This window comes from Rhodanobacter sp. B05, from assembly GCF_002001085.1.
Lineage (GTDB): Bacteria > Pseudomonadota > Gammaproteobacteria > Xanthomonadales > Rhodanobacteraceae > Rhodanobacter.
In genome coordinates, this window is the sequence record NZ_MUNU01000016.1 from 57,672 (window position 1) to 115,342 (window position 57,671).

The following is a 57,671-nucleotide window of genomic DNA, read 5'->3' on the forward strand; positions in this document are numbered from 1 at the left end:
CTGCTGATCGTGAGCACCGCGGCCGGCGCCGCCACCCGGCAAGACGTCCGGATCCATGTCGACGCGCAGGCCACCGGCACGCCGTTCCCGCACTTCTGGGAAACCATGTTCGGCTCCGGTCGCGCCTCGCTGGCCTTGCGTGACGACTACCGCAAGGATCTCGACGCGGTGCACCAGGCCACCGGCTTTGGCTATATCCGCTTCCACGGCATCCTCGACCACGACGTGGGACTGGTGAACCGGGAGCCGGATGGCTCGATCCGCTACAACTTTTCCTACGTCGACCAGATCTACGATGGCCTGCTCGAACACGGCGTCAGGCCGTTCGTCGAGCTGGGCTTCATGCCGCCGGAGCTGAGCTCCGATCCGAAGGCGCTGCAGGACTTCTGGTATCGCCCCAACATCGCGCCGCCAAAGAGCTATGCCGAGTGGGACGCCATGATCACCGCGTTCGCGAAGCATCTGGTCGCACGCTACGGCATCGACGAGGTGGCCAGTTGGTACTTCGAGGTATGGAACGAGCCGAACATCGGCTTCTGGGCCGGCAAGCCGCAGCAACCGACCTACTTCACCCTGTACGACCACACCGCGCGGGCCTTGAAGGCGGTGGATTCGCGCATCCGGGTCGGCGGCCCCAGCACCGCGCAGGGCGCATGGGCCACCGCTTTCCTCGCGCACGCGAAAAAGGACGACGTGCCCGTCGATTTCGTCAGCACCCACGTCTACGGCGACGACACCGCCGACAACGTGTTCCACACCAGCGAGAACATCCCGCGCCGCGACATGGTCTGCCGCACGGTGGACAAGGTGCACAAGGAAATCCTCGCCTCGCCCTACCCGAAGCTGCCGCTGATCTTCAGCGAGTACAACGCCAGCTACGCCAACCTGCCCAACGTCACCGACACCGTGTTCATGGGCCCGTGGATGGCCAACACCATCCGCGAGTGCGCGGGCAAGATCCAGATCATGAGCTACTGGTCGTTCTCCGACGTGTTCGAGGAACAGGGCGTGGTGCGCAACCCGTTCTACGGCGGCTTCGGCCTGATCGCCGCCGACCGCATCCAGAAACCCGCGTTCAACGCGTTCGCGATGCTGCACAAGCTGGGCGATCGGCAGCTCAAGTCAACCTCCGACTCGGCGCTGGTCACCAGGCGCGATGACGGCACGATCGTGCTGGCCCTGTGGAACTACGCCACCGCCGTGGGCAAGACCGCCAGCTACACGCCGGGCGAACCCAAGGGCGAGCCGAAGCACTTCAGCATCGCGGTGAATCACCTCGCCGGCGATGCCCATGCAACCGTGTGGCGACTGGACGAGACCCACGGCAATGCGGTCGCACTCTTCAACAAGATGGGCCGGCCCGACTTCCCCAGCCGCGAACAGATCGCGCAACTGCGCGAGGCCGGTCAACTCGCCGCGCCGGAGTCGATGGACGTGCGCAAGGGCAAGCTCGACATCACGATACCGCCGCAAGGGCTGGTGGTCGTCGAGCTGCACTGAACCCGATCACGCCATCCGGTGACAACAAAGCCGCGCCGGGCGTGGCCTTGTTGTCACTGGTGATGCCGCGAAGCGATCAACCGCAAGCACGTCGCCCAAGGGTCAAACGCTCATCCGCGCCGGCTCGGTGGCCTCGCCTGGATCCCGCTGCACCTGCTCCCGACACAGCTGCTCGACCAGCGCACGGTGATCCGGCAAGTCGTGCAGCGCGTGTCCGGCCACCTGCTGGATCGTCGCAAACTCGCGCCGCGCCGCCTCCATCTGCGGATGGGCGCTGCGCATCGGCTCCAGATCGGTCTCGAACTCCATGCCGTAAAGCACGTACTGCCAGCTGGCCGGCATGAACATTTCCAGGTCGGTGACGAAGTCCAGCCGATGCGGCGGGCGGTGCCGCCACAGCGCCAGCCGATCGCGCAGCGTGTCCGGGATGCTGGCCGGATCGACGTTGTCGATCCAGAACTTCGAATCGCGGCGTCGGGTGAGGCAGTAGTGCATCTTGATGAAATCCAGGATGCGTTCGTAACGCGCCGACATCATCCCGTTGTACAACTTTGCGGTGCGCGCCATGTCGCTGCTGTCACCGGGCAAGAGGTGGCTGATCAGGTAGGCGCCCAGCTCGACCAGGGCGATGCCGGTCGATTCCAGCGGCTCTACGACACCACCGGACAGGCCCACGGCCACGCAGTTGTGTCGCCAGGGCTCCGGACGGTAGCCGGGATCGAATTTGATATGCCGCGCCTCGAGCGTTTCCGCGGCCGGCCCAAGATAACCCCGGATCACCTCCTCGGCGCGAGCTGAATCGGTGTGCTGCGAGGAATAAACGTAACCGGTGCCGCGCCGCCGCTGCAGGCCGATGTCCCAGATCCAGCCGGCCTCCTGCGCGGTGGACATGGTGTAGGGCCGGATCGGTGCGTCGGGCTTTTCGTCAGGTACCTGCACGGCCACCGCGCGATCGCAGAACAGCACGTCGCGCAGGCTACGCAGGGGCGACTGCATCGCCCCGCCGATAAGGGCGCCGCGCAAGCCGGTGCAGTCGATGTAGAGATCCGCACTGAGCGCGCCGAGTTCGCGGGTGACCACACGCGCAATCGCGCCCCGCTCGTCCAGTTCCGTGTGTTCCACCGTGGCCAGAAGGCGTTTGATGCCCAGGCCCTGGCCATGTTCGGCCAGCACGCTGGCGAAGCGTGCCGCATCGAAGTGGTAGGCGTAATTCATCGGGCCGAGATAGTTCCCGTCGGTCATGCGCTTGGGCGCGCGTCCCGCATCCACGATCCGCTGCTGCATGGTTACCGCTTCGGCAAACGGCATCCCCGCGGGCGCGGCGCCAAGCAGCCAGTACGGCAGCAGTTCCGGACTGCCCGCACGCTGGCTCGGGTGATTGAACGGGTGGAAGTAATGATGGTGCCCGGCCTCGCCCGGCGGCCGTACCCAGTCCACGAAATGCACGCCCTGCTTGAACGTCGCCGAGGCGCCGACGAAGAAGCGACGCTCGTCCAGGCCGATCGCCGCCAGGGTTCCGCGGATGGACGGAAACGTTCCCTCACCGACGCCCAGGGCGCCGATGCTTGGTGATTCGACCAACTCCACCTGCACGCTCCTCGCATCGCCGGCGTTGAGTGTTTTGGCCAGATAGCAGGCCGTGAGCCAGCCGGCGGTTCCGCCGCCCACCACCAGAATTTTCTGCAACCGCGGCATGACCGCCCTCCTCGTTGATCGTTGAACAGATGCCCGCCTGCTGCGACGCAGCAAGCATCTTGTCGAAAACCAGCCTATGATCGAACTCGAATGACAGCGCTGTCATACGAGAAAATGACAGCGAAGTCATATCACGTTACGAACGCGACCGCGATGACCTTCGCGGATCACCAGTCAGGCAAGCCAGCAATTTTTGGAGGGGATGCGAAATGAAGCTCCGCTATTCAGCGTTGTACGTCGCCATGACCGCCGTGCTCTTTTCAGCCGCCGTGCAGGCGGCCGAGACGGATACGACGACGTCGACCCAGGTACCGTCAACCAAGGTGAAGAACCTGGGCGCCGTCCAGGTCACCGCCACCAAACGCGAGACACCGCTGCAGAAGACCCCTGTCGCCATCACCGCGATCGGTGGCGACACGCTCGACAAGGAACGCGTCATGACGGTGCAGGATCTCACCAAACTGGTGCCGGGCCTGCAGGGAACCTCCGAAGGCGACCATGGCGTGGTCACGCTGACCTTGCGCGGCATCGGCAACGACAGCGCGAAGACCGAATATGCCGACCCCGAGGTCGCCACCTTCGTCGACGGCGTGTACACCCCGCGCGCGGAAGCCGCCGCGAGCCTGCTGCTGGACATGGACAGCGTGGAGGTGCTGCGTGGCCCGCAGGGCACCTTGTGGGGTCGCAACTCCACCGCCGGCGCGATCAGCTTCACCACGATCAAGCCCGACATCAACGGCGGCTTCAACGGCAGCGGCACGATCGAGATGGGCAACTACAACCAGAGCGGCGTGCGCGCGGCGGTGAATCTGCCGATCAGCAGTACCTTCGCCATGCGCGTTGCGGCAGTCCACGAGCAGCACGACGGCTACGTCGACTACCAGAACCCGATAGGCCAGATCCCCACGCCGGCCCAGCAGCAGGCGAATTACCTCGCCTCCGGCGGCAACCCGGCCAGCTTCCAGCCGATCAACACCAACCTGTTCGTGCAGAAAGGCAAGAAGTACGACGCGCAGGATCAGTCCGCCGCGCGCGTGAGCGCCCGCTGGCAGCCCAGCGACAACTTCGTCTGGGATCTGTCGTACGAGTATTTCCAGGATCGCGGCACGCCGAGCATGAACCTGATGCAGCAGCCGCGACCGGGCCAGGAGTTCTGGTCGGCGCTGATCGACGTGGCGCCCTACCTGGACCGCACCTCCAAGTCGGTGCGCAGCCGCATGGACTGGACCATCAACGACAGCATGGAACTGACCTACGTGGCCGGCTTCAACCACTATTCGGGCCAGAGCGATTTCGACCAGGATGGTGGCGTGAACGTGCCGACCAGCTTCACCACCAACGGCGTGTACCAGGAAGACCGCACCAACTACTCCAACTACGCCAGTTCCAGCCACGAGTTCGACCTCAAGTCGCGCGGCGAGAACACGGTGGACTGGATCCTCGGCGCGTACTACGCGCACGAGAACAACAACATCCGCTTCGACATCCCGATCATGAACGGTACCCAGCAAGGCACCGTGAGCTGGCAGGGTTCGTTCATCCAGCCGGAAGAACTGGTCACCTCGACGGCGGCGTTCGGTCAGGCCACCTGGCACATGAGCGACACCTGGCGCCTCACCGGCGGTGCACGCTGGTCGCATGACAAGCGCGAGAACCGGGGTGGCATCAACTGGGGCTGGGGTTACAATCCGGCCTACCCGGCACTGCCGATCTCGCCCGGCGAACAGCCCGGCGACGTCGGCTTCAACATCAGCCAGCACAACGATGCCACCTACAGCAAGAGCAAGCCGACCTGGCTGGTGCGCCTCGACCACGACCTCGGCAGCAGCGGCCTGATCTATGCGAGCGTGTCCACCGGTTACAAGTCGGGCGGCACCCAGGACGGTGGCGCGCTGTACAGGCCGGAGACGCTGACCAACTACGAGATCGGCGCCAAGTTCGCCTTCCTCGACGGTCACCTGACCTGGAACAGCGCGGCGTACTACGAGGTGTTCAAGAACTACCAGTTGTCGGCGCCGGTCACCTATCCCGACGGCACGCACGGACTTGGCTTCTCCAACGTCGGCGGCAAGACCCAGGTGGCGGGTTTCGAATCCGAGCTTGCCTACCAGCAGACCAACGACCGCGCCAACCTGATCCTTTCGGTGATCCCCGAAAAGAAGCTGGGCACGGAGAAGTACGCGGCCAGCAACGATTACTACGTGCCGACGGCCTGCCCGCCCGAATCGACCATCAGCAACAATTGCATGGACATCTCGGGAAATGACCTGCCGCACGCACCGGACCTGTCGCTCACCGCGATCTACGAGCACGACTTCGTGCTGGGCAACGGCGGTCGCCTCACGCCCCGCGTGAGTGCGCAATACCAGAGCGCCCAGTGGCTCAGCTGGTTCAATTTCGGCGACGGCGACAAGCAGAAGGCGTATGCGCGAGGCGATCTCTCGCTGCGTTACACCGAGCCCAACGACAAGTGGTACGTCAACGCCTACGTGCAGAACGTCACCGATGGCAGAGTCAAGAGCAGCGCTGCCGGGAGCACGTTGCTGGCCAACGGCAGCGTGGTATTCACATCCCAGTACCTGGCGCCGCGCACCTACGGCGTCCAGTTCGGCTTCTGGTTCTAGGAGCCTAGGCTTTCACGCGGTTCCTCCGGCGACATACCCTCCCCTGCGGTCGCCACAGGATGCCCCGGAAACGGGGCATCCTTTTTTTATGCGTGCCTGGAGCGACGGTGGCGTGGTGCCGGAGGACACGCAACGCGCAGGAGTGCGAGGCCGCACCTTGCGACCGGCGAGTCGGCGCTGTGGATACGCCGGCAGGTGTGCACGAGCAGCCCCGCGTCAACGGGATGCGACGCCACGGTGCCTGATACCGGCTGAAGAGCCGCCATGCATGGGAGAGTCGTGGAGCCTGTCGTTCGTGCCCGGCAGGCGATGCGCGCCGGCATCGCCTGCGGGGGAACCGGCATGACTCAGTGCGTCGGGCAGCCCAGGGTCTTGTCCGCCACGGTGCCCAGCGACACTTCGGTGACGACAATGCTTTCCCCGGGACTGCTGGTCCACTCGAACGGCCGATCCAGCCTGGCCATGTCGGCGCCGGCATGGCGGAAGCACTTCAACGGAATGCCCACGCGCAGCCATTGCCCGCGCGGCAGCGCCGCCAGCTGCGGGCCGACCTGGATACGGGCGCCGCAGTTGCTGCCACAGGCCACGCCGAGCGACGCGCCCTGCGGCGATACCGCGTCGACGCGCAGCGTGGTCACCAGCATCACGTCGCCATTGGTTTGCCGGTCCAGATCCAGCGGCGCATCGGTGGTCAAGGCGACGCTCGCCTTACCCGGGCCGGACCAGCTCAGTCGACGCGCATCCTCCTGCGCCTTGTAGTCGAGCGCGGCAACCCGCAGGCTGCCGTCCCGGGTAGCCGCGGGTACGGCGTCGACTGCCGTGACCTGGCCATTGGCCGCGGTCAACTGCAGCGAGAAACCGTGCGCGGGTTTGCCATGCACGAGATACACGCCTGCCCTCCCGCCATCGAGCGCCACGCCCGGCTGCTCCGGCAGCGCGCCAAGATCGCCATCGTCGGAATAGCTCAGGCCATAGCCATAAGCGAACTGCGGATGGTAGTCGGGCTGGCCCACGTTGAGCGGTGTCTGCACCGCCGTGCGCGGCCACGAATAAGGCAGCTTGCCGTGAAAGTCGTAATCGACGCTCCCGTCGCGCTTGCGCAGCAGCACGTCGGCGATGCCCTCGCCCTCGCTGCCGGGCAGCCACGCCACTACAAAGGCGTCGGAGGCGTTGATCTCGCGGTTCATCCACAACGGCCGGCCGGTGATGAACAGCGCCACCACCGGCACGCCTTGCGCGTGCAGGCGGCGCAGCAGGTCGAGGTCGTGGTCGTTGCCCGGCTTGTAGGCGAGATTCGGCAGATCGCCCTGGAACTCGGCGTAAGGATCCTCGCCGAACACCACGATGGCAGCGTCGGGCTTTTGCTTGTAGCTGCCGTCGACCGACAGCACGGCGGTGCCACCGGCGGCACGCACCTGTTCATCGATGCCGGCCCAGATCGAGGTGGCTCCGGGGAAATTCGCATTGGTGAGTCCGGTGCCCTGCCAGGTCAGCGTCCAGCCGCCGTTCTGCTTGGAGATGTTGTCCGCGCCATCACCCGCCACCAGGATGCGCTTGCGCGGATCCAGCGGCAGCAGGCCGTGGTTGTTCTTCAGCAGCACCAGCGACTCGCGCACCGCCCGGCGCGCCACCGCGCGATGCGCCGCGCTGCCGATCACCTGCGCCGCGGACCGGGCCAGCGGGTTGTCGCTTGGCAGGCCCTCTTTGAACATGCCAAGACGCAGCTTCACGCGCAGGATCCGGCTCACCGCATCGTCGACGCGACTCATCGGAATCACGCCGGACTTCACCTCGGCCAGCGTGTGCTGGTACAGACCCTTCCAGGAATCCGGCGCCTCGAGCATGTCCAGGCCGGCGTTGTAGGCGGCGGCACAATCTTCGTTGGTGCAGCCGGGCACCTGGCCATGCGCGTTCCAGTCGCCCAGCACGATGCCGTCAAAGCCCATGCGCTGTTTCAGGACGTCGGTGATCAGCGCCTTGTTGCCGGCCATCTTCACCCCGTTCCAGCTCGAGAACGACACCATCACCACCTGCACGCCCGCGCGGATCGCCGGCGGGTAACCGGCGGCATGCACATCGCGCAACACTGCCTCGCTGACCTCGGCGTCGCCCTGGTCCTTGCCGTCCCTGGTGCCGCCGTCGCCGACGAAATGCTTGGCGGTGGCAATCACGTGCCTGGCATCGAGGAACTGCGGCGTGCCGACCGCGCCCTCCAGACCGCTGACGATCTGCGCGGCGTATTCCGCGACCAGTTTGGGGTTCTCCGAATAACCCTCGTAGGAGCGGCCCCAGCGCCTGTCGCGCGGCACCGTCAAGGTGGGAGCGAACGTCCAGTTAATCCCGCTGGCGCGCAGCTCCTGCGCAGTGACCGTGCCGATCTCGTGCAGCAGTTCGGGGTCGCGGGTGGCGCCCAGGCCCACGTTCTGCGGAAACAGGGTGCTGCCGACCAGGTTGTTGTGGCCATGCACGGCGTCGATGCCGAACAGCACCGGAATCGCCGGGCGTCCGTCGGAGCGCTGCAACGAGGCGCGATGGAACGCATCGGACAACTTCTTCCATTGCGCGGCGGTGCCGTATTCGCCGCCGTCCGGTCCGGAATTTCCGCCGGCCAGGATCGAACCGAGGCGGTATTTGTGCACGTCCTCAGGGGTCACGTACTTGATGTCGGCCTGAATCATCTGGCCGACCTTGTCCTCGACCGACATGCGGTCGAGCAAGGCCTTCACCCGCGCATCCAGCACAGGATCGGGTGGCAGCGGCGAGCCGACCCTGGGCCAGAGCTCGGGATGCACGGTCGTGGCGGCATCCGTGGCAGGCGCCGATGCGGCGGCAGCGCCAAACGCGCCGGCCATGGACGCGGCCAGGAGAAGCCGTGTCAGGTCCCGGTACTGGCAGGAAAAAAGGGGCACGTGATCACTCCAGACTGGCACGCAGGCAATGCGCGGAAGCCGCAGCGTGACACAATTGACAGCGCTGTCAATTCGCAGGGCAACATGACGTGGCGCGGCCCGTGCGGCGAGCCGGGAATTTCACAGGCGGGGATTTCAGGAAGGACGGGCAGTGGAGTCGCGTATCTCCAGCGAGAACGGCATCTGCACCAGCTGGCCGCCACCCCGGCCACGCAGTACCTCCAGCAATTGCAGGGCGGCAACCTTGCCCATCTCGCGGCTGGGCTGGCGGATCGTGGTAAGCGCCGGCCACAGCTGGCTGGCCAGCGGAATATCGTCGAAGCCGCAGACGGAAACATCCTGCGGCACCTTCAGGCCACGCTCGTTGGCCGCCCACATCACGCCGCTGGCCATGTCGTCATTGGCCGCGAACACCGCCGTCGGCCGCTTCTTCAGCGCGAACAACTGTCGCGCCGCCGCGACACCCGACGCAAAGGTGAAGGCGCCCTGCACCACGAGTTTGGGATCCTCGACCAGCCCCGCGCCCGCCATCGCCTCGCGATAACCCGCCAGCCTCCAGCGACTGGCGCCGTGATCGGCAATGCCCGAAACGTGCGCAATCCGCCGATGACCCAGCGACAGCAGATGCTCCACCATCGTGCGCGCGGCCAGCTGCTCGTCCATGGCCACGCCGATGTTGTCGACCCGCGACATCGGCGACACGCTGGCGAACGGTACGTGACGTTCGCGCAGCCGCTTCAGCAGCGGCGCGTAGTCGGTGATCGGCGGGGTCAGCACGATCCCATCGGGGTGGTGGTCGGAGATCACGGCGTCGAGCCGGCGCACGAAGTCGTCCCCGCGCATGCGCAGCGGACGCACCATCATGTTGTAGCGATGCGTATCGCAGGCCTCGAGCACGCCGTCCTGGATCTCGGCCAGGTAAGTCGAGGCGGGGTTGTCGTTGTTGTCGTACAGCATTGCGACCAGGAACGAGCGATTGCCCGCCAGGCTGCGGGCCGAGGAAAGTGGCCGATAGTCCATCGCCTCCATCGCCGCCGTCACCCGCTGGCGCGTGGCATCGGTGACGTTGGCCTCGTCGTTGAGCACGCGCGATACCGTCTTGGGCGATACGCCCGCGCGGCGTGCCACATCTTCCAGCCGTACCCGCATGCTTTGATCCAAGTGTCGTCGCGCCTGCGATCAACTATGCGGTCAGCGCCGGCATGTTGACAAGAACCACCGGCCGCACGGCGGCCGCGGGCCGGCCGGATCCGGCGGATCGCCGCACATGAATACGTATGCATCGGCTGGCCACTGGCAGGCGGTGCTGCCTACCATGCGGATCGACCGGGCCGCATCGGCACCGCACGATGCTGCAGTCGCAACATGCAGGCCGCGCGCCGGCGTGACATAACACCTGCCGGAGAATCCATCGCATGACCCCCATGACCCGCCTTCACCTCTGCGTGCCTGCGCCATGATGAGCCTGTTGCTGGTGGCCGCCGTGGCCAGTGCGCCGCTCGACGCACCGGCCTGGAATGACGGCCTCGACTGGCACGGCGTGCATGTGAGCATCCAGCGCGACGCCGAGGATGCCTACACGCTGGCGTGGCCGTTCGGGCAGCGGGTGATTCCGCCGCAGCCGCTGCAGGTCGATACCGCCAGTGTGCTGTTCAACGGCTTGTACGCGGTGGCACAGGACGACTTGCGACAGGACTCGGTGAAGGCGATCCGCGACGGCGCGTTCGATCATGGCGCGCCGATTCCCTGCCACTGCTTCGAGACCGGCCTGAAGTGGCCCTACGTGTGGACCCGCGACCTGTCCTACTCGGTCGACCTGGGCCTGTGGCGATTCGATGCGCAGCGTGCGCGCAACGGCCTGGAGTTCAAGCTGTCCGACGTGCGCGTGCCGTCCGCGCCGCAAGGGCTGTACGTGATGCAGGACACCGGCTCCGGCGGCAGCTGGCCGATCAGCACGGATCGGGTGGTGTGGTTCCTCGGTGCGCAGCATCTGCTGGGCGACCCGGCGTTTGCCGGCAAGGTGTGGACGGCCTTGCGCGACACCCTGGCGCAGGATCGGCAATACGCGTTCGACGCAAGGCTCGGCCTGTATCACGGCGAGACGTCCTTCATGGACTGGCGCGAACAGAGCTACCCGGCCTGGACCGCGGACAACGTGAGCTTCATCGGGCAATCGTTCGCCCTGTCCACCAACGTGCTGCACTACCAGGCGCTGCAACTCGCCGCCAAGCTGGCCGGGGCGCGTCACGAAACCGCCGCTGCAACGGATTACCACGCGCAGGCAGCTGCCTTGAAGCAGGCCATCAACGCACATTTCTGGCGCGCCGATCGCGGCATGTACATGAGCTACATCGGCGGCGACGGCACTCCGGTGGACACCTACGACCTGCTCGGCATCTCGCTGGCCGTCATTAGTGGCGTGGCCGATGGCGAGCGCGCACACCAGACACTGGCGAACTATCCGACCTGGCCGGCCGGCAGCCCGGTGATGTGGCCCGAACGCAGCGACCAGCCGATCTACCACAATCGCGCGATCTGGCCGTTCGTCAGCGCCTACGCGCTGCGCGCTGCGCGCACGGTCAACGACCCCGTACGCATCGCTCACGAGATCGAATCGGTGCTGCGCGGCGCGGCGCTGTACGGCTCCAACATGGAAAACTACGAACTGCTGACCCAGGGCCAGCATGTCGATGACGGCAAGCTCAGTGGCCCGGTGGTCAATTCGCCGCGCCAGCTGTGGTCGGTGGCGGCGTATCTGGACGTGGTGACCGAAGGCGTGTTCGGCCTTGAAGAAGACGGCCGCGTGCAACCGAAACTGCCCACCGCGCTGGTGCCGATGCTGTTCGGCAAGCGCAGCGCGATCACGTTGAACTTGCCCGATCGCCAGATCACGCTGAAACTGCCTACACGGCGCCACGGCAACCTGCTGATCGCCGATCACGCCGCCACCCAGGGCAAGCAGACCACCGTGGTGCTGAAGGCGGTACAGGTGGACGCGGCGCCTCTGCGCACCGGCGCACCGCTGTACGCCCCCGTCGCGCCGACGGCGCCGACGCTAGCGGACGATGGCGACCACTGGACCGTCAAGGGCGACGGCAAGCTTCAGCTTTATGTCAACGGTCGGCGCGCCAGTGTGATCGATGGCAACGGCACGCTGCCGCGTATCGGCGGCCTCACTTGCGTGCGCGCCACGCGCGTCGATGGGCACGGCCTGGAGTCCCTGCCCAGCCCGGCCACCTGCGTCGGCGCAACCGACAAGGTCAGCGGCGGCTGGCCGCGCCACTGGGTCGCGCCGGCCGGCGGCAGCTATCGCGTATGGGTGGACTACCGCAATGCGAACGGCCCGATCAACACCGGCGTCACCGCCGCGGTGAAATGGCTGGCGATCGGCTGCGACGGCGGCGCCGCGCAGCGCGTGCCGCTGGTCATGCCGCACAGCGTGGGCACGCAGCAATCGACTTATGCCGAGTTCACCGCCAGCGCCAACGCCCGCTGCACGTTCGCGCTGGAGGACGGTTTCAACATGAGTTACCTGCAACACTTCGCGCACTACACGGGCGGTGCCGGCGGCATCGACGGGCCGCTGAACCAGGCCGACGTCGACGACCTGCGGATTGCGCCACTGGCGACGGGAACTCCGACACCATGAGCAGAAAACCCGAGCTGTCGTTCTGGCAGATCTGGAACATGTGCTTCGGTTTCCTGGGGATCCAGTTCGGCTTTGCGCTGCAGAACGCCAACGTCAGCCGGATCTTCCAGACGCTGGGTGCCAACGTGAACGACATCCCGATCCTGTGGGTGGCCGCGCCGCTCACCGGATTGATCGTGCAACCGATCATCGGCCACTACTCGGATCGCACCTGGAATCGGCTGGGCCGCCGGCGCCCGTATTTCCTGGCCGGCGCGATCCTGGCCACGCTGGCCCTGCTGGCGATGCCCAACTCGCCCGCACTCTGGGTCGCGGCCGGCCTGCTGTGGATCATGGACGCCTCGTTCAACGTGTCGATGGAGCCGTTTCGCGCGTTCGTGGGCGACCAGCTGCCGGAACACCAGCGCCCGCTCGGCTTCTCGATGCAAAGTGTGTTCATCGGCGTCGGCGCGGTAGTCGCTTCGCTGATGCCGTGGATGCTGACCAAGGCAGGTTTCAGCAACGTCGCGCCCGACGGTGCCATTCCGGACACCGTCAAATATGCGTTCTATGCCGGAGGCTTGATGTTGATGGGCACGGTGCTGTGGACCGTGCTTTCCACCCGCGAATACCCACCCGAGCAATTGCGCGATTTCGACGACGCGGCCGAACCGCTGCCGATCGACAGCTCGCGCGCCTGGCGACCCGGCCTGCTGCTGCTCGCCGTCGGCCTGCTGGTACTGCTCGCCATTCGCCACTTCGGCCTGGAAAAAGAGCTGTACGTACTCGCCGGCGGCCTGCTGGCATTTGGCGCGCTGTTCGCCTGGCTCGCCTTCAGCCACAGCCAGGGCATGTTGCGCCAGGTGATGGGCGATCTGTACAGCATGCCGGACGCGATGCGTCGGCTCGCGATCGTGCAGTTCTTCTCGTGGTTCGCGCTGTTCGCGATGTGGATCTTCACCACGCCGGCGGTGACCGCCGTGCAGTTCGGCAGCAGCGATCCGCATTCGGTCGCCTACAACACGGGTGCCAACTGGGTCGGCGTGCTGATGGGCGCCTACAACGGCTTCGCCGCGCTGGCGGCGATTGTGATCCCGTTGCTGGTGCGCCGCATCGGCCTTCGCTGGAGCCACCTGGTCAATCTGTGGCTGGGCGGCGCGGGGCTGCTCTCGTTCCTGTTCATTCGCGATCCCGACTGGCTGCTGCTGTCGATGGTCGGCGTGGGCGTGGCCTGGGCCTCGATCCTGTCGCTGCCCTACGCGATGCTGTCGGATAACCTGCCGGCGCAGAAGATGGGCGTCTACATGGGCATCTTCAATTTCTTCATCGTGATCCCGCAATTGATGGCAGCCAGTGTGCTCGGCCTGCTGCTGCGCCTGTGCTTCCACAACCAGCCCATCTATGCGCTGGGTCTGGGCGGAGCCAGCCTGCTGCTGGCCGGCCTGTTCACCCTGCGCGTGCGCGAGCCGGCCCCCGCCTGCGCCTGATCCGACCGGTGAACCGTCCCGCCCTTTCATTCACACGTACTCGACCACCTCCAGCCCGAAGCCACCCAGGCCCACCAGCTTGCGCGGCGTACCCAGCACACGCAGCTGGTGCACGCCAAGGTCACCGAGGATCTGGGCCCCCAGGCCAAGCTGACGCCACTCCTGCTGCTGCGCATCCTCCGGCGCCTGCGTACTGGGCTGGCCCTGCAGCCGTGCCAGCAAGGCCTCAGGCGTGTCCTCGCCGGACAGCACCAGCAACACGCCGCGACCCTCGTCAGCGATGCGGCGCAATGCCGAAGTCACGGTGAGGCCGAGGTCGTCGCGCTTGAGGTGCAGCACATCGGACAAGGTGTTGCGCACGTGCACGCGCGACAGCACCGGCGCACCGTCGTCGACCGCGCCGCGCACCAGGGCGAAATGCAGGCCGCGACGGATCACGTCGCGATAGGCCACCAGCCGGAACGTGCCGAACTCGGTCTGCACGTCTTCCTCGTGCACGCGCTGCACGGTCTTCTCGGTTTCCAGCCGGTAGCGGATCAGGTCGGCGATCGAGCCGATCTTCAGGCCGTGCTTGGCCGCGAAGATTTCCAGCTCGGGCCGACGCGCCATCGAGCCGTCTTCATGCAGCACTTCGATCAGCACCGCCGACGGTTCCAGCCCGGCCAGCGCGGCCAGGTCGCAGCCGGCCTCGGTGTGGCCGGCGCGGGTGAGCACACCGCCCGGCTGCGCGGTCAACGGGAAGATATGGCCAGGCTGGGCCAGGTCCTGCGGCTTCGCATCCACCTTCACCGCCACCTGGATCGTGCGCGCGCGGTCATGCGCCGAGATGCCGGTGGTGACGCCTACGGCCGCCTCGATCGAGACGGTGAAGTTGGTGTGGTACGACGAGGTGTTGTCGCTGACCATCGGGCGCAGGCCGAGCTGGCGCGTGCGCTGCTCGGTCAGCGTGACGCAGACCAGGCCGCGCGCCTCGCGCACCATGAAGTTGATGTCCTCGGCGCGCACTTTCTCGGCGGCCATGATCAGGTCGCCCTCGTTCTCGCGGTCCTCGTCGTCGAGGATCACGACCATGCGGCCGGCGCGAATGTCTTCGAGGATTTCGGGAATGGTGTTGAAGGGCATGTGAGTGTCCGGGTCGTTTGATCCCTTCTCCCCTTGGGAGAAGGTGCCCCGCAGGGGCGGATGAGGGTTCGGGCGGAGCGAGATGTTCGGGCCAGCCCGGACCCTCACCCCTACCCCTCTCCCGATGGGAGAGGGGTTCAATCACAATCAGGCGAAGCCGTGCTGCTTGAGAAACGCCTCGTCCAGCCGCGGTGTCTCGCCACTGGACAGCAGCCGTTCGATATAGCGCGCCACCACATCCACCTCGATGTTCACCGCATCACCCACGCGGCGCGCGTGGAATGCCGTGTGCTCGACCGTATGCGGGATCAGGTTGACGCCGAATCGTGACCCGGCGACTTCGTTGACGGTGAGGCTGGTGCCGTCGATGCAGACCGAGCCTTTCGCGGCGATGTAGCGCGTGATTGCCGCCGGCACCTCGAACGTCCAGCGCTGCGAGCGACCGTCGGGCGTGATCGACGCCACCTTGCCAAGGCCGTCGACGTGGCCGGAGACCAGATGCCCGCCGAGCCGGTCAGACAGGCGCAGCGCCTTTTCCAGGTTCACCGGGTCGCCCGCCTTCAGCTGGCCGAGCGAGGTCAGCGACAGCGTCTCGTTGGAAACATCGGCACTGAAGCCGCGCGGCTCCAGCGTGATCGCGGTGAGGCACACGCCGGAGACGGCGATCGAGTCGCCGAGCTGCACGTCGGCGAGATCGAGATCAGCGGTATCGACGTGCAGACGCACGTCGCCGCCGCGCGGTTCGAGCCGCACGATACGGCCTACGGTCTGAATGATGCCGGTGAACATCAGTGCACCTCCGGATGGAGGGCGATGCGGTGCCGCGGATGGATGGCTTTCATGAAACGTATCCCGCATGAAGTTGAGCGAGTACGCCTCAAGGCATGAGGCCAGGCGCGCGCCGTGAAGCGCCCGCCCTGCCGTCTTCTCTTTATCCGGACTGTGAGGAAGCGGTCGCCCGCTTCCAACCGTCGGCTCCGGCATTCGACCGGATCTGCTGACCTTCCGGCATGGCCGGAAGCGCTCGCGGGCTCGCCTTGGAAGGCCTACCGCCGGTGGGGAATTTCGCCCCGCCCTGAAGACGTCGTGCAATGCCGGACCACCGGCGGCGGAAGTCTAGCACCATCGCCGGGAGAACCCGGCGGCGCCACGGGGAAGCAGCGTTTTCATGTGCACGATCACGGCCGGAACGCTCACGTGGCCAGCCCCTGGGCCAGATGGTCGATCAGCGCGCGCAGTGCCGGCGTACGATCCGCACCAGGCAGCCACAGCAGGTGGATCGGGAAGGACGGCAGCTTCCAGTCAGGGAACAGGTCGACCAGCCGCCTCTCCGCGACCAGCGCGTCGGCCATGTAGTCGCCCTGCAATCCGACCCCGACCCCGGCCAGCACGGCGTCGCGAATGGCCTGCGCGTCGTTGCAGGTGAGCACCGGCTCGATGCGCACCGCGCGCTGCTGGCGCTGCCGGCTGAACGACCACAACGTGCCGCGGCGATAGCCGCTGAAGGTGATGCAGCGGTGCGCCTTCAGTTCGGCCGGGTCGTGCAGCGGCGGCGCCGAGGCCAGATAGTCGGGCGAGGCGCAGGGAAACACGCGCATCGTGCCCACCCGGTGCGCCACCAGTTGCACATCGGCCAATCGCCCCAGCCGCAGGGCCAGGTCGACCCTGCCGGTCACCATGTCGACATAGATGTCGTCGTATACCGTCTCGACGCGTACCCCGGGGTATTCGCGCATGAAGCCGGCCAGCAGCGGCGCCACGCGATGACGGCCGAAGCTACCGGGCAAGTGCACGCACAGGTGGCCGGACAGTCCGCCATCCGTCGGTCGCAGGTCGGCCGCCAGTTCGGCCATCACCGTTTCCATGCGCTGCCACTGCGCCAGCAACTGCTCGCCGCGCGCGGTCAGCGCCATGCGCCGCGTGGTGCGCAGGAACAGCCGCGCGCCCACGGCCTCCTCCAGCGTCGCGATGCGCCGGCTCAGCACCGACGGCGTGCAGCCGACCTCCAGCGCCGCCCGCGAAAAGTTGAGCCGCCGCGCAGCAGCGGCGAACGCGCGCAGTTCGCGCAGGCGGGTCGGCGTGAGGTCGAAAGATTGATTCATTGAAGGAACAGAAGATTGCCCATTCGTGTGGATTATCACCGAGTCTCCGCGGCGCGACCATGCCCGCATTCCAATCCTCCATTCCAATTTTCAAGGAGTCATGCCATGCGTGCCATCCAGCTTTCCGCGTTCGGCCTCGATCATCTCGATCTGGTCGACCTGCCCGCCCCGCGTCCCGGCCCCCACGAGGTGCTGGTGCGGATGGAGGCGGCCTCGCTCAATTACCGCGACCACATGGTAGTCAACGGCGATCTCTATCGCGGCGTGCCGTTGCCGATCGCGCCGGTGTCCGACGGCGCCGGCACGGTGCTGGAGGTCGGCGCAGACGTCATCCGTTTCAAGCCCGGCGACCGCGTCACCACGTTCTACAAGTCGCGCTGGATCGCCGGCGCGATGCGGCCGGAATGGGAAGGCGCCGAGATCGGCGGCCCCGAGCCGGGCGTGATGCGCGAACTGGCCTGCTTCGACCAGTATTCGCTGGCGCGCGCACCGGCCCACCTCTCCGCCGTGCAGGCGGCCACGCTGCCGATTGCTGCGCTTACCGCCTGGCAGGTACTGGAGCAAGCGCACGTCACCACCGGCCAGACCGTGCTGCTGCTGGGCACCGGCGGCGTGTCGCTGTTCGCGTTGCAATTCGCCAAGCTGCGCGGAGCGCGGGCGATCGTGCTGTCGTCCAGCGACGACAAGCTGGAACGCGCGAAGGCGCTGGGTGCCGACATCGGCATCAACTGCAGGATCCACCCGCAGTGGGGTGCGCTGGTGCGCGAGGCGAGCGGCGGCGCAGGCGTGGACGTGGTGGTCGAGACGATCGGCGCGGCCACCCTGGCGCAGTCGCTGGAGGCGGTGCGCATGCACGGTTTCGTCGCCATCCTCGGCTGGCTCGGCGGCAACGAGGCGACGCTGCCGCTGACCCCGGTGGTGCTCAAGCGCGTGCGCCTGCAGGGCATTTCGGTGGCACCGCTGGAAGCGCACGAGCGCATGGTCGCCGCCATCGAGGCCACGGGCCTGGAACCGGTGATCGACCACGTCTACGGTTTCACCGAACTGCGCGAGGCGTTCGAGCACCTCGTCGCCGGCCGCCACTTCGGCAAGCTCGCCATCGACTTCAACCGCTGAGAGCCGCCGATGCGCATCATCCTTTCCCTGTCCCGCGTCACGCGCGGCCTGCTGTCCATGCTGCTGGTGGCACTCGCCACGTTCGTCCACGCCGCCGGCGCACCGGCCGATATCCGCCTGTACGTGTTCGACTGCGGCCGCATCGACGCGCGCGACATGGGCATGTTCGACGACAGCGGCGCGCTGGACGGCAGGCCTGGCACGATGTCGGTGCCGTGCTTCCTGATCCGCCACCCGAAAGGCATCCTGCTGTGGGAGACCGGCCTGGGCGACGCCATCGCCGACCGCCCGAACGGCATCGATTTTGCCCCCGGCATCCATGGCAGCGTGCGGGTCAAGCTGGTCGACCAGCTGAAGACACTGGGCCTGAAACCGTCCGATATCGACTACCTGGCGTTCTCGCACTGGCACATCGACCACACCGGCAACGCCAACCTGTTCCGCCACGCCACCTGGATCTTGCAGCGCCGGGAGCTGGCCGCCGCGACCAGCGCCACGCCGCCGCCGTTCGAATCACTGGCGCCGGTCAGCGCCTACCGGAATGCAAGGATCCGCCTCGTCGATGGCGACACCGACGTCTTCGGCGACGGCAGCGTGGAATTGCTGTTACTCCCCGGCCACACGCCCGGCCATCAGGCACTGCAGCTGCGCCTGCCGCACGCCGGTGTGGTGCTGCTCAGTGGTGACCTCTATCACAGCGATGAAGCCCGCCGATTGCGGCGCGTGCCCAGGATCAACGTCGACCGTGCCGCCACGCTGGCGTCGATGGACCGGTTCGAAGCGATCGCCGCGCGGGCGCATGCGCGGGTGGTAATCCAGCACGATCCGCGCGACATCGCCGCATTGCCGCACTTTCCCGCTTGCCTGCATTGAGGCAGTCGCCCCCATATCGTCATTCCGGCGTAGGCCGGAATCGCACTCCCGCGGTATCACCGGATGCTGCCTCGCGAAAATGCGATGACTTGCTTCGTTATTGAAAAGCGATGACCCGCTTCGCTAAAGCGGATGACCGGCTTCGCTGTTGAAAAGCGATTCCGGCCTTCGCCGGAATGACGGTTGGGGGTGTTTTCGGAGCGGTGTGCACGGGCGGAATATTCAACGGCCGCTCGCGGCAGAGCCCGTCTGGAAATAGTGCAGGTGGCAGTGCGCTTGACCAGCCATTCGGCTGTCGAAAGTCGCGGGCATGACCAGAGAAGGCAGTTATTCGAGACTTCCTGGAGAGGTGCGATGCAGTCAGTTCGGCCGCAGGCGCAGACGGATGTCCCGGCCCAGCATGCGCTGGTCGACCATCTGCAACTGCCAGCGCCGGGCCATGTCATTGAGCGTGGGCAAATGCAGCAGTGGGCGCGCGCCGTCACCGAGCAGCAACGGCGCGACGTAGAGCAGTAGTTCGTCGACCAGGCCGGCGGCGAACAAGGCTCCGCACAACGTCGGACCGGCCTCGACATGGACTTCGTTGCAGCCGCGGCCGGCCAGCAGGGCCAGCACCGCGCGCAAATCCAGGGCTTCGTCGTGCGTCGCCAGCGCGACCCGCTCGACCCGCGTAAAGCGCTGGTCGGCGCACGATGCTGCCGCGCCATGCAGCAGCAGGGTCGGCATCGAGCCATCCAGCACGTGGCTGCCGGCCGGCGTGCGCAACTGGCGATCGAGGATCACGCGCAACGGCGGCATGAACTCCTCGTCCTGCGGCAGCCGCACGGTGAACCGCGGATCGTCGGCCAGTACGGTGCCGCTGCCGCCGAGAATCGCCGAGCTGCGCGCGCGCCAGCGCTGCACGTCGGCACGCGCCGCCTCACCGGTGATCCACTTCGATTCGCCGTTGGCCAGCGCGGTGCGCCCGTCCAGGCTCATCGCCAGCTTCACCCGCACGAACGGACGACCGCGCTCGATCCGGCTGAAAAACCCCGCGTTGAGTTCGCGTGCCGCCTCGCGCATCAGGCCTGCCTCGACCATGACACCTGCCGCACGCAACTTGCCGATACCGCGGCCGTTGACCTGCGGAAATGGATCCTCGCTGGCAATCACCACGCGCCGGATACCCGCGGCGATCAGCGCATCGGCGCAAGGCGGCGTGCGGCCCTGATGCGCGCAGGGCTCCAGCGTCACGTAAGCGGTGGCTCCTCGCGCACCCTCGCCCGCCGCGCGCAAGGCGTACACCTCCGCGTGTGGCTCGCCGACACGCGCATGGAACCCCGTGCCCACGACCTGGTCACCCAGCGCGATCACGCAACCGACGCGCGGATTGGGCTGGGTCGTGAACAGCCCGCGCTCGGCCAGGCGCAGCGCGTGAGCCATGTGCAGATGATCGATCGCCGAAAAAACCGCTTCGCTCACTCGCCATCCTCCAGCTCGCCATGCATTTTCTTCGGCGTCACCCGACGCCATGCATCGCGCAGCAACTGATCCACCCAGGCCTCGTCCATCTCCGCGATGCGCACATGCGTCCAACCATGCTTGCCCCAACTCGGGTCGGGTACGAACAGGTCGCCGGCGGACATGCGCAGCACATCGAGTTCATCGAGGGAGAACTTGAAAATGGCATCGCTGCTGCCGCGCGAGAACTGGGCGAAGATCTTGCCGCGCACGCGGAACGATGGCGTACCGAAGTGGTCGAGCTCCTCCGCCTGCGGCAATCGCATGGCAAGTTCGCGGAGGCGGTCGAGGCTCACCATGCGAACCGGCCGGCGCTCACTTGCCGCGCTTGCCGCCACCGAGCAGTGGCAGCTGCAGTTCGGACAGCCCGGGCAGATCGCGCTCCAGCTTCTCGATCTCCTCGCGGAACGCGTGCACGTCCTCGAACTTGCGATAGACCGAGGCGAAGCGCACGTAGGCCACCTGATCCAGATTCTTCAGCTCGCGCATCACCAGCTCGCCGACCTGGCGCGACGGCACTTCGCGCTCGCCGCTCTTGCGCAGGTCGTTGACGATCGTGCGCACCGAGCTGTCGACGTCGTGGCTGGCCACCGGCCGCTTCTGCAGCGCGCGCTCGAAACTCACCCTGAGCTTGCGTTCGTCGAACACCTCGCGCCGCTCGCCGCTCTTCACCACCGTCGGCAACTTCAGCTCGGCGGTTTCGTAGGTGTTGAAACGCTCGCCGCACTGCGGGCACTCGCGCCGACGCCGCACGCTCGACCCGTCCTCGGTCAGGCGCGAGTCGATCACGCGGGTGTCTTCGTGCTGGCAGAAGGGGCAATGCATCTATGGAGCCGGGATTCGGGATTGGAGATTCGGGATTCGGGAAAAGCACGAGCTCGCGGAGACCCAGGCTCTTCCGAATCCCGAATCCCCAATCCCGAATCCCGGCATCTCAGCCATACACCGGGAATTTCTTGCACTGCGCCGTCACCGCATCGCGCACGCGGGCAATCACCACCTCGTCACCCGGCGCATCCAGCACGTCGCAGATCCAGTTGGTCAGCTCGATGCAATCGGCTTCCAGATAGCCGCGGGTGGTGACGGCAGGCGTGCCGATGCGCAGGCCGGAAGTGACGAAGGGCTTGCGCGGGTCGTTCGGCACAGCGTTCTTGTTGACCGTGATGTGCGCGTTGCCGAGTGCTTCCTCGGCCGCCTTGCCGGTGACTTCCTTGCCGATCATGTCGACCAGCATCAGGTGGTTCTCGGTGCCGCCGGAGACGATCTTGTAGCCGCGCTGGATGAAGGTTTTCGCCATCGCCTTGGCGTTCTTCACGACCTGCGCCTGGTACGTCTTGAATCCCGGCTCCAGTGCTTCCTTGAACGCCACCGCCTTGGCCGCGATCACGTGCATCAGCGGACCGCCCTGGATGCCGGGGAACACGATCGATTGCAGCTTCTTCTCGATCTCCTCGCCGGCTCCCTTGGCCGCGATGAGGCCGCCGCGCGGACCGCGCAGGGTCTTGTGGGTGGTCGAGGTGACCACGTGCGCATGCGGCAGCGGGCTGGGGTACACGCCGGCGGCGACCAGCCCGGCGACGTGAGCCATGTCGACGAAGAAGATCGCGCCGACCGAATCGGCGATCTGGCGCATGCGCGCCCAGTCGACCACTTGCGAGTAGGCGCTGAAGCCGCCGACCAGCATCTTCGGCTGGTGCTCGGTGGCCAGCCGCTGCACTTCGTCATAATCGATCAGGCCGTGCTCGTCGACGCCGTACTGCACTGCGTGGAACAGTTTGCCGGAAATATTGACCTTGGCGCCGTGGGTGAGATGGCCGCCATGCGCCAGCGACATGCCGAGGATGGTGTCGCCCGGCTGCAGCAAGGCCAGATACACGGCCTGGTTGGCCTGCGAGCCCGAATGCGGCTGCACGTTGGCGTAGTCGCAGTCGAACAGCTGCTTCAGCCGCTCGATCGCCAGCTTCTCGGCCACGTCCACGTACTCGCAGCCGCCGTAGTAGCGCTTGCCCGGATAACCCTCGGCGTACTTGTTGGTGAGCTTGGAGCCCTGCGCTTCCATCACCCGCGGGCTGGCGTAGTTCTCCGAGGCGATCAGCTCGACGTGGTCTTCCTGGCGCTGGCCCTCGTCCGCGATGGCCTTGGCCAGCTCGTCGTCGTAACCGGCAATCGTGCAGTTCTTCGGGAACATTCTGGCCTCGGCAGGTGGGGTGCGGGTTTAGCCGGAAAGTGTAGCGCTGCCGGGCCTTTGCAGCCACCGCCTGGCCGTTCCGGGCAGCGGCATCGGTACGACGCCACAAGCCGCTATAATGTGCGGTTTGACGAATTCCCCTTTCCGTGCCGACCTTGCAGGCGGCGCGGCGCCCGCCTTCGGAGGTTGCATGAGTTCGCAGTACATCTTCACCATGAACGGGGTCAGCAAGATCGTCCCGCCGAAGCGCCAGATCATCAAGGACATCTCGCTCAGCTTCTTCCCCGGCGCCAAGATCGGCCTGCTCGGCGTCAACGGCGCGGGCAAGTCCACCGTGCTGCGGATCATGGCCGGCGTGGACACCGACTTCCAGGGCGAGGCGCGCGCGCAGCCGGGCACCAAGATCGGCTACCTGGCACAGGAGCCGGACCTGAACCCGGCAAAGACCGTGCGCGACGTGGTCGAGGAAGGCGTCTCGGAAATCCTCGATGCGCAGAAGCGGCTGGAAGAGGTCTACGCCGCCTATGCCGAGGACGGTGCGGATTTCGACAAGCTGGCCAAGGAACAGGAAAAACTGGAAAACCTGCTGGCCGCCAACGACGCCCATGCGCTGGAGCGCCAGCTGGAAGTGGCCGCCGATGCGCTGCGCCTGCCACCGTGGGACGCGGTCATCGGCCCGCTATCCGGTGGCGAGAAGCGCCGCGTGGCGCTGTGCCGCCTGCTGCTGTCCAAGCCCGACATGCTGCTGCTGGACGAACCGACCAACCATCTGGACGCCGAATCGGTGGACTGGCTGGAGAAATTCCTGCACGACTATCCCGGCACCGTGGTCGCGGTCACCCATGACCGCTACTTCCTCGACAACGCCGCCGAGTGGATCCTCGAACTCGATCGCGGCCGCGGCATTCCGTGGAAGGGCAACTACACCGAATGGCTGGAGCAGAAAGACGCCCGCCTGAAGCAGGAAGCCAACACCGAGAAGTCGCGCCAGAAGGCGATCGCGAAGGAACTGGAGTGGGTGCGTTCGGCCGCCAAGGGCCGCCAGTCCAAGGGCAAGGCCCGCCTGGCCCGCTTCGAGGAACTGAACTCGGTCGACTACCAGCGCCGCAACGAGACCAACGAGATCTTCATCCCGCCGGGCGAGCGCCTGGGCCAGGAAGTGATCGAGTTCCAGAACGTGACCAAGTCGTTCGGCGACCGCGTGCTGATCGAGGACCTGTCGTTCAAGGTGCCGCCGGGTGCCATCATCGGCGTGATCGGCCCCAACGGCGCCGGCAAATCCACCCTGATGAAGATGATCATGGGCAAGGAAACGCCCGACTCGGGCGAGGTGAAGCTGGGCCACACCACCAAGCTGGCCTACGTCGACCAGTCGCGCGACGCGCTCGACCCGAAGAACAACGTGTGGCAGGAAGTGTCCGGCGGTTCGGACATCCTCACCATCGGCAGCTTCGAGATCCAGTCGCGCGCCTACATCGGCCGCTTCAACTTCAAGGGCACCGACCAGCAGAAGATCGTCGGCAGCCTGTCCGGCGGTGAGCGTGGCCGCCTGCACATGGCCAAGACCCTGCTGCAGGGCGGCAACGTGCTGCTGCTCGATGAGCCGTCCAACGATCTCGACGTGGAAACCCTGCGCGCGCTGGAAGACGCGCTGCTGGAGTTCCCCGGCAGCGCCATCGTGATCTCGCATGACCGCTGGTTCCTCGACCGCATCGCCACCCACATCATCGCGTTCGAAGGCGACTCGCACGTCGAGTTCTTCCCCGGCAACTACAACGAGTACGAGGCCGACAAGAAGCGCCGCCTCGGCGAGGAAGGCGCGCGGCCGCACCGGGTGAAGTACAAGAAGCTGGCGTAACGCCGCTTGAGCCCCTCTCCCTCCGGGAGAGGGGTTGGGGTGAGGGTTCGGCCGGAGCGGTATCTTGATATCCGTTGCAAAGTCCAACCTTCGCTTCGCTCGTACCCTCATCCGCCCCTTCGGGGCACCTTCTCACCCACAAGGGGACTCCTTTCAGTCGCCGAAGGGAGAAGGGAATGGACCCATGGAGATTCCGATGCACTTCATGCAATCCCTGCAACAGGCCTGGAAGAACCACGACTCGCTGGTCTGCGTGGGCCTCGATCCGGAACCGGCGAAATTTCCCTCCCACCTGCGCGACACACCCGACGCGGTGTTCGCGTTCTGCGCCGCCATCGTCGACGCCACCGCCGACCTCGCCTGCGCGTTCAAGCCGCAGATCGCGCACTTCGCCGCGCTGCGCGCCGAAGAGGCGCTGGAACGGTTGATCGCGCACATCCACGCGAAGCATCCCGATGTGCCGGTAATCCTCGACGCCAAGCGCGGCGACATCGGCAGCACGGCGCAGCACTACGCGACCGAGGTCTTCGAGCGCTACCAGGCCGACGCAGTCACGCTGAATCCGTACCTCGGCCGCGACTCGATCCAGCCGTTCCTCGATCGTGCCGACAAGGGCGTGATCCTGCTCTGTCGCACCTCCAATCCCGGCGGTGCGGATTTCCAGGCGCTGGATTGCGGCGGCCAGCCGCTGTACCTGCGCGTGGCCGAAACCATCGCGCGCGACTGGAACGGCAACGGCAACTGCGCCCTGGTCACCGGAGCAACATGGCCCGAAGAACTTGGCAAGGTGCGCGCCGTGGTCGGCGACATGCCGCTGCTGGTGCCCGGCATCGGTGCCCAGGGCGGCGACGTGGAAGCGGTGCTGCGCCATGGCCGCACGGCCGCCGGCACGGGCCTGATGATCAGCTCGTCACGAGCGATCCTCTACGCCGGACATGGCGACGACTTCGCGCTGGCCGCGCGTGCCGCCGCCAACGAATTGCGCGACACCATCAATCGTCATCGGCACGGCTGAGAGGATCATGCGCCGGCAGGTCGCCGGCGCAACGGTCACACTGCGGCGGACTTCGCCGCGTGCTGCATCTTCGTTTTCAGATCGAGCGCATCCGCGGCATCGAGCAAGGCGCGCGCAAAACTACGCACCTCGGCCGGGCGCAAGGCATACCAGTTGCCGCTCTTGCCCGCTTCCGCCACGTTGCGCCCCGCGCGCGACACGCAATGCGGCCGGAAGATCACCATGCCGGTCAGCGACTCCGAGCTGATATCCGCCGAGACGATCTGCATGTGTGTCTCATCTTCTTTCTTCACCGAATTTCTCCCGAGCGGGATTCCGCCCCGGTCCCACTCTACGCCATTGCCTGTTATCCGATGTTTCCGCGTGCGGCAGCGCCCGCGACCGTTGTAACCTTCAAGGTCTGCGTACCTGTCCGCAACATGTCACGTCGCGATGGCCCGGCGCAGCATCCCCAACCGCGAAAGGAAGACAACGCATGTCCGCACAGACCGATGTCCGCATGGAAGACTGGAACCGCCTGCAACGGGAAGTAGGCCGCTTGCGCATCCTGGTGATCATCGCCCTGCTGGCGGTGGTTGCGCTGGCTGCCGTATCCCTGCTGCGCAAGCCGGATGCGCCAGGCAAGCCGAACACGATTCTCCGCGCACAAGGCCTGGTGATCACCGACGCGCAAGGGCACGACCGCATCCTGATCGGCGCACCGGTGCCGGCCAGCACGGACCGAACCCGCAAGGACGATCGCTCCGACGGCATCATCTTCCTTGGTGCAACCGGCGCGGACCGGCTCGCCGTCGGGCAGATGCCGGCGCCATTCATTGGCGGCAAGAGCTACCCGCGACACAATGGTGGCGACGGTTACGGCATGACGCTGTACGACACGAAAGGCAATGAGCGCGGCGGCATGGGCTTCCTGGGCATGGGCCGCGTCGGTGTCGCGCTGGACCGGGCCACCCCCCCTTATGATGCGATCGGCATGATGGTCGATGACAAGGAGGGTTTTGCCGGAATGATCATCAACTATGGCGATCCCAGGGCGAAGGACACGGCGATTGAATTGGGCACCGATGCCAACAGCGCCCACATCCAGATCAACGGCAAGGACGGCCTGCCGCGCGCGATGCTGAACTACGACGGGACGAACAAGCCAGCCTGGCAACTCGATGACGCGGCATCGGCGGCCAAGGCCGCGCAGGCGCAGAAGCACTGACGACAAGCATCGGCCCAACGCGCAGCCATGGACTGCGCGTTGGGCTCAATCCGCCACGGACGTCGTCAGCACCCGGGATTTGTCCCGGGCGCCGGACAGCCTGGCACGCAGCCAGCGTTCGCATGGTGCAGACAGCCAGCGTTCCACCATCGCGCCGAGCAACCAGCACAGCGGCAGCGTCAGCAGATACCAGAGAAAACCCAGCCGCATGTCGCCGCCCGCGAGCTTGAACAGCCGCACCACCGCGAACACCACGAACATGTGGCTGAGGTAGACCTCGTAGCTCAGGCGCCCCCACGAACGCAGCCAGTCCAGGCCGTGCCACGCCTGCCATGGACCACGCCGCTGGCGTTGCTCGCAGGCCAGCAGCAGGCACAGCGCCGACAACGCCAGCAACAGCATGTATCCGTCGCGCAGCTGCTGCCACATCACCGCCCCGTCGATGGTGGCTGCCGTGAGACCGATCGCCCCCAACCATCCCAGCAGGCGGACCGTGCGTGGCGCAAGCGTGGCCGCGCGCGCCGCCAGCAACGCACCGAGCACGCCGATCGCAATCGCCGACATTCCCGGCAGGTAGGCCTTCTCCTGCCAGATCTCGTTGCCGCTCAAGGCAGCGTGCGTCCACGGCATCGACAGCGCGAGCAGGGCCAGCAGCGGCACCAGCACCCAGCGCCGGCGCGTCAGCAGACAAACCAGCGGAAAGCCGATGTAGAACACTTCCTCGATCGACAGCGACCACAGCACGTCCCAGTTCCCCGGCAGATAACCGGTGCGCCCCTCGTACCAGTTCAGATGCAGACCGATGGCGGACCAGATCGCACCCGGCAGGGACTGGCCGGGGCGGCTGATCGTGTAATCCGGCACGGCCAGCAGATGCAGCACGCTGAGCAGGCCAACCAGCGCCAGCAGGCAGGGCACGATGCGCGCGAAGCGCCGCGCGTAAAACGTGCGCATGTCAATCCGCTCGAGGCCGCCCCAGCGGCGCAGCGCATTGCCCGCGATCAGGAACCCCGAGATCACGAAGAACACGAACACGGCCTCATAGCCGTTGTAGTTCAAGCGGCTCAGAAACCAGGCCGGCAGCACGTCGGCCAAGGCGGTCTGCTTCAACGGAATGCGCAAGCCAAGGTGGTTGAACACCACCAGCACGATCGCCAGGCCCCGCAGCAGATCGATGCCGGGGTTGCGCGTATCGTGGCGAGGGTCAGGCGCGATGACCATGTCCGCTGCGGGCGTGATCCCGACAGGCATGGCAGCGGCATGGCCGTTCCATCGGCGCGCAACGCAACGGCGACCGATTCAAGCGGTGACCTCGACGCCCTTCCAGAACGCCACGCGCGCCCTGATCTCCTTCGCCGCCTCTTTGGGCTGCGGGTAATACCAGGCGGCGTTCGCGTTCACTGCATCGTCCACGACCACGTCGTAATAGCTGGCCAGTCCCTTCCAGGGACAGGTGCTGTGATGATCGCTGTCCCGGAAATGCTCGCGCCGCAACGAGTCGACGGGAAAATAATGGTTACGCTCCACCACCACGGTATCGTCGCTCTCGGCGAGCACCGTGCCATGCCAGATCGCGCGCATCACTCGTCTCCGATCTCTTGCCCCGGAAAAAGCACCTCGGTATACCCGAACTTGCTGAAATCGGTGATGCGCGAAGGGTACAGCCGGCCGATCAGATGATCGCACTCGTGCTGCACCACGCGGGCGTGGAAGCCTTCCGCCGTGCGCTCGATCCGCTCGCCGCGCGGGCCGACGCCCTCGTAACGGATCAGCGAATACCGGCTCACCGCCCCGCGCAGGCCAGGCACCGAGAGACAACCTTCCCAGCCCTCCTCCATGTCCTGCGAGAGGGGCGTGATCACCGGGTTGAGCAGGATCGTCTGCGGCACTTCCGGTGCCTCCGGGTAGCGCTCCGAATGCTCGAAGCCGAAGATCACCAGTTGCAGGTCGACGCCGATCTGCGGTGCGGCCAGGCCCACGCCGCCGGCATCGTGCATGGTCTCGAACATGTCGGCGATCAGCGTGTCGAGTTCGGTGCTGCCGAACATCGCCGCCGGCACCTGCGGCGCGATGCGCAGCAAGCGGGGGTCGCCCATTTTCAGGATGTCGCGGATCATCTATAAGCCTCGACGTGGAATCGCCATCTCCCGGTAATTTAGGGTCGATGCAGGCCAATGCAAGCCACGTGCTTCAGCGTTCAACTGCAAAAACACAGAGCCAGAGCGTCGTGTTGATTTTGTTGAACCCGCAAGCGGGTTCAACACGGGTTCAATGGCCGCCGAACACCTTCTTCAGCAGGTCGGTGGTGCGCGCGCCGGGGTTGGTGCGGATCGATTGCTCCTCGGCGCCGATTTCGGTGAACAGGCCATCGATGGTCTTTTCGGTCACGTAGTTGTCCAGGTCCAGCGAGCTGCCGCCCTTGTTCGACTTGCCGCCACCGAACTTGCCCAGCATGCCACCCAGCTCGCCACCACTGCTGCCGGCGGTGAACGACTTGTACTTCTGGGTGACCCCGACGCTGTCGGTGGCCTTGACCACGATCGGATGGATGCGCGCAGTCAGCGCATCGCCGGCCACGCGGCGGAAATAATCGGTGGCCGCGTGATCGCCGCCGGTGAGGATGCCGCGCGCGTCGCTCAAGCTCATCTTGCGGATCGCGTCGCCGAAGATCTGCGCCACCTGCGGTACCGCCTTTTCCGCGGCGCGGTTCATGCTCAGTTCGAACGCATCCACCTTGGCGCCCTGGCCGAGCTTGCGCGCCAGTTTGGCCGCCTGTTCAACCTTGCCCGGCAGCGGAATGCGCACCTTCGGGTTGTTCCAGAAGCCGCCGTCACGGCCCAGGCTGTTGATCGCGTTGGTGGTGCCCTTGGCCAGCGCCTCCTTGAGGCCGGAGGCGATGTCGCTGTCAGGCAGGCCGCTGCCGAGAGATGAGTTCGAACCGTGCGTCGACGACTTGACCTTGTTCAGCAGATCCTTGAACTGGCCGGTGCCGGCGGCGGCCGCCGGCAGGGTGGCGGCGGCAAACGCGAGACCAAGCACGACATAACGAATCCGGATGTTCATGACTAGCTCCTGGGTGGCCGAACGAAGAGTCAGTGTACGCCCTTCGAAACCGTGACTTTCCACCCGGCGGGCCGCCCCATGGCCGATACGAACAGGCGCGATCCGGCATTGACCGCCGCGGCCTGCGGGACGACTCTTGCCATACCGTCGAGGAGAACCGTCCATGCAAGCCGTCACCTCCCGTCAGACCAGCCCGGCCAGCAGGATCCTGTGGGTTGCCATCGCCATCGTCGGGGCGTTCTGCCTCGGCGTGGTGGCGCTCAGGCGCGGCGAGCCGATCAATGCGATCTGGCTGGTCGCCGCCTCGATCGCGATCTTCGTGATCGGCTACCGCTACTACGGCAAGTTCGTCGAGCACTCGGTGCTCAGGCTGGACCCCACCCGCGCGCCGCCTTCGGTGCTGCGCAACGATGGCCTCGACTACGTGCCCACCGACAAGTGGGTGGTGTTCGGCCACCACTTCGCCGCCATCGCCGGCGCGGGTCCGCTGGTCGGCCCGGTGCTGGCGGCGCAAATGGGTTACCTGCCCGGCACGATCTGGATCCTGTTCGGCGTGGTGTTCGCCGGCGCGGTGCAGGACTTCATGATCCTCGGCCTGTCGCTGCGCCGCGACGCCCGTTCGCTCGGTCACATGCTGCGCCAGGAGCTGGGGCCGCTGCCCGGCATCGTGGCGATGATCGGCGTGCTGGTGCTGATGATGATCGTGCTGGCGGTGCTGGCGCTGGTGGTGGTCAAGGCGCTCACGCACAGCCCGTGGGGCACGTTCACCGTGGCCTGCACGATCCCGATCGCGTTGCTGATGGGCGGCTATCTGCGCTGGTTCCGGCCGGGGCGCATCCTGGAAGTGTCGATCATCGGCCTGGTGCTGCTGCTCGCCTCGATCTGGTTCGGCAAGATCGTGTACGACACGCCAGCACTCGCCACACTGTTCGACTTCGACGCCAAGGCGCTGGCCTGGCTGCTGATCGCCTACGGCTTCTGCGCCTCGGTACTGCCGGTGTGGCTGCTGCTGGCGCCGCGCGATTACCTGTCCACCTTCCTCAAGATCGGCACCATCGCGCTGCTGGCGCTGGCGATCTTCCTGTCCGCGCCGATGCTGCAGATGCCGGCGGTGACAAAGTTCATCGACGGCAGCGGCCCGGTGTTCTCCGGCAACCTGTTCCCGTTCCTGTTCATCACCATCGCCTGCGGCGCGGTGTCCGGCTGGCATTCGATCATCGCCTCCGGCACCACGCCCAAGCTGCTCGCCAACGAAGGCCAGGCGCGTCTGGTCGGTTACGGCGGCATGCTGATGGAAGCGTTCGTGGCGATCATGGCGCTGGTCGCCGCCGCCTCGCTGCACCCGGGCGTGTACTTCGCGATGAATTCGCCCGGCGCGATCATCGGCACCACGGTGCAGGACGCGGCCACCACGATCAGCCAGTGGGGCTTCGTGGTGACCCCGGATGAGTTGATCCAGACGGCCAAAAACATCGGCGAGAACACCATCCTCAGCCGCGCCGGCGGTGCGCCGACGCTGGCCGTGGGTATGGCCCAGCTGCTGCACAACATCCTGCCCGGCGGCGGCATGATGGCGTTCTGGTACCACTACGCGATCCTGTTCGAAGCGCTGTTCATCCTGACCACGGTGGATGCCGGCACCCGCGTCGGCCGCTTCATGATCCAGGAGATCGCCGGCCTGATCCACAAGCCATTGCAGGAAACCGCGTCGTGGACCGGCAACCTGCTGGCCACCGCGATCTGCGTGTTCCTGTGGGGCTACTTCCTGTACCAGGGCGCGGTCGATCCGCTGGGCGGCATCAACACACTGTGGCCGCTGTTCGGCATCGCCAACCAGATGCTCGCCGCGATCGCGCTGATGCTGGCCACGGTGGTGGTGGTGACGCTCAAGCGCGAGCGCTTCGTGTGGGTGCCGGGCATTCCCGCGCTGTGGCTGATCGTCTGCACGCTCACCGCCGGCTACGAAAAGCTGGTCGGCCCGATCAGCTTCACCGCCGCCGCCAGCAAGTACTCAGCCGCGCTGCAGCAGGGCCAGTTGCTGGCCCCGGCCAAGTCCACCGCCGCGATGCAACAGATCGTCACCAACAACTACGTCGACATGGCGCTCACCGGCCTGTTCATGGCGCTGATCGTGGCGATGGTGCTGTTCTCCTTGCGCGCGCTGATCAAGGCCTGGCAGACCAACCACCCGACCGCGCACGAGGAACCGTACGTGGCGCTGAGCAGCGTGGCCGGCTGAGATGAAAGCCACCCTTCAAGCCTTGCGCAAGTGGGCGGTGCAGACCGCCCGCCTGTGCTGCGGCGTGCCCGACTACGACGTCTACCTGCAGCACCTGCGTGAGCATCATCCGGAACGCAAGTTGCCCAGCTACGAGGAGTTCTTCCGCGAGCGACAGGAGGCGCGATACAAGGGAGGCGGTGGGCGGTGTTGTTGACCGCGCGTGCGTGGGAATGCGGGTCGCCTTGATATCAAGTTGCCGGTGAATGCGCAGGAAGGCTGGACACGCATGCCTGGCCACCACCGGAAACATGGCAAAACAGGGTATGAAAACCCTGTCAATGGTGATCCCTGGTTTCCAGCGTTGGACTCATTGAATCTTTGGAGAAACCATGAAATCTCTCATCGTCGCCCTTGTCATGCTGGCCCTGCCCACCATCGCGCCCGCGCAAACCTCCGCTTCCGAGGCGTCCGTGCGCCAGACGGTCCAGGCGTTCTACGCCGCCTTCAACTCCCACGGGTTCGGCCACGCCAATGATTTCACCACCGACGACTGGAACCACATCAATCCCTATGGCAGCCGGACCCACGGGCGCGCCGAGGTGCTCAAGGAGTTGCATGAAGTGCATGGCACGTTTCTGAGCGGCGTGTCGGACAACATCGAAAAGCTGGATGTGCGCTTTGCGAACAAGGATGCGGCGGTGGCGACCGTGACCAGTCGCATGAGCACGTTCACCAGCCCCGACGGCATGAGGCACGTGAACGAACAGCACATACGTACGTTCGTTTTGGTCAAGCGCGGCACGCGATGGTTGATCATGCAGGACCAGAACACGGTAGTGACGCCACCCCCTGCGCAGTGACCCGGGTACTTGCGCCGCGGCGAAGCTTTGCGGAGACACCGTCAAGGCAGGGCTTGCCCCCGGATGGCCACTATCGCAGATGGCCACTATCGCAACCGGCGGGAGTAGACTCGCCCCGGTATGGGTCACCTGTGCGAGGGGACATGGTTCCGACCGGGTACTCCGATGCTGCCATGACAGCCACGCCTGACGGGCGGGCGTATGCGTGGAATGACGCATGAGCGAACCCGCCACCACATCGGCCTTCGGCACCTTTTTCGGGGAACTGCGTCGCCGCCGCGTGATCCGCGTGGCGGTGGTCTATGTCGTCGTCGGCTGGATCATCATCGAAGTCGCCTCCACCGTGCTGCCTCCGCTGAACCTGCCGGACTGGTCGGTCAAGCTGGTCATCGTGCTGATCGGGCTGGGCTTCCCGATCGCGGTGATCATGGGCTGGATGTTCGATCTGGGCCCGCGCGGCATGGAGAAGACCATGCCGTCATCGCCGGACAAGGACGCCGATGCGGGCGCCGGGCGGACGGCAGCCCCGTCGATCGCCGCGACAACGACCGTCGAAGCGCCCGCACCGGCCATGGCGAAGCCCGAATCCGACCGCCGCACCATCGCCGTGTTGCCCTTCGTCAACATGAGCGGCGACGCGGACAACGAATACTTCAGCGACGGCATTTCCGAGGAGATCCTCAACCTGCTGAGCAAACTGCCGCAGTTGAAGGTGGCCTCGCGCACGTCCGCGTTCAACTTCAAGGGCAGGCAGGTCAGCATTCCCGCCGTCGCGCAGGAGCTCGGCGTCGACATCGTGCTGGAGGGCAGCGTGCGTCGCGTCGGCGAACACGTGCGGATCACCGGACAGTTGATCGACGCGGCGTCCGATTCGCACCTGTGGTCGGAAACCTACGATCGCGAGATGAAGGACGTGTTCGCGATCCAGGACGACATCGCCCACAGCATCGTCAAGGCGCTGCAGGTGACGCTGACGCCCAGGGAGCGCCGCGCGATGCAATTTGTCGCCACCTCCGACCCGGAAGCCTACGACTACTACCTGCGCGGCCGCAGCTACATGTACTCGATGGCGCGGCGCGACTACGAACATGCGATCCGCATGTTCGAGCAGGCGATTGCGGTGGACTCCAAATACGCGCTGGCGTATGCCGGCATGGCCGACGCCTTCTCGATGCTTTACCGCTACGCCGAAGCCAGCGCCGAGAACGCGGCGCGGGCCAACCGGGCCAGCGAACAGGCCCTGGCACTCGATGCGGATTCGGCCGAGGCGCATGCCTCGCGCGGCCTGGCCATGTTCATCAGCGAACGGTACAACGAGGCCACGCTGGAATTCGATGCCGCGATCGCGCTCAACCCCAACCTCTTCGAGGCCTATTACTACTACGGGCTGGCCTGCTCCTCGCAAGGAGATTTCGGAAAGGCCGCCCAGCTCTACCTGAAAGCGATGGAAGTCAATCCGGCCGACTACCAGGCGCCGGTTTTCCTGGCCCAGGCTTATGCCTCGCTCGGCCGGAAGCAGGATGAAATGAAGGCACGCCTGGGCCTGCTCAACACCGTCGAACGGCATCTCAAGTTGAACCCCCACGACACGCGCGCGCTGCAGATCGGCGCCAACAACCTCGGCCAGGTCGGCGAGAAGCAGAAAGCCGTCACCATGAGCGAACAGGCCCTGACCCAGGGACGCGACGAGCCGGTGGTGCTGTACAACGGCGCCTGTTTCTATGCCATGCAAGGCGACGCCGACCGCGCTATCGCGCTGCTGGAAAAGGCGGTGGAACTGGGCTGGGGCGATGCCGCCTGGATGGAGCACGACAGCGAGCTCGATTCGCTGCACGACCACCCGCGCTTCACGGCGCTGCTGGCGGGCATTGACCGCTGACAAACCTCAGCAGGGCAAACCTGCCTGCGTAGCAGAACCTTGCCGAAGGCACGCAGCCGCGCTGACCCGCCGGTTCCGCCAGGCCATGCCATCACGCACACCTCAAGCGGCCCGGATCGGCGACAATAGCGACTGTCCATCCAGCTACCACCGATGCCCCTCCCCGAATCCACCGACGCCCCCGCGGCAGCTGCCCCCCGCCAGCATCACGCCGGCCTGCGCGTGATCGCGATCTACGAGATCATCAAGACCTCGTGCCTGCTGCTGGTGGCGCTGGCAGCATTCCACTTCTATCACGAACAGAATTTCGATCGGCTGGTGCGCTGGCTGGAGCATTTGTCGCTGGCTGACAGCAACGGCCTGCGCTGGAAACTGGTCGAGCTGCTGCAGGACTTCGGCCCCAGCAAATTCGTGGCCGTGGGGCTGGTGGCGCTGGGCTATGCGGTGCTGTTCGGGATCGAGGGCATCGGGCTGTGGCTGGGCAAGCACTGGGCCGAGTGGTTCACGGTGATCGCCACCGGCTCGCTGATTCCGCTGGAGCTGTATGAGACGCTGTACCACTTCGGCTGGCTCAAGCTGGCTACCCTGATCGGCAACGTCGTGATCATCGTCTACCTGGTGCGCATCGCGCTGCAGCCGCGCGAGCCGCGATAGCGAGCTTCAGACGGGCGGCAGGCGCAGGCCCGGTTGCCAGCCCTGTGTCTGCAAGCTGTCGAGCAGGGCCCGCGCCGCGTGGCGTGCCGCCACGCCGTGGGTGGGCAGCACCAGCACATCGCCGGCCTGCGCCCAGGTCAGCAAGTCGCGCACGGCAGCCATTTCGTCCAGACACACGCCGATGGCGTCGGCGGGCACGCCATCGTCCTGCAGCTGTTGGCGCAGAATGGCCGCCACCTCGCCGGCCGGGCGGCCGCGCAGATAGCCTTCTATATCCTTCAGCAGCACGCGCGCAGGCCTGAACCTGGCGGCCATCGAGGCCAGTTCACGGATCGCCGATTCTTCGCGATTGCCGGCCTGACCCAGCAGCAAACCGAGCCGGCCACCGCCTTGCGCGGTTGCCACATCGAGCAGGCCATGCAGGCCTTCGGGATTATGCGCGTAGTCGACGAACACGCGCAGCGAACCGAACTGCCAATGCTGCAAGCGGCCGGGATTGTCCGCGCGCGCGCGGCCGAACTGCAGCAAGCTGGCGGCGATGGTCGCCACGCCGATGCCCAGCGCGGCGGCGGCGAGCGCGGCGGCGGCGAGGTTGGCGATGTTGTAGCGGGCACGACCTGCAAAGCTGAGCGGCATCGCGGTGACGGCACCGAGGTCGTGCTGCCGCCCGCGCCAGGACAGACAGAGTTGCCCGTCGCGCACCGTGCAGGTGGCGCCGCCCTGTTCGCGCGCCGCCTGCAGCCGCGGATGCGCATCGTCCTGCGCGAACCAGCCGATCGGGCAGGCGAGGTCGGTCGATTGCGCCGCCAGCAAATCGTCGTCCGCATTGAGCACGAGCAGACCGCTATCGCCGAGCGCCCTGGCGACAGTCAGCTTGACCGCGGCCAGGCCAGCCAGGTCGTGGATGCCGTACTCGCCGAAATGATCGTCGCTGACATTGGTGACCACCGCGACCTGCGCCTGCTGCACCGCCAGCCCGCGCCGCAGCAGCCCGCCGCGCGCGGTCTCCAGGATCGCCGCCTGCACGTCGGCCGCGCGCAGCACCACGCGCGCACCGGCCGGTCCGGAATAGTCGCCCGCTTCGATCGCCCGGCCGTCGACGAACACGCCATCGGTGCAGCTGTGACCTGTGTGCCAGCCGTGCGCCTGCGCCATCGCGGACAGCAGTCTCACCGTGGTGGTCTTGCCGTTGGAGCCGGTGACCAGCGCCACCGGCACCGCGTGCAGGGAGGTCCAGTCCAGCGTCTCGGCCAACGGCAGCTGCGTGAGCGGCCAGCAGGCCGCGCCGTCGCCGGCACCGATCGAGAGTTGCTCGTCGTCGATCAGCACCGGCAGAGCGCGCCGCTCCGCCGCGCGCACCAGCCGCACCAGCGCCGGCTGGCGTTCCGCCGCGGCCAGCGCGTGCAGGGTTTCCATCGCAGCCGCCTCATCCCACAGCGCCGGATGACCGGGCGCATGCCAGCGCGCGGCGATCGGCCCGTGCTGCGCCTCGTGGGCGCAACACCAGGCCCACTCGTTGACTTCGGTGGCGCAGAACAGCTGATCCAGCGGCGCGGCGAAGGCCAGCGATGCACCGCTGGCGTGTGGCCGCGCCACGCGTGCCGCCGCCGGCCAGCCGAGTGCGTCACATGCCCGTTGCACGGCCGCATCCCAGGCCTGCAACGCCGCCTCGTCCGGCGGCGCGCCACGGGTCTCCAGCACGGCGCCGACATCGCCGAAGTACAGGTTGAAACCGGTGAGCCGACGCGAATCGTCGAACGGCGTGAACTCGGGAAGCGTGCTCAATCGTCACTCTCGCGCGAGAAGCGCACGCCGCGCTCGTCGCGCACCAGCCCGCCGAGCTCGCTGAAACTGGACTCGTCGAACACGGGTTCGATCGCCGCGGGTTGCACCACCGCCGGCGCGCGTTCGTCATGCGGCGCTGGAGCGCCCTCGGGACGGAACTTGATGATCTGCTTCCACGAACGCACCAGCGCATCGGCGAACACCAGCAGCAGGTCGCCGGGGCGACCCATGCGCAGCGCGGCATCGATCGCCTCCTGCTCGTCGGGAATGATCGAGATCGCCGCCTCCGGCACGCCGGCCGCACGCAGCGCGCGCGACAGGATGCCCGGCACCTCGTCGCCATCGCGACCGCGCAAGGCATCGTCGCGGCGACAGATGTAATGATCGAAACGGCCGGCTACCGCGTCGGCGATCGCCACCAGATCCTCGTCGCGCCGATCGCCGGGGCCGGCCAGCACCACGATGCGGTGGCCGGTCACGTCGAGACGCCCGGCAAGGTCGGCCATCACCGCCACCGCGTTCGCGTTGTGGCCATAGTCGAACAGCACCTTGAACGGATGCTCGCTGTACACGTTCATGCGTCCCGGCGCCTGGAAGAACGTGGTGTCGAACGTGCGCAGGCCCTGGCGGATCGCGTCCAGCTTGATGCCCAGCGAGAACGCCATTGCCGCGGCGACCATCGCGTTCTGCACGTTGTGCAGCGCGCGACCTTCCAGCGTGGCGGGGATCAGGTGCGTCCACAGCAGCGGGATGTGGCTGCCCTTGTCGTACAGCGTGATCATCGCGCCGTTGACGCCGGCCTCGAGCGCGCAGGCACGGCCGCCGGCGCGCACATGCTCGCGCACCAGCGCGTGCGAGGGGTTCATGGTGACGTAGCAAATCACTTTCGCATCGGTATAGCCGGACATCTTCAGCACGTTCGGATCGTCGGCGTTGAGCACCGCGCAGTCGGTGGCCACTTCGACCACGATGCGCTTGACCTCGGCCAGCTGCTCCAGCGTGTCGATGCCCTTCAGGCCCAGGTGATCGGACTGCACGTTGAGCACCGCGCCCACGTTCACCGTCGGCACGCCCATGCCGGCGCGCAGCAGGCCGCCGCGCGCGGTCTCCAGCACGGCGATGTCGATATGCGGGTCGGCCAGCACCATGCGCGCCGACACCGGCCCGGTCATGTCGCCCTCGACCGTGCGCTGGCCGTCTATGTAGACGCCGTCGGTGGTGGTGAGGCCGGGCGTGTAGCCGGCCATCTTGGTGATGTGCGCAAGCATGCGCGCGGTGGTGGTCTTGCCATTCGTGCCGGTGATCGCGGCGATCGGCACCCGCGCCGGCGTGCCCGGCGGAAACAGCAGGTCGATCACCGGCCCCGCCGCGTCGCGCGGGGTGCCCTCGCTGGGGCTCACGTGCATGCGGAAGCCGGGCGCGGCATTGACCTCGCAGATGCCGCCGCCGATCTTCTTGTAGCTCTCGGCGATGTTGATGGTGAGGAAGTCCACCCCGCCCACGTCCAGCCCGATCGCGCGGATCGCGCGCACCGCCATGTCGCGGTTGTCCGGATGGATGATGTCGGTGACGTCGGTGGCGGTGCCGCCGGTGGAAAGGTTCGCGGTCGAGCGCAGGAACACCGTCTCGCCGGCTTGCGGGATCGACTCGGCCGTGTAGCCGACGCGATCCATCATCATCGCCGCTTCGCGGTCGAGTTCGAGCCGCGTCAGCACTTTTTCGTGGCCGACGCCGCGGCGCGGATCGGCGTTCACGATCTCGACGAGTTGCGCGATCGTGCGGGTGCCGTCGCCGACGACATGCCCGGGCGTGCGCCTGGTCGCGGCGACCAGCTCGTTGTTGACGACCAGCAGGCGATGGTCGTCGCCTTCGAGGAAATTCTCGACGATGACCGAACGCGAATGCTCGCGCGCGGCGACGAAGCCGGCGCGCACTTCGTCGTCGCTCATCAGGCGGATCGAGATGCCGCGGCCGTGATTGCCGTTATACGGTTTGGTCACCACCGGAAAGCCGAGCCGGCGCGCAGCGCGCAGCGCGCCCTCCTCGCTTTGCACCAGCTCCTGCTTGGGCACCGGCAGGCCGAGCGAGGCGAGGATCTTGTTGGTTTCCTCCTTGTCGCTGGCCAGCTCCACCGCGATGTGCGGCGTCTTGCCGGTGACGGTGGCCTGGATGCGCTGCTGGTACTTGCCGTGGCCGAGCTGCACCAGCGATTGCTGGTTCAGGCGCAGCCACGGAATGCCGCGCTGCTCGGCCGCGCGCACCAGCGAGGCGGTCGAGGGTCCCAGCGCACCGCGCTGGGCGTAGCGGATGAACTGGTCGCGTGCGGCCGTCCATTCCCAGTCGTCCGGCACGCTGCCGCGTGGCTGCAGTTCGGCCGGCAGCAGCGAGCACAGCAGGCGCAAGGCCAGCTCGCCGGCGGCAATGCCTTCGTCCTTCTGCACGTATTCGTAGACCACCGAATACACGCCGGGTCGATCGGCGCTGCGGGTCTTGCCGAAGGTGACGTCCTCGCCGGCGACGTTCTGCAGCTCGATCGCCACGTGTTCCAGCACGTGACCGAGCCAGGTGCCCTCGCCTTCGCGCATGCGCCGGATGAAGCCGCCCGGCTCTCGGTACGAGCAGCCGTGCTCGGCCAGCCCCGGCAGGGCCGCGACCAGGCCATCGACGAACGGCGCCCCGAGCTTGCCTGTCGGCCACTGCTCGAGCTCGCCCAGATCCAGCTCCAGCCGGATCACCGGGAAATGCGCGTACAGCGATGGGCCGACGAAAACGGAACGCTCGAGTATGCGCATGACCTGATCTCCCCAAGCCCGCAGGCTCGTCAACTGAAACGGATGTCGATCTTCTTCGGCTTCCATCCGGTGCGTCGGCCGACCGGCAGCCTGCTGTGAAACTCCTGGCGATTTCCTTTCAGGCGCATGCCCGGCGCGCTTGCTTCAGTGGGCGTTCTTGTTGACCGCCAGCGTGCCGGAGGAGGCGCGCCGCGTGTGCAGGTTGAAGGTCGCGCCGGCGGTGAGGATGTGGATCTTGAGACCGAGCAGGCAGATCGGCTGATCCTCGTCGGCGCGGTCCATCGAGGAAAACTGCAGCTCGCCGGCATCGACCACGGTGACCGCGCCGCTGCCCTCGACCTCCAGCGTGTTGTCCGGGCGGATAAACGCGGCGGTGTCCTCGTCCAGGCCGATGCCGATCGCGAACGGGTTGTAGGCCAGTGCGGCCAGCAGCCGGCCGAGCCGGTCGCGCTGGCGAAAATGCTGGTCGATCACGAAGCGATTGGTCAGGCCCAGCCCCGGCGCCAGCCGCACGCTGCCGGCGGTGGGCGACGAGCCTTCCTTGCCGAACGCGATCATGTGCTCGCTGAGGATGCTGGCGCCCGCGCTGGTGCCGCCCACGTGCACGCCTTCGGCATTGCGCGTGCGGATCAGTTTCGCGATCGGGGTGCCGCCGATCAGGGTGGCGATGCGCAGCTGGTTGCCGCCGGTGAAGAAGATGCCGCTGGCCTGTTCGATGCGGCGCAGGCGATTGGCTTCGCCGGTGTCGCGGCGCGTGTCGAAATCCAGCGCGGTGACGCGACCGGCACCGAGCCCGGTGAAGATTTCCTCGTAGCGCGCCCCGGTGTCGGGCAACTGGCTCGCCGTCGGAATCACCACGATATCGGCGTCGCTGCCGCCGCACAGGTTGACGAAACGTTCCAGGATGCGTGCGTCGTTCTCTTTCCGCTCGGCGCCGCCGATCGGGACGATCCAGCCGCGTTGCTCGCCCTCTCGGACCTTGCTTGGACACATGTACGGATTTGCCTTGTTCTCAAGCGCCCGGGGCGCGTCCGTGCAGTGTATCGCACCGCTTGCCGGGGGTCAGTCCGCCGGCTCGAACATGCCGCGCCGCTCGATGCCGCCGTGGCGCAGGTGCACGATGCCGCCGGCGATGACGTGATGCGCGGCACCCGCGGCGTCCAGCACCAGCAGATCCGCGTCGGCGTCGACCGCGATGCGGCCCTTGGCCGCCAGCCGCAGCAGGCGTGCGGGGTTGCTGGTGAACGCCGGCAGCGCACGCTCCAGCGGCACGCCGCGGTGGAGCAGTTCGTTCAAGGTCTCCAGCAGCGCGCCGGACTCGCCCACGCCCATGCGGCAGACGTGGCCGTCGCCGTCGAACACCGGCAGGCAGCCACCGGCATCCGAGCTGATCGTGATGTGTCCGGCCGGCGCGCCGCTGTCCAGGTAACGCAGCAAGCCGTCGGCCGCGCTCCAGGCGTCCTCGCCCTGCTCCACCGGGAACGCGGTGAGGTCGACCGTGCAACCCTGTGCGGCCAGCGCCAGCGCCTCATCGAACAACGCCTTGCGCCGGTTCACGTGGGTCGGCTGGAACACCCGCGGCGGCAGCTCGCTCTGTGCCAGTGCCTGGCGCACCAGCTCCAGCCCGCGCGGCCCGTCGCCCAGATGCAGGTGCACGATGCCGGCCTTGCCGGTCATCAGCCCCGCCACGTGCGCATCGGCCGCCAGCCGCAACAATTCGTCGAGGGTCGGCTGGCTGGAGCGGTGATCGCTGATCGCCACCTCGCCGAGGCCGATCAAGGCCTCGATGAAGACCAGGTCCCCACGCACGCTGCCGGTCAAGGTGCGCGGTGGCACGTGGTAACCACCGCTGAACGCGAACGCGCTCAAACCTTCCTCGCGCAGCGCATATACCGTGGCCAGCAGATCCTGCGGCCCGCGCGCCACGTCATCGGTGCCGAGCAGGCCGACCACCGTGGTGATGCCGGCGCGGGTGAATCGCGACAGCACCTGCGGCGGCACCCGCGTGCGAAAACCCGCCTCACCACCACCGCCGGTGACGTGCACATGCGCGTCGATCAGTCCGGGCAGCAGCCGGCGCCCTTCCAGGTCGATCGTTTCCACCGACAGCGCGCTGGGCAGATCCGCCAGTTCGACGCCCATCCACAGGATGCGGCCGCCACCGAGCAGAAGATGCTGGTGACCCAGCGGTTCGGGGGCGTAGACCAGCGCATTGCGGAGCAGCATGAGATTCATTGGCGAAGCGTGACCATGGCGCGGGTTGGCGTCAAGCGGATCGCTCACCGCGGGGATGGCCAATGTCGGCCGGCAAACCCGCGCCGGCCATGTCGAGCCTGCGACGATCGCCTCGTCGCGGCTTGGTGGTCGTGCTGCAGTCGGCGTGCCCGCGGTGCGCGCCGAAGGCGCAAGTCGAGTCAAAGGCGTTTCGTCCGCCTGCGGCGGGCGAGTCACTTCTCTTGAGTCGCCAAGAGAAGTAACCAAGAGAAGGCGACCCTCCTCGGCGCTTGCCGGGCTGCGCCCGACAAGTCCGTGAGCCGCGGCCGGGCTTTTCGACAGGACTCCTGTCCTGGCGAAAAGGCGCCGGCATCCATGCCGGCGCCCCTGCGGGCCTGTCGTCCACGACTCACCGCCTCACAAGGGAATGAAGGTCAAGATCAAGATCAACCGCAACCGCAACGGCTATCGCACGCCGGTTCAGACCGAGGCAGAAGCTGTTTGCTAAGTGTCTACCGAACGCGGGCAAGCTCAGATCTGACTCACGAGCGCACACGATAGAGCGCCGGCCCGCTCCGTGTTGGTCTGGGTCTTCCTGACTTCCATCATTCAGTGTCTTTGACTCTCGCCGGCCACCGACCGCTCCCGCGCGAAGATCCAGGGAAACGTCTGTTGTGAGCGTCTATTTGTTTTCGTTTGAGGGCGTCGCTGGCCCCGCAGGCACCAGGTCTGAAAAATCGGCGTCAGACACCTCATGTGAACGCAGGTTACCTTCCAGTTTCGGGGTAACGTCGATCTCTTCACCCTCGTAGTTTGTCCCCACACCGGGCACAACCGTGCTGGTGAACGCAAATTCCCCAGAAAGCTCCATAAGCTTTGTATTGCCCTTGCCGAAAGCATCCCTGAAACCACACCAGACCTGGCCCTGAGCAAAGTAAATGGAGTAGGTGCCTTCGGGCACTCGGAACGTGCGCGTGTCGCCACCCGCAATGTAGGCAGTCATGACCACCTTTTTAGTCCCAGTGGGCACCAGTTTGAACAAGAAATTGTCACCTACGGGGGTAGTGATTTTCAGTGGCACACGTGCAGGTGCTTTTGAGTAGAGCCGTCTAGCGCCTGACTTGACGTGGCGCGGCACGCACGTCATGACCGGGGCTATATCGATCCTCAAGGGTGCAACCGGACCAACGAACGGGTCCCGTGGAGGGGGCTGCTGCCGGGTGGAGGCGATCGAAGGCTTTGGTAAAGTTGGTGGAGCCCAACCTGGCTCAACCGCGGTCCCTCTGGGTTCGTTAAGCAATGGCAGCAGGAAATATCCGGCGAGTAGGACGCCAGCGCCAGCAAGGAAAACCCAGTGTGTCCGCATTGTGACGCGCACATCCCGGGTAACTGTTAGCCACTTGGGTTCCGGTAGGAAAACCTTGCACTTTCCGCACGTCGCCCGTGCGCCCAAGCGAAATCCGGGGATCCTGTTTTTCGTGTGACAGTGGTGGCATTCAACGATCTGCATGCTTCCATCCCCCCGATGGTGTCGTCCGATGACCCGTTACAGCTTATCAGCCGGCTCGACTGCGTAGGCGCAGAGCCTGATGGTCACTTCCTGATGCACCAGCGTGGAAATCAGCCAAGACGGCTCCCCGCACCCATTGGCTCGCTGCACCACCGCAGCCACGCGATCAGCCACCGAAAGTGCGCACATAGACGATGGAACCAAGATCGACGTCAGCAACCTGTCATTGCAGCCCGCCAGGCTCTTGGCTTCGCCAAGCTGCCACGCCAGCTCAGCAAAGCACACATCCATATCTTCACCCCAGGTTTTCCCCAAACATCGCAGCCGGCCACCTCGGGCAAAGAGATATTCGTAGTCTTCCAGTGCTACGCAGACGACCGATCTGTAAATAAGCGGCAGCACCAGCGGCGCAATCAGACTCAGAACCGCATCAAGCGGCGTGCCGTCAAAGCGGAAATGCGCCAGGGGCCGCCCGTTGAGTGTGGCGGGCGGTGCCTGATCCGGACCGTGCAGGATCAAAACAATGGACCGGAAACCTGGCGTTGCCAGCTGAACGGTGAGCGTTTCCGTCAAGGTGTCGTTCCAAATCACGAACACGAACGCGGGCTGGAACCCTGCTTGTGTTCCTGAATCCCCTGCCAACCAGTGTAAATGGCCGCTGAAAACGGGCAGGGAGCCGATGGCATCGGACGGCAAACCAAGAAGTTGGACGGCAGTCGACGGGTAAGTGCCTTGGTCGTCAAGAAGATCAAGGCATTTAGGGAACGGCAGCATATGTTGGTCGGCCGAAAGTGATGAAGCTAGTGTATAAAAAGCCAGTCGCATCGGATGAGCCGGCGACAGGTAAGACCGAAGGCCGTGGAACCGGGATCAGTCATGCAGCCGTCGGAAGCAACGCAAGCATATAAACAGCAAATCCTTCAAAGCGGTGTGGCGATCCAATTGGTGATTCTTGGCAAGGATGCATTCCCCCAAGAGCCCACCGGCATCGCATTCTGCAAAGAGACTTGGGCGGGACAGGCGAATCACACGTGCTCTGGACGCTATGTGCTTGAAGCCCTGGGCGTTGATTGGAGGGCAGAACAAGCCCGAGGTGGTGACCCCATCAAACTGTTTCATGCGCTTCGGGACGTGGGCGTCGTTTTCTTCAACGCCTGTTATGTCAAGCCGGACGGCAAGCAATTCGCAAAGTCAACGCACGAGCAAGCGATCAAGGTTGGCTACGCATTCAACCAAGAGATACTAGAAACCACCCCTAGGATCATCCTCTGTGGGCAAGCCCAGTTGATGCGGTGGGCCCATCCGATCATCGACGACAAATACAAGACCTACGTCCACCCCAGTCAGCTCAACGGCATCAGTCCTCATCCAAAAGTTAGGATTGCTTGGGCTGAAACGTGGGGAAACCCTGGCTCACTCGAACGCGATTGGCCGACAAAACCAGCTGGCATCGCCCTCCTGAAATAACGCGTGAGGTAGGGGGTAGAGAGAGCATGAGGTCTAGCATCGTAGCATTTCGATGGAGTCTGCTTGGTTGAGCCGTTGCCATTGAACTTGACCTTGATCTTGATCTTGATCTTCACCCCCTTGTGAGGCGGTGAGTCGTGGACGACAGGCCCGCAGGGGGGTCGACAGGAGGTCGACTCCTTTTCGCCAGCACATGGATGTGCTGTCGAAAAGCCCGGCCGCGGCTCACGGACTTGTCGGGCGCAGCCCGGCAAGCGCCGAGGAGGGTCGCCTTCTCTTTGGTTACTTTCTCTTGGCGACTCAAGAGAAAGTGACTCGCCCTCCGCAGGAGGACGAAACGCTTTTGATTCAAAAAGCGGACGCAAACTCCACACGCGTCACTGGAACGATTCCCGATCCTTCGACGCGGTGACGGAACAGATCACAACCGCCCCTCACACCTCGTGATGCACCGCCTCCGCCGGCAGCGCATCCGCCATCCCCTTCGGCGGCAGCAACTCCACCAGATACATCGCCACCAGGATCAGCCCACCGCCAACCAGCATGCGCCAGCTCAGCACATCGCTGCCCAGCGCCACCGCAAATGCGGCAGCGAAGACAGGTTCGGTGGTCATCACGATCGCCACGCGCGTCGCCGGCAGGTGCGACTGTGCCCAGGTCTGCATCAGCATCGCGCCGGCACCGGCGATGAGTGCCATGTAGAGCACGGCAACCCACGCGCTGGCGTCGGGTGGCAGGATCGGGCCATGCGGCAAGGTGGCGAGCGTGCAGACCACGGCGATTGCCAGCACCTGCACCGCCGACAGGCCGAATGCCTCGCCCTTGCGCGACCACTGCCCGAGCAACACGATGTGCAGCGCGTACAGCGCCGCCGAGGCCAGCGTGAGCCACACGCCTAAATCGACCTCGACGCCGTTCAACGACAGCAAGGCCAGGCCCGCGGTGGACAGCAGCACCGCCAGCCACACCACGCCGGCCATGCGCTGGCGCAACAGCAGCAAGGCCAGGATCGGCGTGAACACCACGTACATGCCGGTGACGAAACCGCTGACGCTGGGCAGGATCAGTGACAGCCCCCAGGTCTGCAGCAACTGGCCGCAACCGAAGATCGTGCCCAGCAGCAGGCCGCGCAGGATCTGCGGCGTACCCAGCCGCCACGCCGCGCGGCCGAACAGCAGCAGCATCGCCAGCGCGGCGATCGCGAAACGCACCGCCAGGAAATCCGCCACCGGCATGCGCGTCAGCACGTTCTTGATCAACACGAAGGTGGAACCCCAGACCGCAGTCATCGCGATCAGGCCCAGCGTGGCCAGCACGGTGATACGTCGCGACGCGCTCATCGACGCGTCAGTCGCCGCCACAACTGGCCGGGAATCTGCAGCAAAAAATGCGACCAGATGCCCAGCCAGACCATGGCGGCCACCAGCGGACGCCGCGCCGCCGGGTCGTGGCTGCGGAACCAGCGCCACATGCCGCGATGCTTGTGCCGGCTGACGAACACCGGCCGGTGCCGGCTGGAGCCGCCCTTGCCATGCGCCACGCGCACGTCGCCCGCCAGCAGCACTTGGTAGCCGATGTCGCGCACGCGACGGCACAGGTCCAGGTCCTCGCAATGCAGGAAGTATTTCTCGTCGAAGCCGCCCAGGCGCTGGAACATCTCGCGCGTCATCAGCATCAGCGCACCGGAGATCGCCTCGGTCTCGACCACCGCGGCGGGAATCTCCTGCTCCATCTGCACTTTCTCGCCGTGCCGCCCGAGCATGGTGTTGAGCGAGCGCCGCAGCAGCGGATCGCGACGCCAGGATGCCGGGTCGGGACGTCCGTCCGCATCGCAGACCACGGCCCCGATCAGGCCCGCCTTGGGCCGCGCCGCCTGCAAGGCCAGCAGCCGCCGCAGGTCGTCCTCGCGGGGCAGGCAATCGGGGTTGAGGATCAGCACGGCATGTCCGTGCGCCTGCTTCGCGCCGAGATTCGCGGCGCGACCGAAGCCGAGGTTGCGATGGCTGTAGATCACCTTGAGCCGGGTATCGTGCTGGTGCGCGCGTTCGATCGCGGGAGGTATGCCGTCACGCGAGGCGTTGTCGACCAGGATCAGTTCCAGCGGCAGGCTGCAGGCAAGAACCAGCCGCACACATTCGCGCAATTCCGGCCCGCTGTCGGCCGCCACCACGATCACGCTGAGGGCCAGCGAGAATGGGGAGCGCTGGTAGTCCGGGTTATCCATCGCGCAAGTATGCGCGCAGCCGCGGAACGGGAAAACAGCGCGCTGCAAAACGCGTCGCCGCACGCATCAATTCCCTGCGTCGCCGCCCAGCACCGCGGCCAGGGCAAGCGGCATGTCGCCCTCGTGCCGACTCAGCCACGGTTGTTCGCGATACCAGCCGCACAGCTGCCAGCCACGCAGCTGGTGCCGGCGACCGCGCTGGCGATCCCACAGTGCGAGCACGCGCTGATCCGGCGTGCAGGCGACGAACCAGCGACCCTGCGGGCTGAAACCGACCTGTGCGAACCCGGCCGTTCCGGGAGCCTCGATGCATTCCCCGTCGGCGAACCGGCAGCCCTCGGCACGGCAATGCACGGTGCCGCCCTGCGGGTCGGGCAATTCTCCACTGGCGGGTTGCCATGCTGGCGGCTGCAACTCGATGATTTCAGCCGGCGGTCCGATCGGTGCACGCGCCAGCTCGGGCCAATCAGGGGATGCCGCGGTGGCGGAAGCCCGTCGCTGATCCCGCTGCAGCCAGACCTCCAGTCCGGCCAGCAGGGTATATCCCGCCAACACCCCCAGCAGGGCGGCACCCCAGCCGGGGATGCCGCCACCGAGTGCGCGCGGCAGGGCGAGCAGCCATCCGGCCAGACCCCAGCGCAGCGCACGGCGCACCAGCGTGGCATGGCGTGGTGCCAACCGATGCTGCAGCAACAAGGCGGCAGCCACCAGCGCGAGCAGCAGCGGCAGGCCCAGCCACCACGGCAGCAAGGCGAGCAGCAGTACCCAGGCCAGGATCCACGGCACGCTCGTCAAAACGGTTCGGCGCCAAGCCATCGCTCAGCGCCCGCGCGAGCCGGAGCCGATCAGCCGCACCATACTCGCGCATTGCGGAACATGCGCATCCACGGCGAATCCTCGCCCCATTTTTCCGGATGCCAGCTCAGTTGCACGCTGCGGAACACGCGCTCGGGATGCGGCATCATGATCGTCACGCGACCATCGGCGGCGGTGAAGCCGGCCAGGCCGCCGGGCGAGCCGTTCGTGTTGAGCGGGAAGCTCTCGGTCGGCTTGCCGCGGTTGTCGACAAAGCGCGCCGCCGCGTTCGCCTTCGACGGGCTGCACACCTGCGGGAAGGTGACCCGGCCTTCACCGTGGGCGACAGCCACAGGTATCCGCGAACCGGCCATGCCCTTGAACAGGATGCTGGGCGAGTCGAGGATTTCCAGCGTGGCCACGCGCGATTCGTATTGTTCGGACGCGTTGCGCAGGAACTTCGGCCAGTGCTGCGCACCAGGGATGATCTCCTTCAGCTGCGCCAGCATCTGGCAGCCGTTGCACACGCCCAGCGCAAACTTGCTGTTGTCGGCGAAGAACGCGGCGAACTGCTCGCGCAGCATGTCGTTGTAGAGGATCGAGGTGGCCCAGCCGCGCCCCGCGCCGAGCACGTCGCCGTAGGAGAAGCCGCCGCAGGCCGCGAAGCCGCGGAAGTCGTCCAGCTTCACCCGCCCGCTGGCGAGGTCGGACATGTGCACGTCGACCGCGTCGAAGCCGGCGCGGCTGAACGCGGCCGCCATCTCCACCTGTCCGTTGACACCCTGCTCGCGCAGGACCGCGATGCGCGGGCGCTCGCCGCGGCTGATCAGTGTCGCCGCCACGTCCTCGGCCGGATTGAAGCTGAGCTTCGGCGTGATGCCCGGATCGGCGTCGTCCATGCGCCATTCGAGTTCCGCATCGGCACTGAGCGGGTTGTCGCGCAGGCGCTGCATGGCGTGGCTGGTTTCGTTCCAGGCCTTGTACAAGGTGCTCCAGTTCCACTTGAACAGGGTCTCGTCGCCGAGGAACAGCTTGATGCCGAGCTTCTCCTTGGGGCGGCCGATGCGGTGGCTGACGGCGGCCAGGCCGTACTTCACCAGCAAGGACTCGAACGCTTCGCGGTTGGCTTCGGCCACCTGCACCACCGCGCCCAGTTCCTCGTTGAACAGCGCGCGCAAGGTGGCTTCGGCCCAGCCGTCCAGATGGATTTCCAGGCCGCAGTGACCGGCGAACGCCATCTCCAGCAAGGTGGTGATGACGCCACCATCGGAACGGTCGTGATAGGCCAGCAGCAGGCCGCCCGCGTTCGCCTGCTGGATCAGCTCGAACATCGCCTTCAAGCGCTTGGCGTCATCCAGATCCGGCGGCACGCCGCCACTGCGGTTGAACACCTGGGTCAGCGCGGAACCGCCGAGACGGTCGCGGCCGGCGGCGAGGTCGATCAGCCACAGGTCGGAATCGCCACGGTCGAGCTTGAGCTGGGGCGTGAGTGTGCGGCGCACGTCGCCGACCCGTGCGAACCCGGTGATCACCAGCGATACCGGCGACACCGTGCGCTGCTCCTGCCCGCCGTCCGTCCACACCGTCTGCATGGACAGCGAGTCCTTGCCGACCGGGATCGAGATATCCAGCTCCGGACACAGCTCCATGCCGATCGCCCGCACCGCGTCGAACAACGCGGCGTCCTCGCCCGGATGATTGACCGCCGCCATCCAGTTCGCCGAAAGCCGGATCTCGCCGAGGCTCGCGATCGGCGCAGCGGCCAGGTTGGTGATCGCCTCGCCCACCGCCAGCCGCGCCGCGTCGGCGCTGCCCAGCAAAGCGACCGGCGCGCGCTCGGCCATCGCCATCGCCTCGCCCGCATAGCCGTCGAAATCGAGCAGGGTCACCGCACAGTCGGCCACCGGCACCTGCCACGGACCGACCATCGGATCGCGATGGTTGAGGCCGCCGACAGTACGGTCGCCGATCGTGATCAGGAAACTCTTGCTGCCCACCGTGGGCAGTCGCAGCACGCGCAGCAGCGCTTCGTCCATGCCGATGCCGGACAGATCCGGCACCAGGTCGACGCGCGGCTTCACCCGCCTGGCGTCGCGGTGCATCCGTGGCGGCTTGCCGAACAGCACGTCCATCGGCAGGTCGATCACGCTGAGTTCGCGGCGCGGATCGCGCAGCACCAACTGGCGTTCGACGGTAGCGTCGCCGACGACGGCATACGGGCAGCGTTCGCGCTGGCACATCGCCTCGAAATCGGCGAGGTCCTCCGGTGCAATCGCCAGCACGTAGCGTTCCTGCGATTCGTTGCTCCATACCTGCATCGGCGACAGCGAGGGATCGTCGCAGGGGATCTTCGACAGGTCGATCACGCCGCCCACACCGGCGTCGTTGAGCAATTCCGGGATCGCGTTGGAGAGGCCGCCGGCGCCGACATCGTGCACGCTGACGATGGGATTGCGCGCGCCGCGCGCGCAGCAGGCGTCGATCACCTGCTGGCAGCGCCGCTCCATCTCGGCGTTGTCGCGTTGCACCGAGGCGAAATCCAGCTCCGCACTCGACGCGCCGCCGGCCACCGACGAGGCCGCACCGCCACCGAGCCCGATCAACATCGCCGGGCCGCCCAGCACGATCACCTTGTTACCCGGCTGCACCGCATGTTTCAGCACATCGCCGGGACGCAGGTTGGCGAGGCCGCCAGCGAGCATGATCGGCTTGTCATAGCCGCGACGAAGGCCGGGCTGGCCGGGCGACTCGCTTTCGAAGCTGCGGAAATAGCCGCCCAAACATGGACGGCCGAACTCGTTGTTGAACGCGGCGGCGCCGAGCGGGCCGTCGCGCATGATCTCGAACGCGCTGGCCATGCGTGGTGGCAGCGGACGCTCCACTTCCCACGGCTGCGGGTGACCGGGGATGCGCAGGTCGGAAACGGAGAAACCGGTCAATCCCGCCTTCGGCTTGCCGCCGCGACCGGTGGCGCCCTCGTCGCGGATCTCGCCGCCGGCGCCGGTGGCCGCGCCGGGCCACGGTGCGATCGCGGTGGGATGGTTGTGCGTCTCCACCTTGATCGCGAAGTCGATGCGCTCCTCGTGGCTGCGCCACACGCGATCATCGGGATCGGTCAGCAGTCGCCGACCCTCGCTGCCTTCGATCACCGCCGCGTTGTCGCTGTAGGCGGACAAGGTGTGCGCGGGCGAATGTTGGTGGGTGTGCTTGATCATGCCGAACAGGGTCTGCTCCTGAGCGACGCTATCCACCGTCCAGCTGGCGTTGAACACCTTGTGCCGGCAGTGCTCGGAGTTGGCCTGGGCGAACATGAAGAGTTCGGCGTCGGTGGGATCGCGGCCCAGTTCGGCATAGCGCGCCACCAGGTAGTCGATCTCGTCGTCGGCCAGCGCCAGGCCCAGCCGCCGGTTCGCCTCGGCCAGCGCCGCCTGCGGATCGCTGCCCAGGGCCACGTGCACCAGGTCGCCGGGCGTGCCGGCCAGGAACAGTCCCTGCGCTTCGTCGAGCCGGCTCAGCACCGATTGCGTCATCGCATCGTGCAGCACCGCCATGATCGCCGCGTAATCCGGCGCATCGGTGTTCGGCAGGCCGCTGATCTGCCACGCCAGTCCGCGCTCGACCCGACGGATCTCGAAGCCGGCGCCATGCAGGATATCGGTCGCCTTGCTCGACCACGGCGAGATCGTGCCCAACCGCGGCACCACCCACAGCGTGGCCGGCTGCGGCGCGGCGTCCTTCGCTTCCAGTACCCCCAGCAGGCGCTGGCGCAGCGCGCCTTCGGGCGCCGCATCGGCATCGAGGAAATAGACGTACCACGACGCCTGCACGCGCACGCCCCGATGCAGGGCATCGAGTCGGGCATTGAGGCGATCGAGACGAAACGGCGAGAGGGCGCTTTGCCCGTCGAGTACGATCATGCGGGGAAACGGCGCTATGCGGGAAAACGCCTATTCTAACCGATGCTGCAATACGGCATAAGCAGCCGGGGACCCGCGCCGCCGTTCAGGTCAGCCGCCCGGCTGCAGCGATTGCAGTAGTTGTTCCGGGGTGACATAGCCGCCAAGCGTGTCGCCATCCGGCCCGAAAATCGTCGGCGTGCCGCTGACGCCCAGCTTCAACCCCAGATCGAACTGATCCTTGACCGGGTTGGCGCAGGTGGCCGCGGGCGGCGAGTGCCCCTTGGTGGCCGCCTCGAAGGCCGCCTTGCGATCCTTCGCGCACCACACCGAGACCATCTCCTTGTAGGTCGGGGTGAGGCTGCCCGAGGTGGTCGTCACGCCCTCGCGCGGCCAGGCCATGTACTCCACCGCGATGCCGGCCTTGTTGAACGCGGCCATGTGCTCGTGCAGCGCCCGGCAGAAACCGCAATTGACATCGGTGAACACAGTGATCGTGTACTTCGGATTGGCCGGCGCATAGACGATCCGCTGCGCCGCCGGCACCTTGGCCAGTGCGGTCTTGCGGAACTTCGCCCAGGCGTCGTCGCTGAGGTTCTCGCTCCGCGCGAGATCGACCACGTCGCCATGCATCAGGTACTTGCCGTCGGTGCTGATGTAGACCATCTGGCCCGAGGCGATCACCTGGTAGAAGCCGGGGATCCGCGCCAGCTGGATCGAATCGACCTCGACTTTCGCCGACAGCTTGTGGATCGACTGCTGCACCATCTGCACGGCCGCCGGGGTGATCGTGGGGCCAACCAGCGGCGCAGGTGCGGTGACCGCAAGGGCCTGGCCCGCCCATCCCAGCAGACCCAACAGCAACATTCTCTTCAACATCAGCAACCTCGGTTTGTGCCGGCGCAGGCGCAAACGGCGCATGGCGTCTGCGCATTCTCGCATAGCTGCCTGAATCTTCCTTCTCGCGCGACAGCCAAACGGGTCACAACCGCCGTCAATAGCGCAGCAGGCTGTGCAGCGGAAGCTCCACCGGCCAGCGCGATCGCCCGCCCAGGACGGCCAGCTCGATCACCACGCCGGCACCGACCAGTTCGGCGCCGACCTGACCCACCAGCGCCGCCGCCGCGGCCAGCGTGCCGCCGGTGGCCAGCACGTCATCCAGCAGCAGCACCCGCTCGCCCGGCTTCAGCGCATCGCGCTGGACCTCCAGCCGATCGCTGCCGTACTCCAGCTGATACCCGACCGACGCCACCGGCGGCGGTAGCTTGCCGGGCTTGCGCAGCGGCACGAAGCCCGCCTGCAGGCGCAGCGCCAGCGCGGCACCGAAGATGAAGCCGCGCGCCTCGATTCCGCCCACCGCCTGCACGCCCTGCCCTTGCCAGGGTTCGGCCAGCGCATCGATGCAGCGGGCAAAACCGCCGGCACTGGCCAGCAGCGGACTGACATCACGGAACATCACCCCGGCGCGGGGAAAGTCGGGCACGCTGCGAATCAGCTCGGCCAGTTCCTGCATGAAGCGTCTCCGTGGAAGTTCGTGGGCGGCGTCGAGGCGACACAGTAGCAACTGGCGTTTCCGGTGGCCAAGAGCGGATGCCTCCACGTGGCAGCTCGTCCGAAACGTCACGGCGAATCGCGCGACGCCTCGCCCACCGCAGTGCTTGACCCACCTTCCTGCATGCGCAAGGCTCGGGATCAAATCCACGCCCGATCACCAGGGAGCCCATGCCATGCATCGCAGCCGCCTGTGCAGCCTGATCATCGATTGCCACGCGAACGACCTCGGCGACGCCGCGCGCTTCTGGTCGCAGGCACTCGGACGTCCGGTCAAGGCAGGCACCGATACCACGCAGGAAAAATACATCGGCCTGGTTACCCATGACGACGAACCGGTGATCGAGTTGCAGAAAGTCGAACACCCCAGCCGCGTGCACCTGGACATCGAAAGCGACGACATCGAGGCCGAGGTGCGCCGCCTGGAAGCCCTGGGCGCCAGGAAGGTTGAAGCCATCCAAACCTGGGTGGTGATGGAGGCCCCGACTGGCCACCGCTTCTGTGTGGTCCGCCCGCAGCGCGGCGGAATGGGAGCGCATGGCAATCAGTGGACGTGATACGTCATCAGAAAATTTCCAGGCCACATGTGTCAAAACAAGATTTGACCCTGAGGTTTTGCTGATGTTTTCTGAGGTTTTGGGTTTTGGGGGCCGCGTGTAATTCGACGATGGGGTTTGTGCAGTGACAAAGACGAAGCGATATGTGGCCCTTGCTGTTTTGCTTCTTTTGCTCAGCTTGTTCTCTGGGTGTACAGGAAAACACCCATTCCTGATGGTTCAGCTATGTCTACGGAATGAGCAAAATGTTGCAGTGTTCACTGAGATGATGAAATCAATCTCTCAATCACAACGCATGGATTTTACCGACGGCGGCGTGGTCACCCAGAAAGACTTGACAAAATTGAAAACCAGCCCGAACTATCCGCTTATTTATGTGGGCGCTAATCGCAAGGATGGCGTCGGATGGGAAGGCGGCAACTTGGGTTTGTCAGCTTATGAGGTGGCCCTTGGCTTTTCCGAGGGATCGAACCCCGCAGACGCGCGTCGATTTGCTGATCTGGTGATTAGCAAACTCAATAAACGATGGCTTGTTTATGTTGTCCCAACCGGCCGCGGCGCGCTTCCAGTGAAAAGTTGTAAGTAAACACGGCGGTTTCAAGGTCCCCTTGCAACGACCTCACCGCAAACTCGACTTCCTGACCATCAGCTTCACCGGCAGCACCTCGCTTTCCACCGGCTCGCCGCGGATCAATCCCAGCAGGCTGTCGACCAGCACCGCACCGGCGTGACCGGTATCCTGCAGCACCGTGGTCAGCGGCGGGTTGACGAAGCTGGCGGTGGCGATGTCGTCGAAGCCGGCCAGGGCGACATCCTGCGGCACGCGCAGGCCGTGGTCGCTGAGCGCGCGCATGGCGCCGATCGCGATCAGATCGCTGGCGGCGAACACGGCGTCGAAGCCGACCTCCTGCATGATCAGCCGGCGCATGGCCTCGTAGCCGGAATGCTCGGTGCTTTCGGCGTTTTCCTGCAGGGCCGGGTCGACCTCGACGCCGGCCGCGGTGAGGGCATCGACGTAGCCGCGATAGCGGCCGAAGAATTCCGGATAGTGGCTGGAGGCATCGCCGAGGAAGGCGAGGCGGCGGCAGCCGCGCCCAAGCAGGTGTTCGGCCACCGCGCGGCCGCCACAGACGTTGTCGCTGCCGAACGACACGCCGGGCTGGTCCGGCAACACCGCGCCCCAGCGCACGAAGCGGGTGCCCTGCGCGACCAGTTTCTCCAGCTTGTCGCGATAGGCCAGGTAGTCGCCATAGCCGAGCAGGATCAGGCCGTCGGCCTTCTTGCTGTCGGCGAAGTCGGCGTGCCAGTCGTCCGACAGTTGCTGGAACGAGATCAGCAGGTCGTAGCCCTGCAACGCGCAGGCGCGGGTGATCGAACCGAGCATCGACAGGAAGAACGGGTTGATGTGCGATTCGTCGGCGGTAGGATCTTCGAAGAACAGCAGCGCCAGCGTGCCGGTGTGCATCCGGCGCAGGTTGGAGGCGTTCTTGTCGATCTTGTAGTTGAGTTGCTCGGCGGCGGCCTGGACGCGCCGCCGGGTTTCCTCATTGACCAGCGGGCTGCCGCACAGGGCGCGCGACACCGTGGCCTGGGAGACCCCGGCCAGGTGTGCAATGTCGATCGATGTGGCCTTGCCCTTCATCCGCGACCCGATCCGCAAACTGTCCTTCAAACGACGCACGATCGGCCATGCGAGGGCCGTCGCCGTTTCCGAATCCTAACCGCTTTGCACGCCGCCTGTCGTAGATGGCCCGGCGTGCCTCCACGCCGTGGCAGATGGTGGCCGGTACCTGTTCGGCGGCACCGGCCAGAAAGGAGTGCTCGGTGATCCTCATGCCTGCATGTCCTCCAGTTCGACGCCCTTGGTCTCGCGCACCGCGTACAGCACGAAAAGCAGCGAAAGCAGGGCAAAGCCCGCATACAGGCCGTAGGCGAAGCTCAGGCCGATCTCGGCCAGCGCCGGGAAGCTGCTGGTGATCGCGAAGTTCGCCAGCCACTGCGCCGAGGCGGCGACCGCCAGCGCGGTGGCGCGGATCCGGTTGGGGAACATCTCGCCCAGCAGCACCCACACCACCGGACCCCAGCTCACCCCGAAGAACACCACGTAGGCGTTCGCCGCGACCAGCGCCACCATGCCGGTGGCGCCGGGCAGGCTCAGCTCGGCGCCCGTGCCGGTGGCCTGCGAGAAGCACCAGGCCATCGCCGCCAGGGTGATCGCCATGCCGGCCGAGCCGATCACCAGCAGCGGCTTGCGCCCGATCCGGTCGACCAGCGCGATCGCCACCAGGGTCACCAGCACGTTGACGATCGAGGTGACCACCGTGATGGTGAACGAATCGGCCTCGCTGAAGCCGACCGAATGCCACAGCGTGGCCGAGTAGTAGAAGATCACGTTGATGCCCACGAACTGCTGGAACACCGACAGCAGGATGCCGATCCATACCACCGGCAGCAGGCCCGTGGCCTTGCTGCACAGGTCGCGCAGGCGCGGCTTGTGTTCCGAGCGCAGGCTGGCCTCGATGTCGCCAAGTTTCTTGTCCAGTGCCGCTGCGCTGTGCATGTTGAGCACCTTCTGCAGCACCACGCGCGCTTCCGCCGAGCGGCCCTTGGCCACCAGATGGCGCGGCGATTCGGGCACCGCCAGCACCAGCAGGCCGTAGATCAGCGCGGGCACCGTTGCCGCCAGGAACATCCAGCGCCACGCCGGCATGCCCATCCACAGCACGCCTGCCGCACCACCCGACGCATCGGCCAGCCACGCATCGCTCAGCAACGCCGCGAAGATGCCCAGCACGATCGCCAGCTGCTGCATCGAACCGAGCCGACCGCGAATTCGCGCGGGCGCCACCTCGGCGATATAGGTGGGCGCGATCACCGAGGCCACGCCCACGCCGATGCCACCCACCAGGCGCCACACGATCAGGTCCCATACGGCCGTCGCCATGCCCGACCCCAAGGCCGCGGCAACCAGCAGCACGGCCGCCACCTGCATGGTGCGCACCCGTCCGAAGCGGTTGGCGAGCATGCCGGCGTACCAGGCACCAAGCGCCGAGCCCAGCAAGGCGCACGACACGGCGAAGCCGATCTCGCCGGCATTCAAGGCGAAGTTGCCCCGTATCGCATCGACCGCGCCGTTGATCACGGCCGTGTCGAAACCGAACAAGAAGCCACCCAGTGCCGCGGCAGCCGAGATCAATACCACCCGCAGCGTGGCGTGCTGGCCCAGCCCATCTGTCGCGCTCGTCGAACTCATCGCGTCCCCCAGCTGATGTCATGTCCCCATGCGCCCGATTCTGCGGCGCCGCCGTCGTGCTGTCCGATTGAATACGTATGCAACGCCGCCTGCCCGCCATCGCTTGCCGCATCTGCCGGTAAACGA

General features: G+C 66.2%; 46 protein-coding genes and 1 riboswitch (1 of these 47 only partly in view). Of the genes, 17 read left to right on the top strand and 29 right to left on the bottom strand.

Annotated elements, in window-relative coordinates; genetic code table 11:
• On the top strand, positions 1–1,500 hold the 3' portion of the coding sequence (locus B0E47_RS10995; protein ID WP_077514307.1) for a glycosyl hydrolase family 39. Its footprint begins 54 nt before the window's first position; only the last 1,500 of its 1,554 coding nucleotides appear in the window; its start codon lies beyond the left edge, outside the window; it ends in the stop codon at positions 1,498–1,500.
• A gap of 102 nt (positions 1,501–1,602) precedes the next feature.
• On the opposite strand, the gene B0E47_RS11000 is transcribed toward B0E47_RS10995, so the two are convergent.
• On the bottom strand, positions 1,603–3,195 hold the full coding sequence (locus B0E47_RS11000) for a tryptophan halogenase family protein (RefSeq protein WP_077514308.1): 1,593 nt from the start codon (positions 3,193–3,195) through the stop codon (positions 1,603–1,605).
• A 209-nt stretch (positions 3,196–3,404) separates the two neighbouring features.
• On the opposite strand from B0E47_RS11000, the gene B0E47_RS11005 reads away from it, so the two are divergent.
• Positions 3,405–5,819, top strand: coding sequence for a TonB-dependent receptor (locus B0E47_RS11005; protein WP_077514309.1), 2,415 nt, complete (start codon positions 3,405–3,407; stop codon positions 5,817–5,819).
• Between the two features lie 347 nt (positions 5,820–6,166).
• Here the strand turns inward: B0E47_RS11005 and B0E47_RS11010 are convergent, their stop codons facing one another.
• The gene (locus tag B0E47_RS11010; RefSeq protein WP_077514310.1) at positions 6,167–8,671 is read right to left on the bottom strand and encodes an exo 1,3/1,4-beta-D-glucan glucohydrolase; all 2,505 of its coding nucleotides are present in this window, start codon (positions 8,669–8,671) and stop codon (positions 6,167–6,169) included.
• A gap of 192 nt (positions 8,672–8,863) precedes the next feature.
• A complete protein-coding gene (locus tag B0E47_RS11015) occupies positions 8,864–9,877 on the bottom strand; it encodes a LacI family DNA-binding transcriptional regulator (protein ID WP_077514311.1) in 1,014 nt (337 codons plus the stop codon).
• Positions 9,878–10,184: 307 nt separating this feature from the next.
• Here B0E47_RS11015 and B0E47_RS11020 point away from each other — a divergent pair, with 307 nt between their 5' ends.
• Positions 10,185–12,377 carry a Six-hairpin glycosidase-like protein gene (locus tag B0E47_RS11020; protein WP_077514312.1) on the top strand — a complete coding sequence of 731 codons (2,193 nt, stop codon included), beginning with the start codon at positions 10,185–10,187 and terminating at the stop codon, positions 12,375–12,377.
• Positions 12,374–13,843 carry an MFS transporter gene (locus B0E47_RS11025; RefSeq protein WP_077514313.1) on the top strand — a complete coding sequence of 490 codons (1,470 nt, stop codon included), beginning with the start codon at positions 12,374–12,376 and terminating at the stop codon, positions 13,841–13,843. Before B0E47_RS11020 ends, B0E47_RS11025 begins: the two co-directional genes overlap by 4 nt.
• A 30-nt stretch (positions 13,844–13,873) precedes the next feature.
• Here the strand turns inward: B0E47_RS11025 and ribB are convergent, their stop codons facing one another.
• The 3 genes from ribB to B0E47_RS11040 all read right to left on the bottom strand — a co-directional run bounded on the left by ribB (position 13,874) and on the right by B0E47_RS11040 (position 17,067).
• Positions 13,874–14,965, bottom strand: a complete 1,092-nt coding sequence (ribB, locus tag B0E47_RS11030) for a 3,4-dihydroxy-2-butanone-4-phosphate synthase (RefSeq protein ID WP_077514314.1) — start codon at positions 14,963–14,965, stop codon at positions 13,874–13,876.
• A gap of 147 nt (positions 14,966–15,112) precedes the next feature.
• Positions 15,113–15,754 carry a riboflavin synthase gene (locus tag B0E47_RS11035; RefSeq protein ID WP_077514315.1) on the bottom strand — a complete coding sequence of 214 codons (642 nt, stop codon included), beginning with the start codon at positions 15,752–15,754 and terminating at the stop codon, positions 15,113–15,115.
• A 129-nt stretch (positions 15,755–15,883) separates the two neighbouring features.
• Positions 15,884–16,052: riboswitch (FMN riboswitch) on the bottom strand.
• Positions 16,053–16,158: 106 nt separating this feature from the next.
• Positions 16,159–17,067, bottom strand: a complete 909-nt coding sequence (locus B0E47_RS11040; RefSeq protein ID WP_077514316.1) for a LysR family transcriptional regulator — start codon at positions 17,065–17,067, stop codon at positions 16,159–16,161.
• A 105-nt stretch (positions 17,068–17,172) separates the two neighbouring features.
• On the opposite strand from B0E47_RS11040, the gene B0E47_RS11045 reads away from it, so the two are divergent.
• Together B0E47_RS11045 and B0E47_RS11050 are read left to right on the top strand one after the other, a co-directional pair.
• Positions 17,173–18,183: an NAD(P)-dependent alcohol dehydrogenase gene (locus tag B0E47_RS11045; protein WP_077514317.1), complete on the top strand. Its 1,011-nt coding sequence runs from the start codon at positions 17,173–17,175 to the stop codon at positions 18,181–18,183.
• A gap of 9 nt (positions 18,184–18,192) precedes the next feature.
• Positions 18,193–19,056, top strand: a complete 864-nt coding sequence (locus B0E47_RS11050; RefSeq protein ID WP_077514318.1) for an N-acyl homoserine lactonase family protein — start codon at positions 18,193–18,195, stop codon at positions 19,054–19,056.
• A 360-nt stretch (positions 19,057–19,416) separates the two neighbouring features.
• Here B0E47_RS11050 and ribD read toward each other — a convergent pair whose 3' ends face one another.
• The 4 genes from ribD to glyA form a co-directional block, all read right to left on the bottom strand.
• Positions 19,417–20,478 (bottom strand): bifunctional diaminohydroxyphosphoribosylaminopyrimidine deaminase/5-amino-6-(5-phosphoribosylamino)uracil reductase RibD, encoded by a 1,062-nt coding sequence (gene ribD / locus B0E47_RS11055; RefSeq protein ID WP_077514400.1) that lies wholly within the window; start codon positions 20,476–20,478, stop codon positions 19,417–19,419.
• Positions 20,479–20,513: 35 nt separating this feature from the next.
• Complete coding sequence (locus tag B0E47_RS11060) at positions 20,514–20,822, bottom strand: MmcQ/YjbR family DNA-binding protein (RefSeq protein WP_168171058.1); 309 nt, start codon at positions 20,820–20,822, stop codon at positions 20,514–20,516.
• 49 nt (positions 20,823–20,871) lie between these two features.
• The gene (gene nrdR / locus B0E47_RS11065) at positions 20,872–21,381 is read right to left on the bottom strand and encodes a transcriptional regulator NrdR (RefSeq protein ID WP_077514320.1); all 510 of its coding nucleotides are present in this window, start codon (positions 21,379–21,381) and stop codon (positions 20,872–20,874) included.
• A 109-nt stretch (positions 21,382–21,490) separates the two neighbouring features.
• Positions 21,491–22,744, bottom strand: coding sequence for a serine hydroxymethyltransferase (gene glyA, locus B0E47_RS11070; RefSeq protein ID WP_077514321.1), 1,254 nt, complete (start codon positions 22,742–22,744; stop codon positions 21,491–21,493).
• Positions 22,745–22,934: 190 nt separating this feature from the next.
• Between glyA and ettA the strand changes: the two genes are divergently transcribed.
• Together ettA and pyrF are read left to right on the top strand one after the other, a co-directional pair.
• On the top strand, positions 22,935–24,602 hold the full coding sequence (gene ettA / locus B0E47_RS11075; RefSeq protein ID WP_077514322.1) for an energy-dependent translational throttle protein EttA: 1,668 nt from the start codon (positions 22,935–22,937) through the stop codon (positions 24,600–24,602).
• 196 nt (positions 24,603–24,798) lie between these two features.
• Positions 24,799–25,617 (top strand): orotidine-5'-phosphate decarboxylase, encoded by an 819-nt coding sequence (gene pyrF / locus B0E47_RS11080; RefSeq protein ID WP_077514401.1) that lies wholly within the window; start codon positions 24,799–24,801, stop codon positions 25,615–25,617.
• Between the two features lie 35 nt (positions 25,618–25,652).
• Here the strand turns inward: pyrF and B0E47_RS11085 are convergent, their stop codons facing one another.
• Positions 25,653–25,886, bottom strand: coding sequence for a hypothetical protein (locus B0E47_RS11085; protein ID WP_077514323.1), 234 nt, complete (start codon positions 25,884–25,886; stop codon positions 25,653–25,655).
• 206 nt (positions 25,887–26,092) lie between these two features.
• Here B0E47_RS11085 and B0E47_RS11090 point away from each other — a divergent pair, with 206 nt between their 5' ends.
• Positions 26,093–26,824 (top strand): hypothetical protein, encoded by a 732-nt coding sequence (locus tag B0E47_RS11090; RefSeq protein WP_077514324.1) that lies wholly within the window; start codon positions 26,093–26,095, stop codon positions 26,822–26,824.
• 45 nt (positions 26,825–26,869) lie between these two features.
• On the opposite strand, the gene B0E47_RS11095 is transcribed toward B0E47_RS11090, so the two are convergent.
• The 4 genes from B0E47_RS11095 to B0E47_RS11110 all read right to left on the bottom strand — a co-directional run bounded on the left by B0E47_RS11095 (position 26,870) and on the right by B0E47_RS11110 (position 29,887).
• Positions 26,870–28,045: an acyltransferase gene (locus tag B0E47_RS11095; RefSeq protein WP_077514325.1), complete on the bottom strand. Its 1,176-nt coding sequence runs from the start codon at positions 28,043–28,045 to the stop codon at positions 26,870–26,872.
• Positions 28,046–28,123: 78 nt separating this feature from the next.
• Positions 28,124–28,405 carry a DUF427 domain-containing protein gene (locus tag B0E47_RS11100; protein WP_174566980.1) on the bottom strand — a complete coding sequence of 94 codons (282 nt, stop codon included), beginning with the start codon at positions 28,403–28,405 and terminating at the stop codon, positions 28,124–28,126.
• Complete coding sequence (gene def / locus B0E47_RS11105) at positions 28,405–28,941, bottom strand: peptide deformylase (protein ID WP_077514327.1); 537 nt, start codon at positions 28,939–28,941, stop codon at positions 28,405–28,407. The genes B0E47_RS11100 and def overlap by 1 nt, the downstream gene beginning before the upstream one ends.
• A 151-nt stretch (positions 28,942–29,092) precedes the next feature.
• Positions 29,093–29,887: a DUF4197 domain-containing protein gene (locus B0E47_RS11110; RefSeq protein ID WP_077514328.1), complete on the bottom strand. Its 795-nt coding sequence runs from the start codon at positions 29,885–29,887 to the stop codon at positions 29,093–29,095.
• A gap of 163 nt (positions 29,888–30,050) precedes the next feature.
• Here B0E47_RS11110 and B0E47_RS11115 point away from each other — a divergent pair, with 163 nt between their 5' ends.
• The 5 genes from B0E47_RS11115 (at position 30,051) to B0E47_RS11135 (ending at position 35,501) form a co-directional block, all read left to right on the top strand.
• On the top strand, positions 30,051–32,126 hold the full coding sequence (locus B0E47_RS11115) for a carbon starvation CstA family protein (protein ID WP_077514329.1): 2,076 nt from the start codon (positions 30,051–30,053) through the stop codon (positions 32,124–32,126).
• 1 nt (position 32,127) lies between these two features.
• Positions 32,128–32,322, top strand: coding sequence for a YbdD/YjiX family protein (locus B0E47_RS11120; protein WP_077514330.1), 195 nt, complete (start codon positions 32,128–32,130; stop codon positions 32,320–32,322).
• Between the two features lie 175 nt (positions 32,323–32,497).
• Positions 32,498–32,968 carry an SgcJ/EcaC family oxidoreductase gene (locus B0E47_RS11125; protein WP_077514331.1) on the top strand — a complete coding sequence of 157 codons (471 nt, stop codon included), beginning with the start codon at positions 32,498–32,500 and terminating at the stop codon, positions 32,966–32,968.
• A 217-nt stretch (positions 32,969–33,185) separates the two neighbouring features.
• A complete protein-coding gene (locus B0E47_RS11130; protein WP_077514332.1) occupies positions 33,186–34,847 on the top strand; it encodes a tetratricopeptide repeat protein in 1,662 nt (553 codons plus the stop codon).
• 153 nt (positions 34,848–35,000) lie between these two features.
• Positions 35,001–35,501 carry a DUF2127 domain-containing protein gene (locus B0E47_RS11135; protein ID WP_077514333.1) on the top strand — a complete coding sequence of 167 codons (501 nt, stop codon included), beginning with the start codon at positions 35,001–35,003 and terminating at the stop codon, positions 35,499–35,501.
• Between the two features lie 6 nt (positions 35,502–35,507).
• Here B0E47_RS11135 and B0E47_RS11140 read toward each other — a convergent pair whose 3' ends face one another.
• The 6 genes from B0E47_RS11140 to B0E47_RS11165 all read right to left on the bottom strand — a co-directional run bounded on the left by B0E47_RS11140 (position 35,508) and on the right by B0E47_RS11165 (position 44,627).
• A complete protein-coding gene (locus B0E47_RS11140) occupies positions 35,508–37,286 on the bottom strand; it encodes a Mur ligase family protein (protein ID WP_077514334.1) in 1,779 nt (592 codons plus the stop codon).
• Positions 37,283–40,078, bottom strand: coding sequence for a cyanophycin synthetase (gene cphA / locus B0E47_RS11145; RefSeq protein WP_077514335.1), 2,796 nt, complete (start codon positions 40,076–40,078; stop codon positions 37,283–37,285). The genes B0E47_RS11140 and cphA overlap by 4 nt, the downstream gene beginning before the upstream one ends.
• A 144-nt stretch (positions 40,079–40,222) precedes the next feature.
• Entirely contained in the window at positions 40,223–41,071 is an 849-nt protein-coding gene (locus B0E47_RS11150) for a cyanophycinase (protein WP_077514336.1), read from the bottom strand.
• A 69-nt stretch (positions 41,072–41,140) separates the two neighbouring features.
• The gene (gene iadA / locus B0E47_RS11155) at positions 41,141–42,304 is read right to left on the bottom strand and encodes a beta-aspartyl-peptidase (protein ID WP_217318927.1); all 1,164 of its coding nucleotides are present in this window, start codon (positions 42,302–42,304) and stop codon (positions 41,141–41,143) included.
• 670 nt (positions 42,305–42,974) lie between these two features.
• Entirely contained in the window at positions 42,975–43,295 is a 321-nt protein-coding gene (locus B0E47_RS11160) for a hypothetical protein (protein ID WP_139351438.1), read from the bottom strand.
• Between the two features lie 543 nt (positions 43,296–43,838).
• Positions 43,839–44,627, bottom strand: coding sequence for a hypothetical protein (locus tag B0E47_RS11165; RefSeq protein WP_139351439.1), 789 nt, complete (start codon positions 44,625–44,627; stop codon positions 43,839–43,841).
• Between the two features lie 51 nt (positions 44,628–44,678).
• On the opposite strand from B0E47_RS11165, the gene B0E47_RS11170 reads away from it, so the two are divergent.
• On the top strand, positions 44,679–45,269 hold the full coding sequence (locus tag B0E47_RS11170) for a hypothetical protein (protein WP_077514340.1): 591 nt from the start codon (positions 44,679–44,681) through the stop codon (positions 45,267–45,269).
• 434 nt (positions 45,270–45,703) lie between these two features.
• Here B0E47_RS11170 and B0E47_RS11175 read toward each other — a convergent pair whose 3' ends face one another.
• The 6 genes from B0E47_RS11175 to B0E47_RS11200 form a co-directional block, all read right to left on the bottom strand.
• Positions 45,704–46,609, bottom strand: coding sequence for a DMT family transporter (locus tag B0E47_RS11175; RefSeq protein ID WP_077514341.1), 906 nt, complete (start codon positions 46,607–46,609; stop codon positions 45,704–45,706).
• On the bottom strand, positions 46,606–47,493 hold the full coding sequence (locus B0E47_RS11180; RefSeq protein WP_077514342.1) for a glycosyltransferase family 2 protein: 888 nt from the start codon (positions 47,491–47,493) through the stop codon (positions 46,606–46,608). The genes B0E47_RS11175 and B0E47_RS11180 overlap by 4 nt, the downstream gene beginning before the upstream one ends.
• A 66-nt stretch (positions 47,494–47,559) precedes the next feature.
• Positions 47,560–48,279, bottom strand: coding sequence for a hypothetical protein (locus B0E47_RS11185; RefSeq protein ID WP_254422905.1), 720 nt, complete (start codon positions 48,277–48,279; stop codon positions 47,560–47,562).
• A 59-nt stretch (positions 48,280–48,338) separates the two neighbouring features.
• A complete protein-coding gene (purL, locus tag B0E47_RS11190; RefSeq protein WP_077514344.1) occupies positions 48,339–52,205 on the bottom strand; it encodes a phosphoribosylformylglycinamidine synthase in 3,867 nt (1,288 codons plus the stop codon).
• Positions 52,206–52,295: 90 nt separating this feature from the next.
• The gene (locus B0E47_RS11195) at positions 52,296–53,063 is read right to left on the bottom strand and encodes a DsbC family protein (RefSeq protein ID WP_077514402.1); all 768 of its coding nucleotides are present in this window, start codon (positions 53,061–53,063) and stop codon (positions 52,296–52,298) included.
• Between the two features lie 115 nt (positions 53,064–53,178).
• The gene (locus B0E47_RS11200) at positions 53,179–53,697 is read right to left on the bottom strand and encodes an adenine phosphoribosyltransferase (RefSeq protein ID WP_077514345.1); all 519 of its coding nucleotides are present in this window, start codon (positions 53,695–53,697) and stop codon (positions 53,179–53,181) included.
• Between the two features lie 214 nt (positions 53,698–53,911).
• Between B0E47_RS11200 and B0E47_RS11205 the strand changes: the two genes are divergently transcribed.
• Together B0E47_RS11205 and B0E47_RS16885 are read left to right on the top strand one after the other, a co-directional pair.
• Positions 53,912–54,292 carry a VOC family protein gene (locus tag B0E47_RS11205; RefSeq protein WP_077514346.1) on the top strand — a complete coding sequence of 127 codons (381 nt, stop codon included), beginning with the start codon at positions 53,912–53,914 and terminating at the stop codon, positions 54,290–54,292.
• Positions 54,293–54,437: 145 nt separating this feature from the next.
• Positions 54,438–54,878: a hypothetical protein gene (locus tag B0E47_RS16885; RefSeq protein WP_139351440.1), complete on the top strand. Its 441-nt coding sequence runs from the start codon at positions 54,438–54,440 to the stop codon at positions 54,876–54,878.
• 33 nt (positions 54,879–54,911) lie between these two features.
• Here the strand turns inward: B0E47_RS16885 and B0E47_RS11210 are convergent, their stop codons facing one another.
• The gene (locus tag B0E47_RS11210) at positions 54,912–55,934 is read right to left on the bottom strand and encodes a LacI family DNA-binding transcriptional regulator (protein ID WP_077514347.1); all 1,023 of its coding nucleotides are present in this window, start codon (positions 55,932–55,934) and stop codon (positions 54,912–54,914) included.
• Positions 55,935–56,123: 189 nt separating this feature from the next.
• The gene (locus tag B0E47_RS11215) at positions 56,124–57,545 is read right to left on the bottom strand and encodes a sugar porter family MFS transporter (RefSeq protein ID WP_077514348.1); all 1,422 of its coding nucleotides are present in this window, start codon (positions 57,543–57,545) and stop codon (positions 56,124–56,126) included.
• Positions 57,546–57,671: the final 126 nt, after the last annotated feature.

What these genes read in the sequence shown, in the direction of transcription:
- purL (WP_077514344.1), bottom strand. Translation starts at nt 52,205, where the DNA reads ATGATCGTACTCGACGGGCAAAGCGCCCTCTCGCCGTTTCGTCTCGAT.
- B0E47_RS11010 (WP_077514310.1), bottom strand. Translation starts at nt 8,671, where the DNA reads ATGGCCGGCGCGTTTGGCGCTGCCGCCGCATCGGCGCCTGCCACGGAT.
- B0E47_RS11035 (WP_077514315.1), bottom strand. Translation starts at nt 15,754, where the DNA reads ATGTTCACCGGCATCATTCAGACCGTAGGCCGTATCGTGCGGCTCGAA.
- iadA (WP_217318927.1), bottom strand. Translation starts at nt 42,304, where the DNA reads ATGCTGCTCCGCAATGCGCTGGTCTACGCCCCCGAACCGCTGGGTCAC.
- B0E47_RS11060 (WP_168171058.1), bottom strand. Translation starts at nt 20,822, where the DNA reads ATGCGATTGCCGCAGGCGGAGGAGCTCGACCACTTCGGTACGCCATCG.
- B0E47_RS11205 (WP_077514346.1), top strand. Translation starts at nt 53,912, where the DNA reads ATGCATCGCAGCCGCCTGTGCAGCCTGATCATCGATTGCCACGCGAAC.
- B0E47_RS11170 (WP_077514340.1), top strand. Translation starts at nt 44,679, where the DNA reads ATGCAGCCGTCGGAAGCAACGCAAGCATATAAACAGCAAATCCTTCAA.
- B0E47_RS11200 (WP_077514345.1), bottom strand. Translation starts at nt 53,697, where the DNA reads ATGCAGGAACTGGCCGAGCTGATTCGCAGCGTGCCCGACTTTCCCCGC.
- B0E47_RS11135 (WP_077514333.1), top strand. Translation starts at nt 35,001, where the DNA reads ATGCCCCTCCCCGAATCCACCGACGCCCCCGCGGCAGCTGCCCCCCGC.
- B0E47_RS11090 (WP_077514324.1), top strand. Translation starts at nt 26,093, where the DNA reads ATGTCCGCACAGACCGATGTCCGCATGGAAGACTGGAACCGCCTGCAA.
- B0E47_RS11100 (WP_174566980.1), bottom strand. Translation starts at nt 28,405, where the DNA reads ATGCGCGCGATCTGGCATGGCACGGTGCTCGCCGAGAGCGACGATACC.
- B0E47_RS11120 (WP_077514330.1), top strand. Translation starts at nt 32,128, where the DNA reads ATGAAAGCCACCCTTCAAGCCTTGCGCAAGTGGGCGGTGCAGACCGCC.
- B0E47_RS11210 (WP_077514347.1), bottom strand. Translation starts at nt 55,934, where the DNA reads ATGAAGGGCAAGGCCACATCGATCGACATTGCACACCTGGCCGGGGTC.
- B0E47_RS11165 (WP_139351439.1), bottom strand. Translation starts at nt 44,627, where the DNA reads ATGCGACTGGCTTTTTATACACTAGCTTCATCACTTTCGGCCGACCAA.
- B0E47_RS11125 (WP_077514331.1), top strand. Translation starts at nt 32,498, where the DNA reads ATGAAATCTCTCATCGTCGCCCTTGTCATGCTGGCCCTGCCCACCATC.
- B0E47_RS11020 (WP_077514312.1), top strand. Translation starts at nt 10,185, where the DNA reads ATGATGAGCCTGTTGCTGGTGGCCGCCGTGGCCAGTGCGCCGCTCGAC.
- B0E47_RS11175 (WP_077514341.1), bottom strand. Translation starts at nt 46,609, where the DNA reads ATGAGCGCGTCGCGACGTATCACCGTGCTGGCCACGCTGGGCCTGATC.
- B0E47_RS11180 (WP_077514342.1), bottom strand. Translation starts at nt 47,493, where the DNA reads ATGGATAACCCGGACTACCAGCGCTCCCCATTCTCGCTGGCCCTCAGC.
- B0E47_RS11195 (WP_077514402.1), bottom strand. Translation starts at nt 53,063, where the DNA reads ATGTTGAAGAGAATGTTGCTGTTGGGTCTGCTGGGATGGGCGGGCCAG.
- B0E47_RS11130 (WP_077514332.1), top strand. Translation starts at nt 33,186, where the DNA reads ATGAGCGAACCCGCCACCACATCGGCCTTCGGCACCTTTTTCGGGGAA.
- B0E47_RS11095 (WP_077514325.1), bottom strand. Translation starts at nt 28,045, where the DNA reads ATGGTCATCGCGCCTGACCCTCGCCACGATACGCGCAACCCCGGCATC.
- B0E47_RS11160 (WP_139351438.1), bottom strand. Translation starts at nt 43,295, where the DNA reads ATGACTGCCTACATTGCGGGTGGCGACACGCGCACGTTCCGAGTGCCC.
- glyA (WP_077514321.1), bottom strand. Translation starts at nt 22,744, where the DNA reads ATGTTCCCGAAGAACTGCACGATTGCCGGTTACGACGACGAGCTGGCC.
- B0E47_RS11115 (WP_077514329.1), top strand. Translation starts at nt 30,051, where the DNA reads ATGCAAGCCGTCACCTCCCGTCAGACCAGCCCGGCCAGCAGGATCCTG.
- B0E47_RS11005 (WP_077514309.1), top strand. Translation starts at nt 3,405, where the DNA reads ATGAAGCTCCGCTATTCAGCGTTGTACGTCGCCATGACCGCCGTGCTC.
- B0E47_RS11015 (WP_077514311.1), bottom strand. Translation starts at nt 9,877, where the DNA reads ATGCGGGTACGGCTGGAAGATGTGGCACGCCGCGCGGGCGTATCGCCC.
- B0E47_RS11040 (WP_077514316.1), bottom strand. Translation starts at nt 17,067, where the DNA reads ATGAATCAATCTTTCGACCTCACGCCGACCCGCCTGCGCGAACTGCGC.
- B0E47_RS11150 (WP_077514336.1), bottom strand. Translation starts at nt 41,071, where the DNA reads ATGTGTCCAAGCAAGGTCCGAGAGGGCGAGCAACGCGGCTGGATCGTC.
- ribD (WP_077514400.1), bottom strand. Translation starts at nt 20,478, where the DNA reads ATGGCTCACGCGCTGCGCCTGGCCGAGCGCGGGCTGTTCACGACCCAG.
- ribB (WP_077514314.1), bottom strand. Translation starts at nt 14,965, where the DNA reads ATGCCCTTCAACACCATTCCCGAAATCCTCGAAGACATTCGCGCCGGC.
- def (WP_077514327.1), bottom strand. Translation starts at nt 28,941, where the DNA reads ATGATCCGCGACATCCTGAAAATGGGCGACCCCCGCTTGCTGCGCATC.
- B0E47_RS11045 (WP_077514317.1), top strand. Translation starts at nt 17,173, where the DNA reads ATGCGTGCCATCCAGCTTTCCGCGTTCGGCCTCGATCATCTCGATCTG.
- B0E47_RS11085 (WP_077514323.1), bottom strand. Translation starts at nt 25,886, where the DNA reads ATGCAGATCGTCTCGGCGGATATCAGCTCGGAGTCGCTGACCGGCATG.
- B0E47_RS11110 (WP_077514328.1), bottom strand. Translation starts at nt 29,887, where the DNA reads ATGAACATCCGGATTCGTTATGTCGTGCTTGGTCTCGCGTTTGCCGCC.
- B0E47_RS11000 (WP_077514308.1), bottom strand. Translation starts at nt 3,195, where the DNA reads ATGCCGCGGTTGCAGAAAATTCTGGTGGTGGGCGGCGGAACCGCCGGC.
- B0E47_RS11215 (WP_077514348.1), bottom strand. Translation starts at nt 57,545, where the DNA reads ATGAGTTCGACGAGCGCGACAGATGGGCTGGGCCAGCACGCCACGCTG.
- pyrF (WP_077514401.1), top strand. Translation starts at nt 24,799, where the DNA reads ATGCACTTCATGCAATCCCTGCAACAGGCCTGGAAGAACCACGACTCG.
- ettA (WP_077514322.1), top strand. Translation starts at nt 22,935, where the DNA reads ATGAGTTCGCAGTACATCTTCACCATGAACGGGGTCAGCAAGATCGTC.
- cphA (WP_077514335.1), bottom strand. Translation starts at nt 40,078, where the DNA reads ATGCGCATACTCGAGCGTTCCGTTTTCGTCGGCCCATCGCTGTACGCG.
- B0E47_RS11050 (WP_077514318.1), top strand. Translation starts at nt 18,193, where the DNA reads ATGCGCATCATCCTTTCCCTGTCCCGCGTCACGCGCGGCCTGCTGTCC.
- nrdR (WP_077514320.1), bottom strand. Translation starts at nt 21,381, where the DNA reads ATGCATTGCCCCTTCTGCCAGCACGAAGACACCCGCGTGATCGACTCG.
- B0E47_RS11025 (WP_077514313.1), top strand. Translation starts at nt 12,374, where the DNA reads ATGAGCAGAAAACCCGAGCTGTCGTTCTGGCAGATCTGGAACATGTGC.